The organism is Leeuwenhoekiella sp. ZYFB001 (assembly GCF_011784865.1).
GTDB classification, from domain to species: domain Bacteria; phylum Bacteroidota; class Bacteroidia; order Flavobacteriales; family Flavobacteriaceae; genus Leeuwenhoekiella; species Leeuwenhoekiella palythoae.
On sequence record NZ_CP050460.1, the window covers coordinates 115,344 to 165,000 of the forward strand.

Annotated in this window: 38 protein-coding genes and 1 rRNA gene (2 of these 39 only partly in view); 23 read left to right on the plus strand and 16 right to left on the minus strand. The window is 39.3% G+C overall.

The window, feature by feature from the left end:
* Both HCN54_RS00410 and HCN54_RS00415 read right to left on the minus strand, forming a co-directional pair.
* Positions 1-180 carry the 5' end (the start) of a TIGR04283 family arsenosugar biosynthesis glycosyltransferase gene (locus tag HCN54_RS00410; RefSeq protein ID WP_167596132.1) on the minus strand. Its footprint begins 534 nt before the window's first position, so the window shows 180 of its 714 coding nt (coding positions 1-180); it begins with the start codon at positions 178-180; its stop codon lies off the left edge, out of view.
* Positions 181-261: 81 nt separating this feature from the next.
* On the minus strand, positions 262-1,065 hold the full coding sequence (locus HCN54_RS00415) for a DUF547 domain-containing protein (RefSeq protein ID WP_240924917.1): 804 nt from the start codon (positions 1,063-1,065) through the stop codon (positions 262-264).
* Positions 1,066-1,363: 298 nt separating this feature from the next.
* Here HCN54_RS00415 and der point away from each other — a divergent pair, with 298 nt between their 5' ends.
* The 3 genes from der (at position 1,364) to HCN54_RS00430 (ending at position 8,440) form a co-directional block, all read left to right on the plus strand.
* Positions 1,364-2,665 (plus strand): ribosome biogenesis GTPase Der, encoded by a 1,302-nt coding sequence (der, locus tag HCN54_RS00420; protein ID WP_167596133.1) that lies wholly within the window; start codon positions 1,364-1,366, stop codon positions 2,663-2,665.
* 121 nt (positions 2,666-2,786) lie between these two features.
* Positions 2,787-5,522, plus strand: a complete 2,736-nt coding sequence (locus HCN54_RS00425) for an outer membrane beta-barrel protein (RefSeq protein ID WP_167596134.1) — start codon at positions 2,787-2,789, stop codon at positions 5,520-5,522.
* 116 nt (positions 5,523-5,638) lie between these two features.
* Positions 5,639-8,440 carry an outer membrane beta-barrel protein gene (locus HCN54_RS00430; RefSeq protein ID WP_167596135.1) on the plus strand — a complete coding sequence of 934 codons (2,802 nt, stop codon included), beginning with the start codon at positions 5,639-5,641 and terminating at the stop codon, positions 8,438-8,440.
* Positions 8,441-8,521: 81 nt separating this feature from the next.
* Here HCN54_RS00430 and HCN54_RS00435 read toward each other — a convergent pair whose 3' ends face one another.
* Genes HCN54_RS00435 through HCN54_RS00455 form a run of 5 tightly spaced genes read right to left on the minus strand, consistent with a single transcriptional unit; the run spans position 8,522 to position 11,717 of the window.
* Positions 8,522-9,340, minus strand: coding sequence for a TPM domain-containing protein (locus HCN54_RS00435; protein WP_410503576.1), 819 nt, complete (start codon positions 9,338-9,340; stop codon positions 8,522-8,524).
* A complete protein-coding gene (locus HCN54_RS00440; protein WP_167596136.1) occupies positions 9,337-9,777 on the minus strand; it encodes a TPM domain-containing protein in 441 nt (146 codons plus the stop codon). Before HCN54_RS00440 ends, HCN54_RS00435 begins: the two co-directional genes overlap by 4 nt.
* The gene (locus HCN54_RS00445; protein ID WP_167596137.1) at positions 9,777-10,391 is read right to left on the minus strand and encodes a LemA family protein; all 615 of its coding nucleotides are present in this window, start codon (positions 10,389-10,391) and stop codon (positions 9,777-9,779) included. Before HCN54_RS00445 ends, HCN54_RS00440 begins: the two co-directional genes overlap by 1 nt.
* Positions 10,392-10,410: 19 nt before the next feature.
* Positions 10,411-10,740: a MerR family transcriptional regulator gene (locus HCN54_RS00450; protein ID WP_072984971.1), complete on the minus strand. Its 330-nt coding sequence runs from the start codon at positions 10,738-10,740 to the stop codon at positions 10,411-10,413.
* Positions 10,740-11,717: a M23 family metallopeptidase gene (locus tag HCN54_RS00455; protein WP_072984969.1), complete on the minus strand. Its 978-nt coding sequence runs from the start codon at positions 11,715-11,717 to the stop codon at positions 10,740-10,742. Before HCN54_RS00455 ends, HCN54_RS00450 begins: the two co-directional genes overlap by 1 nt.
* A 131-nt stretch (positions 11,718-11,848) precedes the next feature.
* On the opposite strand from HCN54_RS00455, the gene alaS reads away from it, so the two are divergent.
* From alaS to HCN54_RS00500, 9 genes are all read left to right on the plus strand, one after another.
* The gene (alaS, locus tag HCN54_RS00460; protein WP_167596138.1) at positions 11,849-14,461 is read left to right on the plus strand and encodes an alanine--tRNA ligase; all 2,613 of its coding nucleotides are present in this window, start codon (positions 11,849-11,851) and stop codon (positions 14,459-14,461) included.
* Between the two features lie 6 nt (positions 14,462-14,467).
* Positions 14,468-15,415, plus strand: coding sequence for a GSCFA domain-containing protein (locus tag HCN54_RS00465; RefSeq protein ID WP_167596139.1), 948 nt, complete (start codon positions 14,468-14,470; stop codon positions 15,413-15,415).
* 71 nt (positions 15,416-15,486) lie between these two features.
* On the plus strand, positions 15,487-15,996 hold the full coding sequence (locus HCN54_RS00470) for a DUF6252 family protein (RefSeq protein WP_167596140.1): 510 nt from the start codon (positions 15,487-15,489) through the stop codon (positions 15,994-15,996).
* Positions 15,997-16,179: 183 nt separating this feature from the next.
* Entirely contained in the window at positions 16,180-18,090 is a 1,911-nt protein-coding gene (locus tag HCN54_RS00475) for a PQQ-binding-like beta-propeller repeat protein (protein ID WP_167596141.1), read from the plus strand.
* Between the two features lie 393 nt (positions 18,091-18,483).
* Positions 18,484-19,227: a DUF6498-containing protein gene (locus HCN54_RS00480; protein ID WP_167596142.1), complete on the plus strand. Its 744-nt coding sequence runs from the start codon at positions 18,484-18,486 to the stop codon at positions 19,225-19,227.
* Positions 19,228-19,561: 334 nt separating this feature from the next.
* Entirely contained in the window at positions 19,562-21,652 is a 2,091-nt protein-coding gene (locus tag HCN54_RS00485) for a tetratricopeptide repeat protein (RefSeq protein WP_167596143.1), read from the plus strand.
* Positions 21,653-21,726: 74 nt separating this feature from the next.
* The gene (locus HCN54_RS00490; RefSeq protein ID WP_072984953.1) at positions 21,727-22,452 is read left to right on the plus strand and encodes an NUDIX hydrolase; all 726 of its coding nucleotides are present in this window, start codon (positions 21,727-21,729) and stop codon (positions 22,450-22,452) included.
* A gap of 212 nt (positions 22,453-22,664) precedes the next feature.
* A complete protein-coding gene (locus HCN54_RS00495; RefSeq protein ID WP_167596144.1) occupies positions 22,665-23,315 on the plus strand; it encodes a response regulator in 651 nt (216 codons plus the stop codon).
* Positions 23,316-23,394: 79 nt separating this feature from the next.
* Complete coding sequence (locus HCN54_RS00500; RefSeq protein ID WP_167596145.1) at positions 23,395-24,006, plus strand: DUF4230 domain-containing protein; 612 nt, start codon at positions 23,395-23,397, stop codon at positions 24,004-24,006.
* Here the strand turns inward: HCN54_RS00500 and HCN54_RS00505 are convergent.
* Positions 23,998-25,749 carry an aromatic amino acid hydroxylase gene (locus tag HCN54_RS00505; protein WP_167596146.1) on the minus strand — a complete coding sequence of 584 codons (1,752 nt, stop codon included), beginning with the start codon at positions 25,747-25,749 and terminating at the stop codon, positions 23,998-24,000. The genes HCN54_RS00500 and HCN54_RS00505 overlap by 9 nt on opposite strands.
* A 200-nt stretch (positions 25,750-25,949) precedes the next feature.
* Here HCN54_RS00505 and HCN54_RS00510 point away from each other — a divergent pair, with 200 nt between their 5' ends.
* Positions 25,950-26,702 (plus strand): enoyl-CoA hydratase/isomerase family protein, encoded by a 753-nt coding sequence (locus tag HCN54_RS00510; protein ID WP_167596147.1) that lies wholly within the window; start codon positions 25,950-25,952, stop codon positions 26,700-26,702.
* A gap of 139 nt (positions 26,703-26,841) precedes the next feature.
* Here the strand turns inward: HCN54_RS00510 and HCN54_RS00515 are convergent, their stop codons facing one another.
* Both HCN54_RS00515 and HCN54_RS00520 read right to left on the minus strand, forming a co-directional pair.
* Positions 26,842-27,384 carry a DUF4136 domain-containing protein gene (locus HCN54_RS00515; protein ID WP_072984941.1) on the minus strand — a complete coding sequence of 181 codons (543 nt, stop codon included), beginning with the start codon at positions 27,382-27,384 and terminating at the stop codon, positions 26,842-26,844.
* A gap of 89 nt (positions 27,385-27,473) precedes the next feature.
* Positions 27,474-27,635 carry a DUF5522 domain-containing protein gene (locus HCN54_RS00520; protein ID WP_167596148.1) on the minus strand — a complete coding sequence of 54 codons (162 nt, stop codon included), beginning with the start codon at positions 27,633-27,635 and terminating at the stop codon, positions 27,474-27,476.
* Between the two features lie 93 nt (positions 27,636-27,728).
* Here HCN54_RS00520 and HCN54_RS00525 point away from each other — a divergent pair, with 93 nt between their 5' ends.
* On the plus strand, positions 27,729-28,055 hold the full coding sequence (locus HCN54_RS00525) for a hypothetical protein (protein WP_167596149.1): 327 nt from the start codon (positions 27,729-27,731) through the stop codon (positions 28,053-28,055).
* Between the two features lies 1 nt (position 28,056).
* On the opposite strand, the gene HCN54_RS00530 is transcribed toward HCN54_RS00525, so the two are convergent.
* Positions 28,057-29,526, minus strand: a complete 1,470-nt coding sequence (locus HCN54_RS00530) for a hypothetical protein (RefSeq protein WP_167596150.1) — start codon at positions 29,524-29,526, stop codon at positions 28,057-28,059.
* Between the two features lie 259 nt (positions 29,527-29,785).
* Between HCN54_RS00530 and HCN54_RS00535 the strand changes: the two genes are divergently transcribed.
* From HCN54_RS00535 to hemL, 3 genes are read left to right on the plus strand one after another with little or no spacing between them, the layout of a single operon-like run.
* Positions 29,786-30,736: a 1-aminocyclopropane-1-carboxylate deaminase/D-cysteine desulfhydrase gene (locus HCN54_RS00535; protein WP_167596151.1), complete on the plus strand. Its 951-nt coding sequence runs from the start codon at positions 29,786-29,788 to the stop codon at positions 30,734-30,736.
* Between the two features lies 1 nt (position 30,737).
* Positions 30,738-31,574, plus strand: a complete 837-nt coding sequence (locus HCN54_RS00540) for a glucosaminidase domain-containing protein (protein WP_167596152.1) — start codon at positions 30,738-30,740, stop codon at positions 31,572-31,574.
* A gap of 2 nt (positions 31,575-31,576) precedes the next feature.
* Complete coding sequence (gene hemL, locus HCN54_RS00545) at positions 31,577-32,863, plus strand: glutamate-1-semialdehyde 2,1-aminomutase (RefSeq protein WP_167598804.1); 1,287 nt, start codon at positions 31,577-31,579, stop codon at positions 32,861-32,863.
* Positions 32,864-32,985: 122 nt separating this feature from the next.
* Here the strand turns inward: hemL and HCN54_RS00550 are convergent, their stop codons facing one another.
* Complete coding sequence (locus tag HCN54_RS00550) at positions 32,986-33,486, minus strand: DUF4890 domain-containing protein (protein ID WP_167596153.1); 501 nt, start codon at positions 33,484-33,486, stop codon at positions 32,986-32,988.
* Between the two features lie 144 nt (positions 33,487-33,630).
* Positions 33,631-35,325, minus strand: coding sequence for a lysine--tRNA ligase (gene lysS / locus HCN54_RS00555; RefSeq protein ID WP_167596154.1), 1,695 nt, complete (start codon positions 35,323-35,325; stop codon positions 33,631-33,633).
* Between the two features lie 119 nt (positions 35,326-35,444).
* Here lysS and HCN54_RS00560 point away from each other — a divergent pair, with 119 nt between their 5' ends.
* Both HCN54_RS00560 and lipB read left to right on the plus strand, forming a co-directional pair.
* A complete protein-coding gene (locus HCN54_RS00560) occupies positions 35,445-35,597 on the plus strand; it encodes a YqaE/Pmp3 family membrane protein (protein WP_072984927.1) in 153 nt (50 codons plus the stop codon).
* A 64-nt stretch (positions 35,598-35,661) separates the two neighbouring features.
* Entirely contained in the window at positions 35,662-36,375 is a 714-nt protein-coding gene (lipB, locus tag HCN54_RS00565) for a lipoyl(octanoyl) transferase LipB (RefSeq protein ID WP_167596155.1), read from the plus strand.
* Here the strand turns inward: lipB and HCN54_RS00570 are convergent, their stop codons facing one another.
* From HCN54_RS00570 to HCN54_RS00580, 3 genes are all read right to left on the minus strand, one after another.
* Positions 36,376-37,059 (minus strand): hypothetical protein, encoded by a 684-nt coding sequence (locus HCN54_RS00570; protein WP_167596156.1) that lies wholly within the window; start codon positions 37,057-37,059, stop codon positions 36,376-36,378.
* Positions 37,060-37,226: 167 nt separating this feature from the next.
* Complete coding sequence (locus tag HCN54_RS00575; RefSeq protein ID WP_167596157.1) at positions 37,227-39,710, minus strand: hypothetical protein; 2,484 nt, start codon at positions 39,708-39,710, stop codon at positions 37,227-37,229.
* Positions 39,711-39,774: 64 nt separating this feature from the next.
* Entirely contained in the window at positions 39,775-40,377 is a 603-nt protein-coding gene (locus HCN54_RS00580) for a ribonuclease HII (protein ID WP_167596158.1), read from the minus strand.
* A gap of 255 nt (positions 40,378-40,632) precedes the next feature.
* Here HCN54_RS00580 and HCN54_RS00585 point away from each other — a divergent pair, with 255 nt between their 5' ends.
* From HCN54_RS00585 to HCN54_RS00600, 4 genes are all read left to right on the plus strand, one after another.
* Positions 40,633-43,878 (plus strand): SusC/RagA family TonB-linked outer membrane protein, encoded by a 3,246-nt coding sequence (locus HCN54_RS00585; protein ID WP_167596159.1) that lies wholly within the window; start codon positions 40,633-40,635, stop codon positions 43,876-43,878.
* Positions 43,879-43,883: 5 nt separating this feature from the next.
* On the plus strand, positions 43,884-45,398 hold the full coding sequence (locus tag HCN54_RS00590) for a RagB/SusD family nutrient uptake outer membrane protein (RefSeq protein ID WP_167596160.1): 1,515 nt from the start codon (positions 43,884-43,886) through the stop codon (positions 45,396-45,398).
* Positions 45,399-45,578: 180 nt separating this feature from the next.
* A complete protein-coding gene (locus tag HCN54_RS00595; protein ID WP_240924918.1) occupies positions 45,579-47,543 on the plus strand; it encodes a putative porin in 1,965 nt (654 codons plus the stop codon).
* Positions 47,544-48,446: 903 nt separating this feature from the next.
* Positions 48,447-49,657, plus strand: a 16S ribosomal RNA gene (locus tag HCN54_RS00600) (it continues 317 nt past the right edge of the window).

Consider the following 49,657-nt stretch of genomic DNA (forward strand, 5'->3'; position numbering starts at 1 on the left):
AACCGCTAACCGGTTTGTGTCTTTAAACTGTTGAGCCAGCGCAAGCGTATCATCGCTACTTCCGCCATCTACGATAATGAGCTCAACCGCGAGCACGCGGCCAATCTGATCTTTAAGATGGTCTAAGAGGCAGGGTAAGTTTTCAGATTCATTAAGAACCGGGATAACGATACTTATCATTAAGAAGTTTTCTGGTGCGCTTTAGATGCTAGGGGATTTTCAAATCTAAAGGAATTCAGCGAATTACAGTAAAAATTAAAATTATTGTTCGTTTAAACTCCAATCGTAATCTTTATAAGAAACGCTTGCTCCTGCATTGATTTTTGTATTGCTGAACTGATTCACATAATCAATGATCGTGGGTGTTTCAGCAGTGATAAAATCCTTTTTATACCAATCAAAAATAGAGGAAAGCTTTACGCTATTCGTTCCAATTTCATTTTTGTCAGAGTTGATAAACTCTTTAGTCGCACGATCTAGTTGCTCGTTGATCTTACCGGCGGTATAGGCTTCATCCAGTAATTTAGGGCACGACATCGACGCACAATTGATCGCAAAATGAATACGAGGTTCGTTCATTTTACGCAGAACACCATTTTCGATCCCACCAAGCGCTAGCTTTTTATTTCCTACAGGAACAATACTTCGAGTCCAGGCACCGTCAATATCCTTAATACTCTCTACCGGGTAGTTATTTAAGATTAGATCTACGGTATATGCGTTGTAGAGGTTGATGTAATACGCAAGCAATTCTTGTACAGACCAATCGCTATTAGGTGAATACGAAGAAAGTTGAGTTAAATACTTATTTAGCGCACCACGATCTTTGTTAAAGCCTTTGTAGTCTACCATACCGTCTGCATTCACATGCTTTTTCAGCAAAGCATCCCAAGCACTGTGATCAACATTTTCTGCTGAATTAGCAGTGGTTGAGGTGAGTTTGTCCGGCGCTTCTTTAGTAGGCTGACCGCCGCTGGTGATTCCGGCAGCAGAAAGCAAGTTGCAGCTGTGAAGGCTAAGCGCAATTATAAGAAGCAGGCAAATACGTTTCATAAGTAAATACATAAACTGGGTTGTTTTGATATACATACGCAAGATAACGGCAAGTAGATTTGAGCAACCTAATATTAACAAGAACCTTAACAGATTTTAGGTAGAATTTGAGGTTTAAAGCGTTGAGGTTGAAGTATTGGTCTGATTTATTGCGAATTACCTAAAATACGGTGAATTAAAATATGTGCCGTTTATTATCGTAATTTTGCACCGCAAAAACTACCTTACGGAAAAGCCGCACAGGTGGTTAAATAGAAAGCCTAGCGTTTTCTAAATCTCGATGTTCGAGTAAAAGCATAAAGTAAGTTTTATGAGTATTGTAGCTATTGTAGGGAGACCTAACGTGGGTAAATCCACTTTTTTTAACCGTTTGATTCAACGTAGAGAAGCTATTGTTGATTCTGTGAGCGGTGTTACTCGTGACCGTCACTATGGGAAGACTGACTGGAATGGGAAGGAATTTTCGGTAATTGATACCGGAGGTTATGTACGAGGAAGTGATGACATTTTTGAAGAACAAATAGATAGGCAAGTAGAGCTTGCGATCGACGAGGCAGATGCCATTATTTTTATGGTTGATGTAGAAGCGGGTGTTACCGGGATGGATGAAGATGTAGCCACTTTGTTACGTCGCCAATCTAAGCCGGTGTTTCTTGCTGTGAATAAAGTAGATAACGCGATGCGTGCAGACGATGCTGTAGAGTTTTACAGTTTAGGTCTTGGTGAGTATTATACCATTGCGAGTATAAGTGGTAGCGGTACCGGAGAATTATTAGACGCTTTGGTTGAAGTGCTTCCGGAGAAAGTAGAGGAAGAAGAATCTATCTTACCGCGATTTGCTGTGGTGGGAAGACCTAATGCCGGGAAATCTTCATTCATTAATGCTTTGATTGGGGAAGATCGATATATCGTTACCGACATTGCCGGAACCACGCGTGATGCGATCGATACCAAATACAACCGTTTTGGGTTTGAATTTAATCTTGTAGATACGGCAGGAATTCGCCGTAAATCTAAAGTTAAAGAAGATCTTGAGTTTTATTCTGTAATGCGATCTGTGCGCGCGATTGAGCATTGCGATGTGTGCTTGCTTGTGGTAGATGCTACACGTGGTTTTGACGGCCAGGTTCAAAATATTTTTTGGTTAGCAGAACGCAACAGGAAAGGGATTGTGATTCTTATCAACAAATGGGATTTGGTTGAAAAGGAAAACAAAACCATGCGAGAGTTTGAGAAATACATTCGCACACAGATAGAACCTTTTACAGATGTGCCAATTGTGTTTATTTCGGCACTTACGAAACAACGTGTTTACAAGGCTATTGAGACCGCTGTAAAAGTATATGAGAGTAGAAGCAAGCGTATTAAAACCAGCGAACTTAACGATTATATGTTGCCGCTTATTGAAGCGACTCCGCCACCTGCGACTAAAGGGAAATACATCAAGATCAAATACTGTATGCAGTTGCCTACGCCGCACCCGCAGTTTGCGTTTTTCTGTAATCTTCCGCAGTATGTGAAAGATCCTTATAAGCGTTTTATAGAAAATAAGTTGCGCGAGGCCTTTGATTTTGAAGGAGTGCCGATCGCAGTATATTTTAGAAAGAAGTAATACGTTTTTTCAGAATTGATTATAAAAACCCACATTTTTTAAAAAATGTGGGTTTTTCTTTTAAACCTTTTGCATTTTCTGCAGTCATACAATAAACGTACAAAGTACATATATTTATTTTATGAAGCAGATTTTACTCGTAGTCCTTGCACTGATCGCCCTTCAGCAAAGTAACGCACAAGATTTTCAACTTAACGGAACTATTAAAGATAATACCGGTGTGCCACTGGAATCTGCTACGGTTTATGTTGAAAAAATAAGCGACAGTACTTTAGTAACTTATGGCATTTCTGATCGGGAAGGCTTTTTTGAGATGGAAGGAAGAACCGATCAAGAAAAACTAAATCTGTTTGTTTCTTACGCAGGATTCAAACCGCTACGCAAAGTGATCACGATTACTCCAACTGTCGAGTTAGGAGATTTAAAACTCGAAGTTCAAGATAATCTACTTGACGAGGTGATTGTGGTGGCAGATCGCGCACCGGTGACGTTAAAAAAAGATACGCTAGAATTTAATGCGAATTCGTTTGAAACCCGTCCCGATGCCAACTTAGAAGAGTTGTTGAAAAAGCTTCCGGGAGCTGAAGTAGATTCAGACGGAGCAATAACCATTAATGGAAAACCGGTATCTAGAATTTTGGTCAATGGGAAAGAGTTTTTTGGCGATGATCCTAAGATCGCGACTAAAAACCTTCCGAAAGAAATCATTGAAAAACTTCAAGTGGTCGATACCAAAACCAAAGCCCAGGAGTTTACCGGAGAAGCAGGAGATTCTGAAAATAAAACCATCAATATCACGATAAAAAAGGATAAGAATAAAGGTTATTTTGCTCGGGGAACCATTGGCGGAGGAACAGATGAACGTTACGAAATGAGTGCGATAGGTAATATTTTTAAAGACAATATGCGTACTACGGTTCTGGCAGGATCTAATAACATCAACAGTTCAGGATTTGATTTTGATGATGTTTATGGGATGATGGGTCGTAGTGGTGCTCGTGCCGTTGCCGCCGGAAATAACAGTAACGGCATCACAAAGTCTGAGACTGCTGGCGCAAATTACAGCAATGAATGGTCTGATAAATACGAATTGAACGGGGATTATTTCTTTGACCGTTCGAACACCGACACACGCTCCAGAACCGAGCGAGAGAATATTTTACCGGATACTACTTATTATTCAAGCTCTGAAAATACCAGCAATGCTATAAATGACAGGCATCGCGCTAATGCGCGTTTTGAGGTCGAGTTTGATACGCTCACACGCTTGTCATATTCACCACGCTTTACTACTAGCAAAACAAAATCTGTGCGCAACACTATGGCGAGTTCGTCAGACGGAAATCGTGATTTGGTGAACAACACAGAAACTTCAAGTCAAGATGATGTATATAATGTTGATTTTAGAAACGAAGTAGACTTTATTAAACGTTTTGGGAGTCGCGGGGCCTTTCTAAGAATGGAAGTTTCGCAGAGTTATAACAATCAAGAGAACGACAATTTTTACTTTTCAGAAAGTGAGTTCTTTGGCGATGATGCGCGCACTGAAGTTCAGGATCAGTTTATTGATGAAGATGAAAAGGAATATCAATATGGCCTTGAGGTAGAGCAGCGCCTGGTATTAGCAACCGATTTTTTTATGGATGTGGCTTATGATTTTTCGTCTTCAAAATCTACCAATTCACGCTATGTATATGATGCTGATTCCGGTGGCGCTTATACCGCATTAAATGATACTTTGAGTAGTAATTTTGAAGTAAACACGTACCGCAATACTCCGAATATTGGATTTAATTATGATCACGAAGCTTGGCGCATCAATACCAATGTAGGGCTATTAAACACCATACTTCAGAATGAAAATTTACTCAACCCTGCTAGTTTTGATAATACCTATAACAATTTGTATTTAAGCGCTCGCGTGCGGTACGAGTTAGAGCGCAGTAAGAGTATATCTATAGATTATCGAACCAATGCCAACACGCCTTCTATACGACAATTACAGCCGGTTGCAGACAGAACTAATCCGTTGAATATTGTCGTGGGTAACCCGGCATTACGCCCTGCTTACAGTCATAATATAGGAGGTGGTTTTAGAAGTTTCAATTTCGGCGCTGGTGGCGGAAGCGGTATTTTTAGTTCGTTTGATCTAAGTTTTACCGAAAACCAAGTGGTTTCTGTAAGTACAATTGGTGATGATTTACGCCGGACTACTACCTATGCGAATGTTGACGGCGCAATGTCTGCCGGGGCACGTGTTTTTTATACAAAAAGTACGAGAAAGGAAGAGCACGAGTTTAGATACCGAATGAGTCTAACCGGAAACTATAATAAAAATGTAGGATTTACCAACGGTACCTTATTCAATTCAAAGCGTATAAGCGTGTCTCCGGGAATTAGATTAACCTATGCAATACAGGAGGTTTTTGAGGTGAATCCTAGTTATAGTCTTACATACAATGACACAAAATACTCAATAAATGAAGACCGGAACGAGGATTTTATCAATCATCGTGTAGGTTTTGAAGCGACTACTTTTTGGCCTAAAAATGTCATTTTTGGTAATGATATTAGCTACAATTATAATGGAAATGTCTCTCCGGGATTTCAGAACTCTTCCATCTTATGGAACACGAGTTTAGGCTATCAGTTTTTAGACGAGAAAGCCACTTTGAAGGTTAAAGTTTATGATGTGTTAGATCAAGTTGTTGATACGCGCAGGATCATTGGTGATGACTACATTCAAGACACTAATAGTTTGATCCTTACGCAATACGCCATGTTGAGTTTCACGTACAAACTCAGCAATTTTGGTGGACAGTCAGGAAGACCGGGCGGGCCTCCGAGAAGAAGATAATCGGGTTTAAATAATTGTTAGTAATACGTTTTACGTTAAAGTTATCTTAAACAACCTAACTAATTTTTTAGTTATTTAAGAATTCTATTTATTCGTGTATCAATCAAAAAACAATCATGATCAATCGCTATTTAGTTGCCCTTGTGCTGGGTATGTTTTCGTTATGCACATTCTCTCAAGATTTTAAAATAACCGGAAAACTCATTGATAAGGAACAACAGTTTCCTTTAGAGGCAGCGACTGTAGTTTTAGAAACGCTTCAGGACAGTACTGTAATCAGTTATACCATTTCAGATCGCAATGGTGATTTTGAACTTAGCGGTAAGTCTAATTTGCAAAAGGCAAATTTATTTGTGACGTTTGTGGGCTATCAATCGTATGAGCAACAAATAGATTTTTCTAAAACGCGTGAAATAAATTTAGAAGACATTCCGCTAGAGTTTCAGGTAGAATCATTAGGGGATGTTGTGGTTAAGGGTAGAGCGGCGCCGGTAGTAATCAAACAGGATACACTTGAATTTAATGCAGCGTCCTTTAAAACCAAACCAGATGCAACTCTCGAAGATCTATTAAAAGAACTACCCGGAGCTGAGGTTGACGAAGACGGTCAAATACGCATAAATGGAAAACCGGTAAGTAATATTCTGGTAAACGGAAAGCCATTCTTTAGCGATGATCCTACGATCGCGACGCGTAATCTTACCAAAGAATTAATCAATAAAATTCAAGTAGTAGACACCAAGACCGAGTCTGAAGAATTCGCAGGAGAGGAAGGCGATAGTGAAAATAAGACCATAAATATCACTATAGACGAAGATAAGAATAAAGGTCTTTTTGGTCGTGTAGCAGCAGGTGGCGGTACAGATGACCGTTTTGAGTTTGCCGGTATAGGTAATTATTTTGATAATGATTTGCGTTTAAGTGTGCTGGGAAGTGGTAACAACATCAATTCGCCTGGCTTTAGTTTTGGAGAGATTGAAAAAATGTTTGGTAATGCGAGCTACATCTCTGTAAGTAGTAACGGTGGTTTTAACGTAGGCGGTAGAAGCTTCGGAATGGGAGAAGGTATTGTCAATTCGCGTAACGCCGGGATGAATTTTGCAAATGATTTTGGCGAAGCAATAGAAACCTCTGCAGATTACTTTTACTCGGGAGCCAATACCTTTAATGAGACTGATAGGGTGCGTGAAAACATTTTGCCTGATAACCGTTTTACTTCAGTAAGCAACTCGCGTACTGATTCAAATACCGATAATCATACTGCTAATCTCAGGTTTCAAGCCGAGATTGATTCGACCTTTATGGTAGAATATCGGCCTTCACTTAATTATACCGTAGGAACCAATAGCAGTTCGGGAAGTTCAGTAACCACAAATGAGGCCGGAGACTTGGTGAACGACAGCGACTACGACAACTTTAATGACCGTACCACGCGTAATTTTTCTAACAGTCTTACCGCTACTAAACGTTATGGAGACAAGGGAGGATTTATAAGAATCAATGGCGATCTACAGTTAGACGAGACAGAAAGTACTGATTTTACCAATTCAGAAACCAATGTTTACGGTACTGACGCCAGTCAGATTCTACGTAATCAGCGCACCAATGGGGATAATAATACAGATGGAATCACTACAAATGTAAAGTGGCGCATTCCGCTTATTTCGAAAAAACTCTTTTTAGAGACTGAGTATGAGTTCAAGAATGAAAACCGAACGAACACCCAGCTCGTTTATGATTTTGACGCGACTACCCAGACTTACAATCAGCTTATCACACCACAGAGTACAGATTTTGAAAGTACAAACCGAAGCCATAAACCGCAATTAGGAGTGACCTATAACTCTAAAAAATTACGTGCAAGCGTTAATGCCGCTTACGTTGCACGTAAATTAACGGGTGAGGATCTACTGACTGATGACACCGGTAACCGCGTGCGCGATATTGATTTTGAGAATAATTTTGATGCGCTGGAAGCCATGGCACGTTTGAATTATAATTTTACTCAAAAATTGAGTTTATGGTCTGCCTATAGATTAAGCAATAATGCACCTGATATTAGGCAGCTTTCTCCGTATTTAGATGTTTCAGACCCTATCAATACTATTCAGGGTAATCCTAACTTAAGCCCGACGAATAGCCATAGCTTAAATATGGGCATCAATAATTATGATTGGGAAACCAGAAGCGGATTGTATTCTTATTTTGGTTTTACATTTACTAACGATCAAGTTGTAAACCTTACTACGGTAGATGATAACTTTGTAAGAGCAACAACATTTACAAATGTTGACGGCGTGTATAATGGTTACGGAAATCTGGGCTATAACAAGGATTTTAAGCTAGATAGTTTAAGAACTTTGAAAGTTGAAGTAGGTATGAGTGGTAGTATCAACCGCTTTGTAAACTTCTTTAATGCAGATCAATATGCTAGTATTACAAAATCTCTTGGCCCTAGTTTAGGGTTACGCTTCACTTGGACCGATTGGTTCGAAATACGCCCGGAATATAGAATAAGCTTTAATGAAACCACGTTTAATCGTGATTTCTTTGATGGGCAAGATTTTACACAGCACAATGCCCGCCTGCGGACCACAACATATTTTCCAAAATGGTTAACCTGGGAAAATGATATAAGATATACTTACAATCCAAACGTGGGAACAGGCTTTCAACGGGATGCGGTGTTCTGGAATACTTCTTTGGCGTATTCATTCTTAAATGACAAAGCTCTGGCAACTTTTAAAGTTTACGATTTACTTAATCAAAATACCAACTCAAGACGTACAGCCACACAATCGTATATAGAAGATGTGCAGAGTACCGTACTGCAACAATACTTTATGTTGAGTTTCAGCTATAAATTCAATACGCTGGGTAAAAAGGGAGAAGTTAGAGAGAATGGATGGTGGGATTAAGAATTAGGTAAGTTGAAAAATAAAAAACGCTTTAATTGAGATTTTCAATTAAAGCGTTTTTTATTTTGTTTAATGTTTCAACTACCATCCTCCCGAAGCACCACCGCCACCAAAGCCACCGCCTCCGAAGCCACCTCCAAAGCCGCCGCCACCAAAGCCACCACCTGAAGATCCACCTCCAAAGCCGCCACCGCCCATACCGCCGCGACCTAAACTGCTTAAAATGATCACATCGAGTAAGCTTCCTGCTCCGCTACGCCTACCGCCATTTCTGCCGTTTCCGCCACCGCGAGAACGACTTAGGATAAAAATGATGACGAAAAAGATGATGATAATGGGTAGAAAATTACGAATGCCCGGTCCCTCGTTGCGTTGTCTGGATCCTTGGTATTCTCCCTGAAGCATTTGAAAAAGTGCATCAGCACCTTGATCAAGACCTGCATAATAATCACCTCTTTTAAACTGCGGAATCATCACCCGATTGATGACTTGTTCTGCCATACGGTCTGTGATGATCGTCTCGATCCCGTAACCGGTGTTGATGTCCACTTTACGATCTTCGGTGGCCAGCGTGATCAGGATTCCGTTGTCTTTATCTTTTTGACCAATGCCCCATTTTTGACCCCATTTGGCTCCCAAAAAACTGATGTCTTCCCCTTTAGTACTAGGGATGATCACTACCACAATTTGCGTTGAGGTAGTGTCGCTGTAGCGTACAAGCTTGTTTTCAAGGGTCGCTTTTTGACCGGAATTTAAAAGGCCGGCATAATCGTAAACACTGGTTTGCTGACTAGGAACATCAGGAATATCAAACTGCGCTAATCCTTTCGCCGAAAGGCAGAATAGAAAAGCCAGCAAGAGCGTAGTTCTAATAGTACGTATTTGTGTTAAATAGATCAAGAGGTCGATATTTCATCTGAAAGTTCATTGACGTCATCATCATTCCAAGGGAAGAAATGCGCCAATTGTTCACCGGCAGAGGTGATGCCTTTTACTAATCCGGCTTTGAACTTTAGGTTTTTAAATTCGGTTTGCATAAGGTCTTTGGTGCTTTGCCAGAAATCATCAGGAACAACTTTATTGATACCGCGATCACCACAAATGGCAAACTTTTTAGCATCAACCGCCACATAAATAAGGACACCGTTTTCTTCTTTGGTATTGTCCATTTTAAGTTGATGAAACAACACCTTTGCGCGCTCTAGTGCTTCTTCATCACAAGTGCGTTCTAAATGCACGCGGATCTCTCCAGAAGTTTTGAGCTCGGCCTGGCGAATGGCTTCAACAACTTCTTGTTCTTCTCCTGCCGTTAAAAAGTCTTCAACTACAGATGCCATTATGCTGCGTCGTTATTGAAATCAAAATTGACTTCAGGAGCGGTCTCGGCACCTTCTTCCGCCTCAAAATAATCCATCTCTTCAAAGTTGCCAATGAAGCTATTCACGATATTATTAGGAAAGGTTTTAATGTGCTTGTTGTATGGTTTGATTGCCTCGTTGTAGCGGTTACGCTCTACATTGATACGATTTTCGGTACGCTCAAGTTCGTTGATCAGTTCCTTAAAATTCTCATTAGCCTTAAGGTCAGGATAACGCTCTACGGTTACAAGCAATCTGCTCAAGGCAGAACTCAAACCGCTTTGTGCTTGCTGAAATTGCTCTAGCTGATCTGGTGTAATATTCGTTGGATCTATATTTACTGAAGTCGCTTTGGAGCGCGCCTCGATCACATCGGTAAGGGTTTTTTGTTCAAATTCTGCGTAGCCTTTAGCTGTATTTACAATGTTGGGGATAAGGTCTGAACGGCGCTGGTAAGCACTTTCTACATTACCCCATTGTGCGGTAGCGTCTTCTTGCAATTCTATCCCGGTGTTGTAAAACCCTTTAAAGAATGAATAGCCAATGATTAGAAGTATAACGACTACAATAAGTGCGATAATTCCTTTTTTCATGATGATTGATGTTTTTAGGTTAGAGTTGATCTTTTAATTGCTGAAGCTGGGCTTTTATGTTTTCCAGCTTTCTAATCAGATCAAATTTGTTGAGTGTTTCTTGTTTGTTTTCTTTTAAATGCGTTTTTGCACCCTCTAGCGTAAAACCACGCTCTTTAACGAGGTGGTAAATAAGCTCAAGATTCTTGATGTCTTCTGGAGTGAATTTACGATTGCCCTTAGCATTTTTTTTAGGTTGAATCACATCAAATTCTTTCTCCCAAAATCTGATGAGCGATGAGTTTACGCCAAACGCATCGGCGACTTCGCCAATGCTGTAATATAATTTTTCGGGTAAATCAACGTGCATTAATCCAGAGATTGGTTTTCGAGTTGTGCTTTCTGTAAAATTACATCAAACTCTTCAGGCGAAAGGTTTCCGTAGTAAAAATTAATAGGGTTAATGCGTTGCCCGTCTTTAAAAATCTCATAGTGCAAATGCGGCGCTTCAGAACGGCCGGTACTTCCCACAAAACCTATTAAATCCCCGCGCTGTACTTTTTGACCGCGGCGCACATTGTATTTGTATAAATGCGCATAGAGACTTACATAACCGTAACCGTGATCTATGCGTATGTGATTTCCGTAACCGGTTGCATTATTGTCTGCACGTTCTACGGTGCCGTTTCCGGTAGCATAAACCGGTGTGCCTCGCGGAGAGGTAAAGTCCATCCCCCAGTGCATTTTACGCTCTTTAGTAAACGGGTCTGAGCGCATCCCATAACCCGAAGCAATACGAGTTAGATCTTTATTAGCCACGGGCTGGATGGCCGGAATCGCGTTTAAGAATTTTTCTTTTTCTTCAGCTAAAACAGCGATCTCATCAAGCGATTTGCTTTGTACGACCAATTGTTTAGTAAGCACATCAAGGCGCTTGTTTGATTCAATTATAAGTTTTGAGTTGTCATATCCCTCTAGATCTTTGTAACGGTTAACCCCACCAAAACCGGCTTTGCGCTGCTCATCAGGAATAGGGTTTGCTTCAAAATACAGTCTGTAAATAGTATTGTCGCGCTCTTCTACTTCGTTTAAAACCGTCTGAACCTGATCTAGTTTTTTATTGAGTACGCCGTATTGCATTTTCATATTTTGCAACTCACGCTGCAAAGCTTTTTCTCTAGGTGTTTCAAGGTCTGGAATGTTGAGATAAATAACGAGTAAAATAAACCCCGCAAGAAAAGAAGCGCCTATAGATAACAGGGCATAACCTAATTTACGACCCTTGCGCTTTTCTATTTTTTTATAAGAAAGCGTCTCTTTGTCGTAATAATATTTAACCTTAGACATTAGTTAATTTATTCTATTTTTGCGTTAAAATATATGCTTGTATCCCGCATTTAATTAAGGGGTAACGAACAAATATAAAAAATAGTTTGCCGGTAATCATATTTTGGCAAGATCTACTCTAAAATTCACTCATGAAATCCCAAGAAATACGCGATCAATTTCTATCTTTTTTTAAGTCCAAAAACCATTCCATCGTCGCCTCTGCGCCCATGGTGATCAAAAACGATCCTACGTTGATGTTCACCAATGCCGGAATGAACCAATTTAAGGAATTTTTTCTGGGTAACGGAACTCCAAAAGATACACGCGTCACTGACACTCAAAAATGTTTACGCGTAAGCGGAAAGCACAATGACCTGGAAGAAGTGGGGAAAGACACCTACCACCACACGATGTTTGAGATGCTGGGGAACTGGAGTTTTGGAGATTATTTTAAACAAGACGCGATCGATTGGGCTTGGGAATTACTAACCGAAGTTTATAAGATCGATAAGAGTAAACTCTATGTGACCATCTTTGAAGGCGACAGCAGTGAGGACCTGGAACGCGATCAAGAGGCTTACACGATGTGGAGTAAACACGTTGCTGAAGACCGTATCTTAAACGGAAATAAAATGGACAATTTCTGGGAAATGGGCGATCAAGGTCCTTGCGGACCCTGCTCTGAAATTCACGTGGATTTACGTTCTGAAGAAGAAAAAGCAAAAATTCTCGGAGCAGAATTGGTCAATGCAGATCACCCGCAAGTGGTAGAGATCTGGAATCTCGTTTTTATACAATTCAATAGAAAAGCAGATGGTTCGCTCGAAAATCTTCCGGCGCGACATATTGACACCGGGATGGGCTTTGAGCGTCTGTGCATGGTGCTTCAGGATAAAACATCAAACTACGATACCGATGTGTTCACACCGCTCATCCGTGAGATCGAGACCATCACACATTCAAAATACGGTCAAAGCGAACAAACAGATATCGCCATTCGTGTGATCGCAGATCACGTGCGTGCGGTAGCATTCTCAATTGCAGACGGCCAGTTGCCAAGCAACACGGGAGCAGGTTATGTGATTCGACGTATTCTGCGTCGTGCCGTGCGTTATGGGTTTACCTTTTTAAATACCAAAGAACCGTTTATTTATAAACTGGTTAGCGTTTTGGTAGATGAGATGGGTAAAGCTTTCCCTGAATTAAAAAAACAACAGAACCTTATTTTCAATGTAATTAAAGAAGAAGAGCAGAGCTTTTTGCGTACGCTAGATCAAGGTTTGGTGTTGCTTGATTCTATTATTGCAGAAACCAAGGGAAAAGAAGTTTCAGGAGCAAAGGCCTTTGAATTGTACGACACTTACGGTTTCCCGATAGATCTTACCGCATTGATCCTTTCAGAAAAAGGATACACGCTTGATGAAAAAGCATTTCAAACCGAATTACAAAAGCAAAAAGACCGTTCTCGTGCTGCCGGTAAAATTGAAGCAGGAGACTGGACGGTAGTCGAAGACGACAGCGAGGAAGAATTTGTAGGATATGACACCTTGCAAACTCCGGTGCGCATTACCCGTTACCGAAAAATAAACACGAAGAAAGAAGGAGACCAATATCAATTGGTTTTTAATCTTACTCCGTTTTATGCTGAAGGCGGTGGTCAGGTTGGCGATAAAGGATATCTGGAAGCAGCCAACGGCGATGTGGTTTACATCACTGACACAAAGAAAGAAAACAATTTAATTATTCACCTTTCTAAAAACCTTCCAAAGAATTTAAACGAGACCTTTACCGCGGTTGTTGATGTAAAACAGCGTCACAGAACTCAGGCAAATCACTCGGCGACACACTTGTTGCATCAGGCATTGCGTGCCGTTTTAGGAACACACGTAGAGCAAAAAGGCTCAATGGTGCATAGCGGTTATTTACGTTTTGACTTCTCGCACTTTTCAAAAGTGACAGCCGAAGAACTTAAGGATATTGAGCAGTTTGTAAATGCGCGTATTCAAGAGCAATTGCCGCTTGAAGAGCAGCGCGCAATCCCATACGATCAGGCGATCGCTGAAGGTGCTATTGCGCTTTTTGGAGAGAAATATGGGGATGCCGTGCGTACCATTCGTTTTGGAAAATCTATGGAATTGTGCGGAGGAACCCACGCTGAAAATACTGCCGACATTTGGTATTTCAAGATCAAATCAGAAAGTGCTGTAGCTTCGGGAATTCGTCGTATTGAGGCGATTACCGGTGATGCGGTGATGCAGTATTTTGAAGAGCAGGATGAGCAGTTAGAAGCGGTGCGCAGTTTATTGAATAACGCCAAAGAGCCTGCAAAATCTATTGAAAGTCTTCAGTCTGAAAATAGCGAGCTTAAAAAGCAATTAGAAGTGCTTCTTGCTGAAAAAGCAAAGAACGTAAAAGGCGAATTGAAGAATGGAATTGAGGAAGTTAACGGCGTACAATTCTTGGCTAAAGAAGTTGACCTCGATGCAAACGGGATCAAAGATTTGGCCTTTCAGTTGGGTGGCGAAGTAGATAATCTCTTTCTTCTTTTGGCGTCACGTCAAGGCGGAAAAGCTTTGCTAAGCTGTTATATTGATAAGGAATTAGCTAAAGCGAAAGACTTAAACGCAGGAACCATTGTACGCGAATTAGGTAAATTCATCCAAGGTGGCGGTGGCGGTCAGCCGTTTTTCGCAACCGCAGGAGGTAAAAATCCTGACGGCATTGCTCAAGCGCTTAACGAAGTAAAAACGTATTTGGGTTAATAGCAATTGAAATTACAAACAACCATACCTTTAAAACCGAGTGGTAATCCTATAGATTATCACTCGCGTTTGTTTTTGGTAGGAAGTTGTTTTGTAGAAAATATTGGAGCCAAGCTGGAGTACTATAAATTCCGAACTGCGATAAATCCATTTGGGATCTTATTTCATCCAGAGGCGATCGCGCGTTTTTTAGAATATGCGGTTTCTGGTAAGCAGCTTTCTGAAGCTGATCTTGAAGAACTACAAGGCAGGTTTGTAAGCTTTGATGCACATTCCGCATTAAGCGCTTCATCAGCTTCAGAAACTACCCAATTATTAAATGAGGCACTTTTCGAGAGCAAATGTCAGCTAACGCAAGCTTCTCATATTGTGATCACTTTGGGTACGGCTTGGGGGTATCGGCATGTGGAACAAGATAAAATTGTCGCCAATTGTCATAAGATTCCGCAGAAGGCTTTTCAGAAAGAATTAGCTTCTGTTGAGGAGATCGCAGCAATTACAAGACGTATGCTTTCGGCAATAGCTAAAGTGAATTCGCAAGCGGAAGTGATTTTTACCGTTTCGCCTGTGCGACACACTAAAGATGGTTTTGTAGAAAATCAGCGGAGTAAAGCTCATTTGCTAGCGGGAATGCATCAGGTTTTAGATGAGTCGCAGCATACGGCGTATTTTCCGTCGTACGAACTTATGATGGATGAGTTGCGTGATTATCGTTTTTATGACAGAGATTTAATCCATCCTAATGCTTTGGCGGTAGATTATATCTGGGAGCGTTTTTCTTCGGTTTACTTTTCTGAAGCAACACAAAAAATAATGAAAAAGGTTCAAGAAATTCAGCAGGGTTTAGCGCACAAACCCTTCAATCCAGATTCTGAAGCTCATCAGAAATTCCTCAACAACTTAGAGGCTAAAAAACGCGCCTTACAAGTTGATTTTCCGCATATTCAGTTTTAAATACGGCAAATGCCTTATGGTTTAGCGCTTTGATTTACAGGAGTTTTGTTCTGTACTTTAAACCTAAAACCATGAAAACAATTACAAGAATTACTTCAGTATTACTTTTTAGCCTACTCGTCTTAACAGCGTGTTCAAAAGACGATGATGGCGGCACAAGCGCAGCCGGCGATGGCGAATTGACCGCTACCGTTGACGGCGACTCTTTTGAATCCTTTCCCGAAGCGACCACTGCCGTGGAGAGCAATTCCGGCGGAATACAAATCCTTACCATTTCCGGAGGAACGATGGATTCTGAAAATATTCAGATCTCAATTATTGGTTTTGAAGGCGTGGGCACGTATGACCTTAACAGCATTAGTCTAGGCAGTTATACGTATCTCGAAGACACTTCAAACTTTAATAGTGCGATGGTGTTTACCACATCAACAGGAGCGGCATCCAATGGCGAAATCAAGATCGCCGAATATACCGCTGGTGGCACCGTAACAGGAACCTTCAATTTTACAGGGTATCTAACCAGCGATACCAGCAAAACCGTTGCCGTAACCAATGGCCAATTTAATGTGTCGATTCAATAATATATAAAATCTCAAGTGTTGAGGTTTTTACGTGAAGCCAAGAGTTGGTACAAACCTTCTTTTGGCTTCTTTTTTAACCCTGATACACAGATGGTTTTAGAATAAATAGGGCAATTGCCGTATTGATTGTCGCTTGATAATCAGGCAATTTTGAGACTGTAAAAACTTTTAACCTGTACAATTATGAAACTTAAATTACACCATTTAAAAAATGCAATACTGTTGTTTTTTGTTACAGCAGTAACATGGGCTCAAAAAGCAGAAACACCTGATTACACCTATGACGTGGGCGCCGGGATCAACGATATGACGCTCACTTTAGGCGGAACGCTCGTTGTTTGTACTAACGACGGTCTGGTTGGGATCAAACCCGGATCAAACGAACTCGTATTCAATTTTACCGATTACGGAAGCGTTAAGCCTGAAGAGGTGCAATACATTCCTAATTCGCCTTACTTGATGGTAGATCAGAATGGGGTAGGTGGCATCAAAGCCTTGTCTGGATTTTCAAGCAAGAAAGCAGTAATCGATTATATCTCTGGCGAAGTGATCTTCAGTACTGAAAAGAATGATTGGAAAACCATTCAAACGGCAGATGTGATTATGCCGGAAAGTAAATTGGTGATCAGCGGTTTTCAAAAAGGCGGCGGACAAGCTGAATCGGTTACACCAAAAATCGCGGTTTATGATTTAGTTACGGGCGAACTCGACTACTCTTTCTTTCTTGTGAAACCGGGTAAAACTACAATGAAGTTTTTTGCGGTAAGCGGAACTCCGCTTCTGTTGAAAGACAAGCTACTTGTGCCTACCACGCAAGGAATTTATGCTAAGAACAAAACCGGAGAAACACTTTGGGAAAATAAAGTAAAAGGCGTGGATTGGATGGTTACTAACGAGGATGAAAGCGACATCTATGCCATCGAAATGAACGATGCTAAGACTAACACGCAAGTATGTAAAATAGGAACGAACGGTGCGGAAATCTGGAAAGACGCTCCCAAGGTGCAAGGCGTGGTGAGTAATTTTCAAATCTTACCTCAAGGGCTCATTGTGGTGAGTGATAAAGACACTTCAGGAAAAAGTATTCTAGCAGGCCGTTCAGAATCTAAGATTAACTTTTTAAGTGCTTCTACCGGCGAAGACTTGTGGGATAAAGCACCAAAGACTAAAGGTTTTGTACAGCATTTCTACGTGATGGATGACGGCGTGTTATTCGGTATTCATGAAGGTGGAATAAATAAAGTTTCTTTTGATGGTACTCCGTTATTTAAGAAACCGCTGAAAACAGGAGAAGATATCAAGTTGATGGCAGAAACACCTAACGGACTCATCTATATCACTTCAGAAGATGCCAATATAGTTGATTTAAAAACCGGAGATCAGGTTTGGAAAAAACCGTTGAAATACAAGAGCGCAAATAGTGTAACTTCAGCATTTGATGCCAAAAATAACCGCTACTTGATCAATGCAGATGATGAGCTATTTGCGATTGATGCAGAAAGCAGTGAGATTTCAACCTTAGCAAAAGTGAAATTTGAGGAGAAAGAAAACCCGAATACACTTACGGTTCGTGAAGATGGAATTTACTTAGGCAGTGATCAAAATATGGCTTTGCTTGATTTTGGTGGCGACACCCAATACCATACCTATCTAAAATCTCCGGGTCGCAGCACGTTTGGTAAAATCGTTGGCGGTGTAACCGCGGTAGCAACTACAGCATTAACAATGACTTCAGCAATGACAGCAGGTGCTAATATGCGCAGCCACGCGGTAAATACCAATAATCTCAGAAATTATAATGAATACGGAAGAGAAGCCAAACGCGCGCAAGATATGTTCGCAGGGATGGCGGATGCTTCTTTTGAATATTTAAGTACGCGTTTTAAAGCTACGGCAGCAACCGAAAATGCACAATTTATCTTAACTAAACTTGATGATGGAACCGGTCTGGCAAAAGTAAGTAAAGCCAACGGCGAGATTGAAAAAGAGATCGTCTTAAAAGATAAAAAGCCGGAATATAAAGTAGATGATTATGGTGGGGTGCTGTATTACAAAGCAGACAATAAAACCATTTACGCATATAATTTAAACTAAAAAGAAATTCCCGAAGTATCCTTCTTGTGCTTCGGGAGTTTTAATTCTTAAAGGATGCATCTCATTTTTATCATAGTAGGTCTCAGTATTCCGTTAGGGTATTTGATTTTTAGAGTGGTAGAACGGCAGTTTGGGTATCGTTTTTCTAAAATCAAAATTGCGTTTTTTTACAGCTTTGCTGCGATGGTATATGCGCTCGTTGCATTGCTTGCAAGCTTTTTGCACCTCTATTTTTTACAGTTTTATATCGCAATTCCTGCTTTAGTTACAGGGTTTTTGTGTTTTTATAGAGCGAAGCAATTAAGATCAAAATCAAATTTTAAACGCTTTGTTTTAATCCTGCTGGCATTGGTGACAATTTGGTGTTGCATTCAACTCATAACTATATTTTAGATGGAAAAGTTCAATTCAGCTGTTTTTTTAAAAGTCGCAACTCCAGACAAATCAAATGCTGCGTTGTATGCAAACGCATTGTTTTTATTGGTGCTGTTGGCGGTAGGATTTGTAACACCGTGGAGTATCGTGATGGCTTACTTTCTTGAGACCATTGTCATCGGGTTATTAAATGCTCTAAAAATGGCATTTTGTGTAGGATTTAAAAGACACAACGGAGGCACACAAGGATTTGGGATCATTCTCTTTTTTCTAGTGCATTACGGGTTTTTTGTAGCAATACAGAGCATTTTTGCCTTTACCTTTTTTGAGTTAGGTGGAAGCACTTTTTTCACAGACGGAATCGCAGTTTTAAAGAATTACTGGACATTGCTTCAGTTAGACGGAATGTGGCTTTTACTTGCAAGTATTATTCTCAATAACTGCTTTTCTTTTGCAACTGACTTTCTAGGCGAAAAGCGCTATTTGAAATTTACCGCAAGTGAGTTGATGATCAAACCCTATTTGCGCATATTTATTCAGCAGTTTGTTGTGGTGCTTTCCGGGTTTTTCTTGGTGTATCTCGATGCCGGTTTTATTGCAGCGGTTTTGCTTATTATTTTGAGACTGGGTATAGATTTGTTTCTGGTGAGTTTACGGGATAATTCGGCTTCCATAGATAAAGTGGCAGATTGGTATGCTTCAAAAAACGCTGAAGTTTCCGCCGAGGAAGTTAAAAAGCAACTCAAAATTTTTACAGAGTAAGTAATGCATTAAACCTATGACTTTAGAAAGTACATACGTGTTGGGGTTTTTACTGGCGGTCTTTCCTCTAGTTTGCGGTATGATTATGATTCATCTAGGTTTGTGTAAATACGATAGTGTTACATCTGCATTGCGATGTCATAAACTCAGATCTAAACTTGAATTGCACCAAAATCAGATAAAAACAAGGCAACACCATTTGATAAGGTATGACTTTCAAAAGTTCAATCTTAGCGAATCACTTGTTTGGCAAATGGAACCAAAACACTAGACAAACAGTTGATAATTAAAAAAATAAAGTTATTTTAACGTTTTTTTTAGAACGTTCAAGAATATGATGTTTAGGATTCTTATTGCCGCTCTATGCCTGTTTAGCATTCATGTAAAGGCACAAGTCAATCAAAAAAAAGCCGATAGTCTTAAAGCCGTAATTGCACTTGCAAATGCTGAAGATAAAACCGAAGCATACGTGAAACTAATTGAAGTCTTCGAGTATAAGGAAAATGATTCCGCAGATTTCTATACACGTAAACTTATTCAATATGGTAAAACCACCAAACAACTAAAGCCTGAAATTAGAGGTTTGCTAATCAAAGCCAAGTTTTTCATTCAGACTTCAAATTACGACTCTGCGCATATTTATTATGACAAGGCCTGGACCCAGTTAGAGAATTTTGAAGATTATCAACTGAAGTCAATTTATTATGGAGATCAAGGAGTTTTAAACTTTTATCAAGGAGACTTTAAACTAGCCTTAGAGAATTTTAGTAATGCGCTAGAACTTGCTAAATCAAATAAAAAGAAGGACGATGTGCTTACCTTTTTGAATAATAAAGCTTTGGCAATGTCATATCTAGGGCAAGCTGAAGCTTCAATTGATGTTCACGAAGAAGCAATAGATCTGGCTAAAGAGCTTAGGGATTCTACAGCATTAGGTCGGTCTTTAAATAATCTGGGTCTTATTTATGAAGATATGGATGCGCTTGAAAAGGCTTTGGAGTTCTATGAAAAAGCGCTGGTTATAAAAGAGAAACACGGTACGCCACAAGATATTTTAAATGGAAAGTATAATGTGGCCAATATGCATAGGGAGTTGGCTGAAGATATTCAAGATACTGTAATGCTGAATAAGTCTGAAGGCGAATTTGAAAACTTGATCCTTGAGGCTGAAGAAGAAAATTATGGTAAACTTGTCTTGTTTGCAAAAACTGCTCTAGCTCAAGTCGCTACTTCAAAAGGTCAATTTGAGCGAGCAATCGAATTGTATAAGCCCGTAATCGCTGGTGCTATTACTCAAAAAGATAACCAAACCTTGCGCGTGGTTTATCTCAATGTAGGTTCTAACTATTTTGAGTTGGAGAATTACCAGCAGGCAAAATACTATCTGGAGCTAGCGGAACCCTTTATCGTACAAGCCGAAAATCCAAGCGACAGCGCTAAGTTGTTTAAAAATCTAGCCAAAACTTATTATGAATTGGGAGAGTTCAAGAAAGCCTATGAGTATGCAAATAAATATCAAGAAATCTCAAAAACCTTGATTGATGAAGATTTACAAGAAAAAATAACAGGTTTTGAGGTTAAATATGAAACCGAGAAAAAAGAAAACCAAATTCTAGAGCAGCGTGCACAACTCGCTGAAAAAGATCTCGAAGTACGTCGCAAAAATGCATTTATTTATGGCAGTCTGGCTTTAGCCTTTATACTGGGGCTTTTAGGATATTTGATCTACAGCAGGCAGAAATTAAAAAACAGTCAGTTGCAAAAAGAGCACGAACTTCAAGTCGCTTTAGCAAAGATCGAGACCCAAAATCGGCTTCAAGAACAGCGTTTACGCATCTCAAGAGATCTACACGATAATATAGGGTCGCAGCTTACATTTATCATCTCGAGTATTGATAATCTCAAATATCAACTTAAAGATGCAGATAGCGGTATTCTCCAGAAAATGAGTATGATAAGCGCTTTTACCTCAACAACGATTAACGAGTTAAGAGATACGATATGGGCGATGAATAAGGAGAAAATTTCGGTTGAAGATCTGCAAACGCGTATTTCAAATTTTATTGAGCGTGCGCAGAGCAGTAAAGATTCGGTGCAGTTTAGCTTTGACTTTAATACGAAACAAGCTCCTGATTTTATATTTACTTCAATTGAAGGAGTCAATATTTATCGTGTGATACAAGAAGCGGTCAATAATGCTTTAAAATATGCCGAGGCTCAAAACATTCAAGTAACTATGCAGGTCTGGGATGCTGATCAATTTAAAGTCGCTGTTGTTGACGATGGCAATGGTTTTGATCTTAAAAATCATCAGCAGGGCAATGGCTTAGGTAATATGAAAAAGCGCGCTCAAGACATAGGCGCAACCCTTCAAATTGAAACGCAACTTACTCAAGGCACTCGAGTGATCCTTCAGTCAAAATAAGCGAAGGCGTAGTTTTTATAGGTAGTACCAGTTTTCGTTAAAAAAACGTATTTTGTACGCTTAAAACACGTTTTATGACACCAAGCTCAGCCAGTATTGCGCACGCTTCAAATAATGACTTTTACGCTGATAATGAAAAATTATACGTCGCGACAGATTGCATTGTCTTTGGTTTTGACGGTGAAGATCTCAAGCTTTTAATTTTTAAAAGACGTGTAGAACCAGACTCTGGGATTTGGTCGTTGATTGGAAGTTTTGTGCAGCTTGATGAAAATGTAGATGATGCGGCACGACGCGTTTTAAAAGAGATCACGGGGCTTGAGCAAATATTCTTAGAGCAGTCTAAAACCTATGGTAAAGCAGATCGAGATCCCGGATACCGCTGTCTTTCTGTGGCGCATTATGCGCTGATACGTCTTGAAGATTATGACCGCGAACTTGTAGAAAGTCACGGGGCTTTCTGGTACACCTTAAAAGAATTGCCTACGCTTGCACTTGATCACGATCAGATGGTTGCAGATGCACTTGATAAACTGCGCAGAAAGGCGAGACAACAACCCATTGGGTTTGAGCTTTTGCCTGAAAAATTTACCATTCCGCAGTTGCAAAAACTTTATGAAGCGATTTATCAACGCGATCTGGATCCTCGCAATTTTAGAAAAAAAGTGCTTTCGCTTAAAGTCCTGGTAAAGCTTGACGAGAAAGATAAAAGTGGCTCTAAACGCGGGGCCTTCCTCTATCGTTTTGATGCCGACAAATATGAAGAGCTTCTAGAGAGCGGTTATAATTTTGAGATTTAAAACGAAATAACTTAAAAATGGGGCAAATGCCCTATTGCGACCCTATAGTCTTCTTCTTAGTTTAGTGATCTCAATTTCAGTACTGTATTGAATGTTAGATCCGGAGAAGGGCTAGGGGACTTTTCCGGATTTTTTTACCAAATGACTGGCACTCATATTTTTTGATCTGAAACACCAGTTATTCGATTAAAATTTAAAGCTCTCAACTTCAAATGCCGGTAAAAATAGCCATAGTAGATGATAAATTTTTTCTTGCCAAAGCCGTAGCAGAAAAGCTTTCCTTTTTTAAAGAATTCCATTTAAAATTTACTGCGGAACACGGCGCAGATCTTTTGACCAAATTAGATGATAATCCGCATATTGATTTGATCTTAATGGATATTGAAATGCCGGTGCTCAATGGTATCGAAGCCACAGCCTTAGTTAAACAGAAATATCCGCAGATTAAAATAATTATGCTTACGGTTTTTGATAATGACGAGCATATTTTTAATGCGATCAAAGCCGGGGCAGATGGGTATTTACTTAAAGACACCACGCCTGACGAACTCCAAAAAGGAATAACAGAAACACTTTCCGGCGGAGCCGCAATGAATGCGTCTATTGCTATGCGCACACTTAAACTGTTGCGCAATCCAGAAGCTATAAGCAATTTGCAAGAGCGCGAAGAAATCTCGTTATCTTCTCGGGAAATTGATGTTTTGGAGCAGTTGGGCAAAGGATTAAGCTATACTAAAATTGCAGAAAATCTATTCTTGTCGCCCAGTACGGTGCGTAAACACATAGAAAATATCTACAAAAAGCTACAAGTACATAGCAAAATCGAAGCGGTTGCCAAAGCTAGGCAAAACAATATTATATAATATGCTGTTAAGATTAGCAGCTTCCTTTTTTCTTTCCGCAATTAATAGATAAATTGACTTGATTCTATAATCAGGCCTTATGCGGAAAGTCTTAATCGTAATTCTTATACTCCTTTTAGGATACTTTACCTATCAATATTTTGATGCTCAGCAAGAGAAGCGAGAACAATTAGTTGAAGCGACAAATCTCATTGAGAAAGAAATTAAAAGCGTGGGGAAGCTGGTTGTGACCGAAGGCTCATTTGCACAGGTTTTTACCTATAAAAATTCTAAGCAGATTTTCAATTTGGTGGAAGCGAATAAAAAAGCTTTGGTGGTGATTAATGCTAAAGTGACCATTGCTTATGATCTACGCGCTTTAGAAACCGAAGTCGATCCCGAGAACAAAACCATCACGATTAATAAGATCCCCGCTCCAGAGATTAATATTAATCCGGATATTGAGTATTACGATGTATCTCAAGATTATTTAAACCAGTTTGAAGCGTCAGATTATAACAAAATCAAACAACGGGTGATGACTACGGTAAGGCAAAAGGTTGAGTCTTCAGAGTTACCTCAAAATGCTGAAAACCGACTTCTAGCAGAACTTGCCAATATTTATGTGGTGACCAATACGTTGGGTTGGACCTTGCAGTATAACACGACTCCTATCAATTCATCACAAGAACTAAAAACGCTTTTAGACTAGTTCGAGACCATCTTCAATAAGGTGTTTTACCTTAGGATGCTGCGCTTTAACTTGCTCTAAATGCTGAAGAATTTCAGTTTTGAAGGTTGTGTTGTTTTCATCTTTAGCGAGTTCATACAATTCCACCGAAAGTAGCCAGTCTTTTTGATGGCTTTTTTTCAAAATATCAAAAACGGCCTGTGGAGAAAACTTAGTGTTTTTTCCTTCTCTATAATTGCGAACGGCGAGATAGAGGTCTTCTAACTCTTGACGTTGTGCGCTCATTTTTGGTTTTGCAGTAGTAGAAGAAATTTTATGCTGAATTAAATCAAACGAATTAAAATCTGCCGGTCCAGCAAAAGCCGAAGTGATTTTCTTACCTACCGCGAGATGATAAATTCCCCATTCTGGCTTGAATAAAATGCGTTCTTCGTAGCTAACAGTACACTCTTTAAAACTGATAAGAATGATTTTTCCCTTAAGGTTCCGCGTTCCGGTAATGATCTCGCCGCTTACTTTGATGCCACCTTCAAATTCAAGCGTTACAAGGCTTCCCTCAGAAATTTTATAAGCGAGTAAATCTTTAGGGCTCATGTCTTCAATAGCGAGATTGATTCCTTTAAGTTTGCCTATTGCACTTCCGTAGCCGTCAGGATGGTTAATTGTGCCGTGACCTACCAATTCTTTTTCGTGGTAACTCAGTGCGCTTTTTCCCTTGGTTTGCAAGTAAGCAACCTTGTCTTTATAAAGAATCATTTCAGTAAACACTCCCGAAATTTGCAAACCGGTACTGAGTTCTATCGTTCCCAGATTTTTGCTGTCAATCAGTTTTTGTAAACCTTCAGGACCGCCGGTGCGCAACGCCATGGTGTTGGCAAATTCCTCAAGAACTTCACTTAGATAGGCGAAATTAGGCGTTACATAAAGTTGAGGTTGCGGTTTTGTGATGTCAAATTCCTGTTGCGCGGCATTGATAGCATATGGGAGTTTTTTTACTTTATCGGTCATACACCAAGCGCTTTCACCTATAGAAGAAAGCAAACCGGCTCCATAAATTTTAGGCTGTTCCGTTGTTCCTATAAGTCCGTATTCTACCGTCCACCAGTGCAGGTTTCTTATTAGCGCCATTTCACTAGGCGTTCCCATATTGTTTTGCAGAAAATCTACGCGTTGCTCTACCTTTTCAATTTCGCTTTGCGGCGTATCTTCTGCTTCTTTTAAGATGGAAAGTTCGCGCACCGCTTCATACAACTCATAATCTTTAGCTGAAGAAATCGCTTTACACCCAATTTCACCAAAGCGTCTTAGATATTCTGCATACTCAGGATTGGCAATAATTGGCGCGTGGCCGGCGCCCTCGTGAATGATATCTGGCGCTGGCGTATACTCAAGATGCTCTAGTTGTCTGATGTCTGAAGCTATGACCAAAACATTGTATGCCTGAAATTCCATAAACGCCGCAGGCGGAATAAAGCCATCAACAGCGACTGCCGCCCAGCCAATTTCTTTGAGAATGCGATTCATTCCATACATATTAGGAATATGATCGATAGAAATCCCGGTTTGTTTGAGTCCGTCTAAATAGGATTTATGCGCAACAGTGCTGAGGTATGCGACGTTTTTACGCATCACATAGCGCCATACTGCTTGATTGATCGCGGTATAATTGTCGTAATTCTGCGGTTTAATGTATTGCTTTAAATGCGCAGGAAGACGCTCAATAAGTGGATTAGTTTCTATATTTTTATCTAAAACCTGACTCATAACTAAAATGCTTCTGTACCCGAAAATTGGGATTATATGCGGTAAATTTCGATTTAGGTTCTGCGTTGAAATCTTCAAAATAGAACAAGATTACCTCAGCGTAATTTACTAATGAAAAATAAGAATATGTTTATAAATATTGTTCTTATATCTATAAATTTGATAAATATTTAATAGAAACTACTTTTTACTGAAAATTTATGTCAGAATCCTATGTAACGCTTGATGTTAAAAATGCGGTGGGAACCATCACATTCTACACGCCTAATCATAATGCTTTACCGACTGAAATTCTAAAGAAATTAGAACGTACTATAATCGAAGCTGGATCTCGTAGTGATTTGCGTGTACTGGTTATTCAAAGTGGGGGAGACCGTACCTTTTGTGCGGGGGCAAGCTTTAACGAACTAATCGCAATTAAAGATGAAAAGCAGGGTAAAGACTTTTTTATGGGGTTTGCACGAGTGATCTTAGCAATGCGTAAATGCCCATTGCTTACTATTGTACGGGTGCAAGGCAAGGCGGTAGGCGGTGGAGTTGGTCTGGCTGCTGCTGCTGATTATTGCATGGCGACCAAATATGCTTCGATAAAATTGAGTGAGATCAGCATAGGAATTGGTCCATTTGTGATAGGACCTGCTGTGGAACGTAAAATTGGAGTTTCTGCATTTTCCCAAGTGACCATCAATGCGCAAGAATTTTATTCCGCAGCATGGGCTCAAGAGCGCGGACTGTATGCTTCGGTTTTTGAAACTGTCGAAGCATTAGATCAAGCTATTGAAAAATTAGCTGGAGATTTAGCAACCTACAATCCGGAAGCTTTAACCGAAAGTAAAAAGATGTTTTGGTCTAGTACTGAATCTTGGGACACCCTCTTAAAAACGCGAGCAGCAACAAGTGGTAAGTTGGTTTTATCAGACTTTACACGCAAAAAGCTTCAATCGTATGCATAAAAAAAGCCCTCAATAGAGGGCTTTTTTTATTGGCGGCGCCAAAGAGTTTAATGCTCCGAGGCTTGCCTCAAAATTGAAAATTTGTTTTCAACCAATGTCTTAAGGCGTGCCCTGTGGTAGTTTACTGCTTTAGCTCTTCTTAATTAGAAGCCATTTGTTTCGGTGGATATTCTTGCATAATCTCACCAACAATTTCGTTAATGCGCTCTTGCTTGCGCTCAACATTTCGCGCTAGATATCCGGTACCTTGTCCTTGCCAAACCAGTTCTTTTTTAGTCGCATCGATTAGGTCAATGTATAGTGTGCCTTCAGTAGTTCTGGAAACAGTGTTACCAAAACCGCCGCCCCATGGTCCCCAAGGACCCCAGGCGCCCCAACCCCAACCGAAGTTGTTATACACATCTACACGTTCTTCTGCTGTAGTAAAAATACTTACTAACATAGATGGATTGTCAGATTTTACGAAGCCTTTAGCCATCATTTCGGTTTCGATCGCACGTAAAATTCTTTTTTTATCTAAATCAGAAATTTCGGCTTTATCAATACCCGGTTTAAAAAATGCAAAGGTTTTGTAATTAGTAAAGTCAGCACTCTGATCATAATCAGAAGCCACTCGAACGGAACTACATGCCGATAGTACTGCGACAACAGCAAGTAGTAAAAAGGGTTTTAATTTTTTCATAATGACATATTTAAAGTTTGAATCAGCCGAAATAGAATAGGTTCTATTTTAACTTATTAGCATCAACTATTATACCAAGAGTTCATCGATCACTCTCGATTTTTATCAAAACCATAAGGACAATGGCGGCACCCGCTTTTACAACAGTAGCCCCGTTTTAAATGGTATTGCTCGGTAAAGCACTTATATCCTTCGGGTGTCAAATAATAATCTCCTTCTTCTAAAGGAACGCGTTGTTTAAAAGAACTCACGGTATTAAAGTTATGAAAAGAAACAGTAGCCTTACGTGAAAAAACGCTTAAAACTACGCCTAGATTGTATATTAGTGCAATTATAAGTTACCTATGCCAATTTATATTACAATCCCTAAAATCTTTAAGCATTTTGCCGGCTGCGCACTCTGGCCCTTTGTGCTATTAAAAGATCCCAAATTAAAGCAAGATCCGGTTTTTATAAATCACGAGCGTATTCATTTACGGCAACAGCAAGAACTTTTACTGGTTTTCTTTTATGTCTGGTATAGCATTGAGTTTGTAATACACTTGATTCGTCTACAATCTCAATACGCAGCTTATCGCGCGATAAGTTTTGAGAAAGAGGCCTACGCAAAAGAAAACGACCTTAGCTATTTAAAGCAAAGGCCGTTTTGGAGTTTTTTAAGTTATTTGTGAGTTAGCGATGAACGATGATTTGAAATCTATCATAATTAGAAGCACCAAAAATCATTTGAAAATCAAATTGAGAGCCAAACCCTCTTCCGTAAAGTCTAAAAGTATGAGTACCTGCAGGTAATTCTACATAAGACGTTCCGTTTAAATAATAATAACCCGCAGCATAATTACTTTGACTATTAGGATCAGGGTCGTGACCATTGGTATATGTACCTGTGTCATATGCTAAATGTTCTGCAGTATTGTTGATGGTAACCCAACCTCTAAAAAGTCTCGGGGCACCATCTGTAATAGCATCCCCATTGCGCCTTGTTATAGAGACGCTATAAAAATAAATTACTTGAACCAGTGATGTTTGAGTTAGTGTAATTGTTTCTGTAAGTAATAACCGATCAACTGATGCACCAGTATTAAAACCTGAAGTGACAGTATTATTATTGCCAGTTAAAAAATCAACTCTATTCACAGGCATATAGGTTTGAACTAACGAAGGTCGTAAAATCATTGTACCATTATCATCAACATATACTGGCATAGGGTCATTTTGGACATTAGAAGCGTTGTTAGCTCTATTCAAACCATCTACGCGTATTGTTGAGGTGTTTCCTGATATATGTAACTTTTCTTGAGGAGCTGTATTGCTAATACCAACATTACCTGTAGAAGCAATATTAATGTCATCTTGATATTGATTTACGCCGTCATTTTGAATACCGATTTCTAATAATGCATTTTCATTTGTTGAACCATTTCCACTTCCATTATCAGAAAAGTTTAAATACCCGTAATCACTATTATTGTTAGATCGACTTTTAAAAACTATTGATGAGGATCCGCCGGCATCTCCGTGTTCTAAAACTATTGTTCCATCACTAGGTGAAGCAGGAGTTCCTGAATTTTCAAAAATATGGAGTTTGGCTTGGGGATCGGCTAAGCCAATACCTACATCCTGATTGTTATCTAGAGTTAAAACAGGATCATTATCAATGTCAAAACGTAGTGCATTGAATGTCGTGAAGAGAAACGGGTCGTTATTATCAGAAACTGAAGCTCCTTCTAAGTTTAGGTAACGACCAACACCATTGTCAAATCGTAGAATATTTTCATCAAGATTGACCGTTCTCGTTTCTGGAAGACTTCCATCAGTAGTATAAATATTTTCTCCGGTGCCGCCTACAGCAACCCATTGCGTACCGTCCCAGTAATAGAAGCCTTTGCCGGTCGTAGTATTGGTATTATACACCAGCAAACTTTCGCTGCTTGTAAGATCACCGGTAACAGGAGCTTGAGTGCTCAGGTCTGCAATATCGACTCGCGGAATTAAAATACCTTTCTCTGCGCTCTCTATATCAAGTAGAGAGCCTCCGGCAGGATTGGTGGTGCCAATACCCACTTGAGCATTGGATATTAGCGGAATTAAGAATAAACTCAGTAAGAAACTGAGCTTGAGCATAGGGGTAAATGTTTTCATAACTTGGTCAATCTTAAGATTCGGGGGTAACCACAGTATTAAAAAGCTATATGACCGATAAACAAGTCATTAGACTGCAAAATTAAGTATTTTATCGAATTGCTGTCAAGTTTTTAACCTGTATAATCATTCTATATTAGCGATTTTCTAGTTGAATATCAATAAATAAAGTCAAAAAAATGAATCGTATACTTGTATAAAACCTTTATTCTTAAATTTGCTTTTAAAACTGCGGTATGCTACTGAATACATACGAAAAATGAACGATTTAGGTTTTTTTACTTCTTTAGAAGATGAACCTCAGATTCAATATTTAAGGGATTCTTTGTATGAAGAATTTCAAGTCGAGGTAGCTATTAAAAGGGAAGATCAGATCGATACCTATGTTTCCGGTAATAAATTCAGGAAATTAAAATACAATGTGCTAGAAGCCGCAAAACAACAGCACGATACTTTGCTCACTTTTGGCGGAGCGTATTCTAATCATATTGCAGCAGTAGCCAAAGCCGGATCGCTCTCAGGTTTCAAAACTATCGGATTGATTCGTGGAAAGGAGCTTGCTCAAAACTTTCGGCAGACGCTTCAGCATAATCCTACCTTGAGATTTGCCAAAGATTACGGAATGCAATTCAAGTTTGTTTCACGCGAAGCGTATCGAGAAAAGCTTCAACCCAAATTTTTACAGCAATTAAAAGATGAGTTTGGCACTTGTTATTTAATTCCGGAAGGCGGAACCAATACTCTGGCCGTACAGGGTTGTACTGAAATCCTTTCAGAAGCGACTCAAGACTTTGATTATATCCTTTGCCCAGTTGGTACCGGAGGCACCATTGCCGGAATTATAGAAGGCAGTTTTCCGCATCAAAAAATTTTAGGATTTCCGGCGTTGAAAGGTGATTTTTTAAATGCTGAAATTAAAAAATATACTGCTAAAACCAATTGGGAACTTGTTAACGCATATCATTTTGGCGGTTATGCTAAAGTAAATCAAGAGCTTGTAACCTTTATCAATGACTTTAAAAAGAAGCACGATATCTTGCTAGATCCGGTTTATACGGGTAAAATGATGTTCGGTCTCAGAGATCTTATTCGCAATGAGTTTTTCTCTAAAAATACCCGTATTTTAGCCGTTCATACAGGAGGCCTGCAAGGTATTGCTGGGATGAACCAAAAACTCTTGAAAAAAGGATTTCCACTGATTAGAATGTAATATGATTGAAAAAGTTCTTACTCTTTTTATTCTAAGTCTTTTGCTGATAGGTTGTGGCGGAAGCAAGCGTGCTGCTAAGCGTAAAGTAAGTGTTCGCCCCTCTCGTAATACTGAGACACGTACCGCAGCGCGTAATAATACACCACCTGCCGAAACTACTAAGGAAACCGAAAGGGCGTATGTGTACGCTCCGTTTGACAAAGTAGAAGATTATATTGAGCATTTTGCCCCTATTGCAAAAGAAGAAATGCGACTTTATAAAATACCGGCGAGCATCACAATGGCTCAGGCTGTCTTAGAATCGGGCGCCGGAAATGGCAATTTGACTAAAAAAGCTAATAATCACTTCGGAATAAAATGTCATAACTGGACGGGCGATGTGGTGTATCATGATGATGACGAGAAGGGCGAATGCTTCAGAAAATATAGAGATCCTAAATATTCTTTTAGAGATCATTCCTTATTTCTAACAGGTAGAAGTAGGTATGCAGATTTGTTTGATCTGGAACCTGACGACTATAAAGGTTGGGCCCGCGGTCTGCGCAAAGCAGGTTATGCAACAGATAGAAAATATCCTGAAAAACTCATTGCGATCATTGAACGTTATGCGATGTACAACTATGATGCTGAGGTTTTAGGCACAAAAATTAAAGAATATAAACCCGAACCTTCAAATGCCGTGAGTATTCATACGGTAAAAAAAGGAGAAACACTTTATAGTATTTCACGTATGTATAACCTTACGGTAGATGAACTAAAAAAGAACAACGGGTTAAATAATAACACGATAAGTATTGGGCAGCAGTTAAATGTTACCCCACAGTATAACGGATTTTAATGATGATTTATAAAAGAAGTAGCGCATTATTTACAGAAGCGCAAGAGGTAATCCCCGGCGGAGTAAACTCACCGGTAAGAGCTTTTAAAGCTGTTGGCGGGGATCCTATTTTTGTAAAAGAAGCAAAAGGTGCATATCTATTTGATGAAGACGGAAATAAATTAATTGACTACATCAACTCTTGGGGGCCTATGATTTTAGGTCATGCCTACCAGCCAGTGGTTGATGCGGTTATCGAAAGAACCAAGAAAGGAACTTCTTTTGGAACACCCACAGAATTGGAAACTGAGATTGCTAAGCTAGCAGTCAAAATGGTACCCGGTATTGATAAAATACGCTTTGTAAATAGCGGTACCGAAGCTTGTATGAGTGCGGTGCGTCTGGCACGTGGCTTTACTGGCAGAGATAAAATCATAAAGTTTGCCGGTTGCTACCACGGGCATTCTGATTCGTTTTTGATTCAAGCGGGGAGTGGTGCGGTGACTTTTGGTTCTCCTAATAGCCCCGGTGTAACTCAAGGTACTGCTAAAGATACCTTGCTTGCGGAATACAATAATCTAGATCAAGTGCGAGAGATCTTTGAAGCCAATAAAGATGAAATAGCTACGATTATTTTAGAGCCGGTTGCCGGAAACATGGGATGTATTCCTCCGGCTGAAGGTTTTCTTGAAGGATTGAAGGATTTGTGTAAAGCTCACGGAGCGCTACTTATTTTTGATGAGGTGATGACCGGTTTTAGGCTAGCTGCAGGTGGCGCACAGGAATTAACAGGCGTTCAGGCTGATATTGTAACCTTCGGAAAAGTAATAGGTGGTGGTTTGCCTGTAGGAGCTTTTGCCGCACGAAATGAAATTATGAATCACTTGGCTCCTTTAGGTCCGGTGTATCAGGCAGGTACTTTAAGTGGAAACCCTTTGGCAATGGCTGCCGGTTTAGCGATGCTTCAAGCTTTAGATCAGGATCGTGAAATCTTCAAACGACTAGAACAAAAAACCGAATACCTACATAAAGGAATTGCTCAAGCATTAACCGAAAACAAAATCACGCATACGATTAATAGAGTGGGGTCGATGATTTCAGTACATTTTGCTGAGGAGGCAGTAACCGACTTTGCTTCGGCATCTGCGGGTGCTAACGAAACGTTTAAAAAGTTTTTCCACGGGTTATTAGCAGAAGGGGGTTACATTGCTCCAAGTGCTTACGAGACGTGGTTTATAACTGACGCGTTGACATATGAAGATCTTGATGCGACTATTGCGGCGGTAGCTAAAATTGCACCAACGCTTTAGGAGTAAAAATGAAATAAAATAAAAATCCCCGCAATTCGCGGGGATTTTTTGTTGGTACTGCCCAAGGCTAACATCCTTTTTGGTTTTTACCTTAAGATAGAAAACCTGTTTTTGGGATAAACCTATCTACGCCATTTAGCTTTCTGGTTGCGGTCGTGAGAACGTTCTCCACGTTTGCCATCGCGCATCGCCATACGGTCGTGACGCTTCATTTTAAGTTTACGCCATTCGTCAAATTGCTCTTCATTTAAAATATTTTGCATTTTTTCTTGATGTGCAATTTGCTTATCTAACATTTCAGAATGTCTTTCTTTGATAGATTCGCGCATTGCTGCAATTTCTTCTTCTGTAGGTTTTACACCTTTTTCACGAGTACTTTTCTTAGCGGCACGTTCTTCCCACTGGGCTTTACGTTCTTTAGCTTCCGCAAGCTGAAGATCATAAACTTGCTTTTGTTGTTTATCATCAAGTACAAGAGCTAGAGTCAAACGTTTAGTTTGTAATTCAGCCATTTCTTCAGGTGTAGCATCCATCATTTTTTTGAAACGCTCCCCACGCGGCTGTTCCTGTGCAAAAGTTGTTGTAGCAACAAATAATGCGGCAATTGCCATCAATTTTTTCATATCCATTAATTTTTATGTTATATCTCTATGACTTTGATAATTTCAAAAGGTTTATTTGAATAGGGAATTTTTAACATTCTTCAAAAATTAAAAGCCCGACTCAAAACTGAATCGGGCTTTTAAATTATTTAGAAAATTCTGTGATTAATCTATTAGAGTAACCGTAAGGTTTTCACCTTCTTTCTCAACTTTAGCTAGCTTTTGTTTGGTAAGGCCTTTAATGCCTTTATCCCATTTTTTATTGCTTAACCCGGAAACTTCTTTTAAAGTGTCTAGTGAAAGATTTTTTTCCTTCTTGAGAATATTAAAAATGGTTTTTTCTTCTTCAGTCAATTCTACCTTCTTACGTTCGGGTTTCATTTGTGGGAAGAATAATACCTCTTGAATAGATTGATTATTAGTCAAGAACATAATCAAGCGATCCATCCCAATTCCTAAACCAGATGTTGGGGGCATTCCGTATTCAAGAGCTCTTAAGAAATCCTGATCAATAAACTCTGTCGCTTCATCATCTCCTTTTTCAGCAAGTTTAAGTTGCTCTTCAAAACGCTCGCGTTGATCAATAGGATCGTTCAATTCTGAATACGCATTGGCAATCTCCTTACCGCAAACCATAAGTTCAAAACGCTCAGTAAGCTCAGGGTTTTCACGATGTTCTTTACACAACGGACTCATTTCTTTAGGGTAGTCTGTGATAAATGTAGGCTGTATAAAGTTGCCTTCACATTTCTCACCAAAGATCTCATCAATGAGTTTCCCTTTACCCATAGTTTCATCAACTTCAAGACCCATTCCTAGAGCAGCCTCACGAAGTTCAGATTCAGACTTGCCAGTGATATCATAACCGGTAAATTGTTTGATCGCATCGGTCATAGTTACACGCGCGTAGGGCGCTTTGAAGTCTACTTTATGTTGACCAAAAGTAGCTTCGGTAGTACCATTTACAGCAGTAGCACAATGCTCAAGTAGTTTTTCAGTAAAGGCCATCATCCAGTTGTAGTCTTTATAGGCTACATAAATTTCCATTGCCGTAAATTCTGGATTATGCGTACGGTCCATTCCCTCATTTCTGAAGTTTTTAGAGAACTCATAAACTCCATCAAAACCACCAACGATCAATCTTTTTAGATACAATTCATTGGCAATTCTCAAATACAAGGGAATGTCTAAAGCATTGTGGTGCGTAATAAAAGGTCGTGCTGCAGCACCTCCCGGAATAGATTGCAGGATAGGTGTTTCTACCTCAAAATATCCCTTGTCGTTGAAGAAATTACGCATTGCAGCAAAAAGCTTGGTGCGTTTAACAAATACGTCTTTAACTTTTGGATTGACTACAAGATCTGCATAGCGCTGGCGATAGCGCATTTCAGGATCGTTAAATTTGTCAAATTCGTTTCCATCTTTATCCACTTTAGGCAAAGGAAGCGGTTTAAGCGCTTTACTAAGCAGCGTGAATTTTTTAACCATCACGGTTTTCTCACCTACTTGAGTGGTAAAAAGTTCGCCTTCAATACCTATAAAATCACCAATATCGAGTAACTTTTTGTAGACGTCATTGTACTGTGTCTTATCTTCTCCCGGGCAGATTTCATCACGATTAAAATACACTTGAATACGACCGGTTGAATCTTGCAACTCTGCAAAAGAGGCTTTACCTTGAATTCTACGAGACATCAATCTGCCGGCGATAACCACCTTTTTACCGTCTTCAAAATCCTGTTTTATCTTCGCTGAAGTATGATCTACCGGATACAAATCTGCCGGATATGGGTTTATGTTTAATTTGCGTAAACCTGCCAGTTTCTCGCGTCTGATAATTTCCTGTTCTGAAAGTTGCATAATGCTGTCTGTATTTAAGCCCGCAAATATAGCAACTCGCAGCCGAGAAATCAATAACTGTAACGAAAGCTTAGTAATTGTGTCTTATAGACCATCAATCATCATAAATCAAATCAAAAATGAGTTTTTTTAGGGCGTTAATCGCCATCTTTTTGCCGCCTTTATCGGTTCTTGATAAAGGGTGCGGCTCTGTATTATTAGTAACCCTGCTATGGTTTTGTGGCTGGATTCCCGGTGTTATTGCAGCATTAATAATCGTAAACCGGCGCTAATCATCTTAGTTACTGATCTTCTTAGAGGTTATGCGCAGGCTAAAATGTATTGTATCTTTGCAGTATGAATAAGCAAGTAGAAGTACAGGATTTAGGAAATCGCGACTACAAGGAAGTCTGGGATTATCAAGAGCAACTGTTTAAAAATATTTTAGATCTAAAAATTAAGAACAGGCGCGAAGAAACTGATTTTGCCACCCCTAATCACTTTTTATTTGTAGAACATCCGCACGTGTATACCTTAGGGAAGAGCGGTGATATAAGTAATTTGTTGGTTTCTGAAGAGCAACTCAAAGCCAAAAATGCTACCTTTTATAAGATCAATAGAGGAGGAGATATCACGTATCACGGTCCTGGTCAAATTGTGGGATATCCCATTTTAGATCTTGAAAATTTCTTTACTGATATTCATAAATACTTAAGGCTTCTGGAGGAAACCATCATCTTAACTTTAGCAGAATACGGTTTGAAAGCCCAACGTTCTGATGGGGAAACCGGTGTGTGGCTTGATGTAGGCACTCCGTTTGCGAGAAAGATCTGTGCTATGGGCGTACGTGCCAGTAGGTGGGTTACTATGCACGGTTTTGCATTTAATGTTAATGCTAATCTTGGCTATTTTGATAATATAATCCCTTGCGGAATTAAAGAAAAAGCTGTGACCTCGCTTAACGTAGAACTCGGGCGTAGTGAAGTGCCTTTAGAAGAAGTCAAGCCAAAATTACTTAAACATTTTGCCGATTTATTTGAAGCAGAGTTGGTGGAAAAGGCCTCTGTGTAATCAGAATTTTAGATCAGTAAGGAGATTGATTCCGGTTATCGCACCCTCTACATTATAATCTACTTGCTTTACAAGTCCAATATCTTCTGCAAACCATTGTTTAACGCTTCCAGTGTTATTGTTGCGTGGTTTCATATGTGTTTTTGCTTCTATCAAGTAACATTCAAAAGTGCCTGCAGGTGTGTTAATGGTTTCTTTTGCAGTCACTATTCTATCGGTTAAATAATAATGTAGTCTATGGGTGATGGGTGCTACTTCGACTTCAATTTCATAAGCCGCATTGCTCAATTTTTGACCTACATCAAGTTTTTTAGGAATGGCTATGCTGCTTGCTGAAGCATCAAAATTCATATTGCTATATTCTTCAAAAACATAGGCAGGAATGATGTTCCGGTTGTTGATCAATAAGGTCGAATCAGCGCATTCTAACGAATAATAATTTTGAGGTTCTTGGGTTGGTGCATCTTTGTCAATTTGTGCAATGATCGCTTTTCGACCTGAAAGCGTATTGAACGTTGAAGAAACATTAAAATTTGTAACCGCAACTAAAGTGTTAGAAGTTCCGTAAGCGGTGATTTCAAAAGATGTTTTTTCAGTTAATTTTTGATTGTCAGCGCATAGGTTTTGAGCACTGGCAAAAATGCTGTAAAGCAAACTCACAATAAAAAAGGCTGAATTTTTCATAGGCTGTTATTTGAGTCCATAATTTTGAATGGAAACAGCATTACAGAAACATCTAGGAGGCGGCTCTGTATTCAGGGAAGCTATTTAGCTATAAAGGTACTAAGATAAAAGCTCAGATTTAGGGGTGAAAATCCCTTTTAACACTTTGAAAAACAGTTTATTTAGGTTTAGTTGATCTGATAGATCAACACACTGTCTGACTCTCCTTTAAGCGTTAAACCTAAGTCTTTAGAATTGTGCAACGTGCCAAAATCTAACTCCGAAGCTCCATAAACAGGGAAATTGGAAAGCAAGGTTCCTTTGCTGGTGTAGAGAAAAGATTTATTATTCTGTAAGTCAGTCATAGCAACGTAATAAGAATTTTTAGCCTTAATAACCTTAAGACCGGTGTAAAGTCCTAAGTCTATTGGAATTGCTTTTTGGTTAATACTAAGTTGCTCGGGGAGCAGGAGTGCTTCGGTTGAGTTAAGACGATCGTACTGAATTTCAGAACCGCTACCTAGCGCTTTTCGGCTTGTTTTTCCGCTTTGCGAAATAGTTATTAAGGAGCCATTCTTCTCACGGACTAAAAATGCCGAACCGTTTTCAAAAATCGGACTTTCAGCAAAGTCAAATGTTTCCTTAAGTGGAATTCTCGTCTCGCCGCGACGGTTTAAAATCTCCAGTTTCCCGGAAGTCAATTGGACCAAAATATAATCTTTAGACCCTAAGCGGATGTGTTGAGGCGCTTTAAAAAGGCTGGTGGGTGCTTCGGTATAGTCAAAACCTTTAACCTTATTGCCTTCCCGATCAAGCATCGTCAAAGTGTTTCCTTGTGTGATTACAAAACGATAGTCTCTACTGCCACTATAATCAAATACGGCAAGAGGCTGAGTTATATTGCTGTAGTTGAGATCGAAAGGTTTAACGACAGTACCGTCACTGGCAATAATGTAGAAGTGAGAAGGTGTTGTAAAGGCATATTGCAACCTGCCATTTTTATAAAGATCCACTTGCTGAATTTTGCCTAAAATGGGTCCGTCTAACTCCTTTTTCCATTCAATTTTACCATTTGCATCTATATGATAAAGCGTATTGCCAATATCTTGAACAAGAATATTCTGACCTTTAGTACGATAGTTTCTAAGCATTTGCGGAGCATTCAAAAGATCCTGATCAAGCTGAACGCTCGCAGTCTGAACCACTTGAGCTGCAGTATTAGCTGCTGAAATTTTATCTACACGCGCATTTACGTAAGTAAAATCATCAGCTTGAACCAATTGCACCATTGCAGCCGGGAATTGTTCAAAATCAATTGCTTTCAGTTTTTTTGCTTCGGTTTTTGAGACTTTACCAGAGAGGTAAGTGGCTAATAAATTGGTGTTGCCATAATAAGTAAGTGTTGAAGCATCACTCATTTTTTTAGCAAGCGTGTTGTAGGCTGGCGTTTTCTTTAAAAGCGCTTCGTTTTGATAATTAGCGATATAATCTTTGAGAAGGTCTTGCGATTTAGCAAAAGCTATAAGATTACCTAGCGTACAATAATAGTTTACGGTGGGAGGGTTCAAAAGCTCTTTAAAAGTACTTTTAATAAAAGTAGAATCAGATATTTTATAAATATCTAATGCTCTAAATGTTTCAGATTTGGTCGAAATGGGAGCAAGCGCCTTTTCAGAAATTGTAATATCATTACTGTAATTGAGTAGTAGATTTTGTTCATTGGTGTAAACCACTGCGAGCTCATTGATCGAAGCAAAGTAGTCTTCCAAAGGCACAGAAAAATCCTTGACTGAAGCATTTCGTTTTTTAGCAAGATTGTTTTTATAGGTTTCCCATTCCTCATACTGAAAACTAATTACACCGCGGCATTGCGCCGTGGCATTAAGAATAAGTTTAGAGGGTGCCGGGTTCAAGTCTTGTAAAAGATCAAAAGTTTGTTTGCCATTTTGTTCAGAAGTCAAGACTCCACTAAGGTTTAAAGATGTCTTGGAGTCTAGATCAATATCAAGCGCCAACCATTGAAAAGGAATTTCCGAATCTAAAAATTTGAAATCAGGAATTATGGTTTTGAATAACCTTTTAAAATAAGAACCACGCACATATATATTAGGACTGCCATTATCACTGGTCTTGATCATCTGTTCCAGTGAGAGATCAATAGGATCCCGTCCTGTATTGTTTTGAAGGATTGTGTTTTCGAGGATCAGTTTTGAAGTACTTGCAATAAAAATATCCTCATTGTTCAAAAAGTAAACCGGAGATTTTGTTGAAGTGATGGTATTTACGGTGGTTTCCTCGTACTCATACGAAGTGATATTTTTGGTGAAAACAGAATCTGTTTGTAGGAGCTTCGGGTGATTTTTAGTGATGAGCGCTAGATCAAAATCATTATCTCCAAGAGCAACAAAAGCAAGATATGCATCGTCCTTTGGCGCGAATTTTTTGAGCAGGTCTGCATACTCTAGAAGTGTATTGTAGAAACCGGTTTCATTTAAAACAGCCGAGGGTTCATTGATTTTAAGCGTTTCATTGAAAGTATCCCAATCAGGTATTCTAAGAATAGCTGCAGATTTTTGAGGGATGAGATGCAGTAAATTGGTATTAGTAGTTGGTGTTTGTTTGCAGTTAGTGATTAAGAACAAAAGTGCGAACGCTAAAGCAAGTCTCCTCATTAGAATACATTTTAAACACAGCAAAGGTAAGTACTCTTAAGTCAGAATATATGTTTACACAACCTTAAATGTCAAGCCGAAGCTGCTCAGGCAATTGTTTGAAACTTTTACGATGATGAGGGGTAAGTCCGTATGCTTTGATAGCTTCTCGATGCTCTTTAGTGGGGTATCCCTTATTTTTCTTCCAGTTGTATTGCGGAAATTGCATATGCAAGTCCGTCATATATCGATCCCGTTCCGTTTTAGCTAAAACCGATGCAGCAGCGATAGATAAAAATTTGCTGTCGCCTTTTATGATGCATTCGTGTGAGCAATCTTTATAAGGCTTAAAGCGATTACCATCAACTAAAATATGTTTAGGCTCTTGTTGCAACTGTTCTATAGCCAGGTGCATCGCCTTTATTGATGCATTAAGGATATTAATAGTGTCAATCTCATCCGGAAAAACGTGAGCAATGCTATAGGCAAGAGCTTCTTTTTCAATTATAGGCCGCAATAATTCACGAGACTTATGATTAAGTAATTTTGAATCTGTTAAGGTTTCATTAACAAAAGAGTCGGGTAAAATAACGGCCGCAGCAGTGACGGGACCTGATAAACAGCCTCTTCCGGCTTCATCGGTACCGCATTCTATTAATTTATTTTGTGAACGTAATTTCAAAATCATAGAGGTGCAAAATAGAACTATTTTCAAAATTGCTCAGCGGAGAAGCTCTTAAAGAGTTGAATTTTAAAAAATTATGTACTTATTAAAATATTTTTTGAAAATACTTTGATTAGCTGAGTATCTGTTAAATAAAAGCTAATTAAAACGTTTATTTTAATTATTTACTATGTTAAATCTTAAATGTATCTAAAAATTCGTTGTAATTCTAAGAAACTTTTAAGATGTTTGCGATGGCTAATTCAAATAAATAAATTTATGAAATCAAAAATTACGTGGTGCTTTGCGCTAGGTTTACTGTTTTTAACACAGTTGACATTCGCTCAGCAAAAAACTGTTACTGGTACAGTAACTGACGGCAATAGTATGCCGCTACCAGGGGTAAACATTGTGGTTCAAGGAACCAGTGTTGGTACTCAAACTGACTTTGATGGGAATTATTCTATCAGCGCAGAGCAAGGGCAGAACCTTGTTTTTTCTTACATTGGTTTTCAAGATCAAGTAGTGGCCGTAGGAGCTTCTTCAACTATCAGTGTTTCTATGCAAGCAGGTGAGGAGTTAGATGAGGTGGTGGTTACTGGTTTTGGTAATGTTTCTAAAACATCATTTGCAGGTTCAGCAAAAGTTGTAGGAGGTGAACAAATCTCAAAGAAATCTTTTTCAAACGTTTCTCAGGCACTAGCGGGAGAGGCAGCTGGAGTTGCAGTATTTAACACAACTGGTCAGCCTGGTAGTACTTCGCAAATTAGAATCCGCGGTTTTGGATCTATCAATGGTAGTAATGATCCTCTTTATGTAGTTGATGACGCTCCATTTGGAGGAAGTCTTAATGATATCAATCCTAATGATATCAAATCGGTTACTATTCTTAAGGATGCATCTGCAACATCACTGTATGGTGCGCGAGGTGCAAATGGGGTAATTGTAATTACAACTAAGAAAGGTAAGGGTGAAGCAAGTCGTTTAAATGTGTCAATCAAAACCGGTACAAACTATCAAGGTATTGACAGATATGAAACAATTAGTTCTCCTGAAGAGTATATTGGAATTTCTTGGGAAGGAATCTATCAAAGAGGTTTGTTAGAAAACGACGGTGATCAAGCTGCCGCAATCGACTATGCAAATGCCAACTTATTCGAAGGGGCTAATGCAGATGTTTCTGATATTTCGCCTGTATATAATATGTGGAATATTGGAGGTAGTGATGCAGCGGCTGTTGCCCAATTGATTGATCCGGCAACCGGTATGGTACGTCCGGGTGTGACTAGAAGATATACTCCAGAGAGTTGGGAGGATTTTGCTTTTCAAAGCTCTAACAGAACAGAGGCTAATGTTTCTGTTTCAAATAGCGGAGAAAAGTCTTCAGTATACGCTTCATTCGGTTTTATCGATGATATAGGGTATGCAAGTAATACAGATTACCAGAGATTGAATGGTCGTGTGACTGCTACAAATAATATCTTAGATATTATCGATTTAACTACTACTATTAACTATGCTCAGAGTGAGCAAAATAATAATGGTACCGGTTCTTCTTCATCTTCTCAGTTCTGGTGGATTGATAATATACCACCTATCTACCCATTATTCCGTAGAGATGCGGATGGTAACAGAATTCCTGATCCTATTTACGGTGGTTTCTTATATGATTATGGTTTAGAAGATGGTCGTGGTTTTGGTTTTGCTACCAATGGTGTGGCTGATTCTCAAATTAACATCAGCAACAATAAAGGTAATGCGGTTAACTTTAATAATGACTTCAAGTTGACATTATTAGATGGTCTGACATTAGAGAATAACTTTGCGTTTCAGTATTACATGAATGATAATACCACGCTAAACGAACCGTTCTATAGCCCTTCACAAGGAGACGGTGGTAGAATTGATAGATCAAGATCTGAAACACAAAACTATACCCTTAGAACTGGATTGCGTTATAACAAGCGTTTTGGCGAATTTAATGTTTCTGCATTCCTATCTCACGTTGCGACTGCTTATGAGTTTAACTATTTGCTAGCGAGCCGTTCTAATTTGGTAACTCCTTTTGGGCCAAATATTTCAAATGGTGTTGTTAATAATCCAAGTGACGGGTTTACAAGAGATGAGAGAACTGAGAGTTATATAGCAAACGCAACTGTGGATTTTGCTAATAAGTATTTCTTAAATGCTACATTTAACAGAGATGCGTCTTCACGTTTTGTAAATGAAAAATGGGGTAATTTTTACTCTGTAGGTGCTGCTTGGGTATTAACTCAAGAACAGTTTTTAAATAGCTCTAACTTTGTGGATTTCTTGAAATTAAAAGCGAGTTATGGTGTTCTTGGTAACTCTGCAGGTATAGGTCTATATCCTGGTTATAACTTATACTCTATCAACAATCTTAATGATAATATCTCATTAGCATTTACTACAAGAGGTAACCCAGATCTTACTTGGGAGAGCTCAAACCAGTTTAACGTAGGTGCTGAGTTTGAATTAGGAAACTTTGTTGATGGTTCGTTAGAATACTACAGAAAGACCACAACAGATATGTTCTTTACAAGAAACGTAGGGCCTTCAAATGGTTTTGCTAACATTCGTGTAAATGACGGTGAAATGTTGAACACTGGGGTTGAATTTGATCTTGACTTTAAAGTTGTTAACAATGGTAAATTCCGCTTGAATGTCGGGGTGAATGGAGCCTTGTTGTCAAACGAACTTGTGGCGCTTCCTATTGATCCAACTACCGGAGAGGAGCAGCGATTTGATCAAGATGGAAGTTACGGTCGTACGGCTGGTAGATCATTATATGATTGGTATATGCCTGTTTACGCCGGTGTTAATAGTGAGAATGGTGCTGCGCAATGGGAGCGTTATTTTGACGATGTTGACAACAATGGTACGTTCGGAGGAGATGATGTGATCATTACTTCTTTGACAGGTTATATGAATGATAACCCAGAAGCAAATATTGTTCAAGATATTACAGAAGTGTATGCTGAAGCAGCAGATAAGTTCATAGATAAAACTGCAATTCCTGATATTACCGGTTCTTTCCGTTTAAATGCTGAGTATGGTGCTTTCTCTCTAAGTGCTTTATTTGCTTATTCTTTAGGAGGGTGGTCTTATGATGGAGCTTATGCTTCTTTAATGGACAATGATTATGCAGGTACTAATAACTTTCACGTAGACATCAGAGATCGTTGGATGTCGCCTGGAGATGTTACTGATATTCCACGTCAAGATGCTAGATTTCAAATTCAGCAAAATGCTACTTCAACGAGATTTTTGACTAAAGCTGATTTCTTGGCTTTAAATAATATTCGTTTGGGGTATACAATGCCTGCTAACTTTGTGGAAAAAATGGGCCTTTCTAACCTTGATTTCTTTGTGACTGGTGATAACCTTGCTTTCTGGTCTGCCAGAAAAGGTTTCAATCCTTCTACGTCTGCTACAGGTAACTCTGACTTTTATAGCTATGCACCATTATCTACTGTTGTATTTGGTGTTAATTTAACTTTATAAAAAATATGAAAATGTTAAGAAAAATTATTTATTTCGGTGGGGCTCTTCTCTTGCTGGCGTCTTGTAGTGAAGACTATCTAGAAGTTTACCCAACAGAGACTTTATCTGCAGAGCAGGTTTCTGAAGCTGCGGAAATTAACCCTGATGTATCAGCTGGTACATTATTGGGTATTTATGAGAACTTATATCGTCGAGGTAGTGGTGGTACTGATAGTCAAGAAGATTTCGGAATCACAACGCAGTATATTCAATTAGACATGATGTCGGCGGATATGGCTCATTTAGGAAAGAGTTATAACAGACAAACTCAAATCTCAGAATTAACTGCAACTCTAGATCCTGATAATGCTTACAATTACAGAGGATGGAGGTTCTTATATCGAATCATTAACTTGTCAAACTTGGTTATTGATGGAGCTGGTGGTAATGATGTAGTGCCTGAAACTGAAACAGGAAGATTCACTATCGGTCAGGCTAAAGCTTTAAGAGGATATGCATACTATTTCCTTGCTCACATTTATGTGAATGATATTTCAGATTTATCTAAAGAAGTTTTGCCTATTTATACAAGTGCAAACGATCTTGATATGCCCAAAAGTACACTTCAAGAAGTATTTGATGTTGCTTTAAATGATTTATTAGAAGCGGAGACTTTACTTGAAGGTTTTAATAGAGATGCTAAGATTGAAATTAATCAGGATGTTGTAAGGGGGTTATTAGCTCGACTTTATGGAGCTATGAATAACTGGCCTAAAACTGAAGAGTACGCTAAAAAGGTTATAGATGCTGGATATCCAATTATGACGGCTGATGAAGTGGCATTACTACCGGGTGAAGATGGTAGTGTTGGTGGATTCAACGATATCAATAGCATTCCAGGAGTTCTATGGGGAATTGATATTACCCCTCAAGGGCAAGGTCTTGCTTCATTATTTTCTTGGTGGGGCTTTATGGATGCTTATAGTTATAGCTATGCTGCTGTAGGTAATCCAAAAGGAATGGATGCTGGCTTATATAGTAACTTTAGAGAAGATGATATTAGATTGTATCAGTTTAATTCTGATCTGCGACCATTAGGTAAGTTTTATTATAAAGGAGCCGAACTAAACGGTTTTGGATTATTTTCAGGTCCTCAGGTGAATATCGATTCGGATTCTCACTATATGCGAATTGCAGAAATGTATTTATTGCATGCCGAAGCTGCTGCTGAAAACGGAAATTTTGCTGCGGCTAGAACTAGCTTAAAAGCAGTCCTAGACTTAAGGTTGGATGATTCATCTTATATTGATGCAATGGCAACTACTGATTTAGCCGAAGAAGCTGCTTTGCAAGCGAGATTAGAGCTTTGGGGAGAAGGTCAATCTTATTTCATTATGAAGAGAAGACGTGAAACTCGTACTAGAGGCTCTAACTGGTTAGATTTTGCTGGTCAATCATTCTCACATGATGACGAGAAGTTAACTTATGAGATTCCTCAAAACGAGATTTTATTTAATACAAATCTTGGAGGTCAGAATTAATCGACATTCTGGATAAATATTAGAACCGGATAGTAATTCAATTGCTATCCGGTTTTTATTTGCAAGATATCTAGGTCTAGATAAATTGATGTATAATTGCGCGAGATAGAAGTATTAAATATTTTTTGATGATATTCTTCGTTATATATTTAGTTTCGCATATTTAAATAAGAGAGAAGTATGGGTTTTAGGATTAAACTTACTTGCATCATTGTATTAATGTTTGGTTTTAAGATGTTTTCTCAAGATAATTCTACAATTAGACGTGAAGGAGGAGGGAGAAACAGTTATGAAGACAGTTTAACTAATAGAGGTCTTAAAAATAGAGCAGCACGCCAACGCCCACCCTTAGATCTATACAAAATCATTTCAGTAGAAAATGATACCATAATCGTAGATACATCACTTACGATAGAAAAACTCTACAAGTATAATTACCTCAGGAAAGACAATTTTGAGTTGTTGCCATTTGCTAATGAAGGGCAAACCTATAATACGCTGGCCTATACTTTTGATAGTGAAAAAGTAATGCCTGAATTTGGAGCCCGTGCGCGGCATTTCAATTATATGGAGGTTGATGATATTTTTTATTATCAAGTTCCCACGCCGTTAACCGAGCTGTATTATAAAAGTGTATTCTCTCAAGGCCAAAACCTTGATGCGTTTTTTACGATGAATAAATCTAAACGCTTCAATTTTTCTATTGCTTATAAGGGGTTGCGTAGTTTGGGTAAATATCAAAACGCGCTTACCAGTACAGGGAATTTCAGATTCACGACCAATTATCAATCAAAAAATAACCGTTACAACGTTAAGGCGCATTATGTGGCTCAGGATTTATTAAACGAAGAAAACGGTGGCCTTACAGATCAAGCCTTGGTTAATTTCGGAGGAGGCGATTCTCAGTTCAATGATCGCGCTAGGCTGTCAGTTAACTTTGAAGATGCCGAAAGTATTCTCGATGGAGCTCGATTTTACATTAATCAGCGCTACGACTTAATTAAGCAGAATGACAGCGTCAATAAGAATAGGATTCAAATAGGGCATATCCTCAATTATGAAGACAAGTTCTTTGAATATAGGCAAACCACTCCCGCTACTGATCTTTTCGGCGAATCTTTTGTGACTTCTAATTTGGTAGATCGTACAGATTATGAAGAATTGAACAATAGAGTCTTTGTAGAGTATTCAAACAATATATTAGGAACGCTAAACTTTCAGGCTAATCATACCTATTACAATTATGGCTATAACTCGGTGCTCGTTCGAGAAGATGAGACGATTCCCAATGCACTTCAGGGGAATATTATTGCAGTCGGAGCTTCTTATAGAAAAGCGTACAAAGGATTTCAATTAAAAGGCGAAGCACAGACCAATGTGGTAGGTGACTTTTCGGGCTTAGATTTTAATGCAGAGGCCAGTTTTAAGCTAAAAGATAAAGCAGCATTTTCTGGCGGAATTCATATCAATTCTTCTCCTGCAAATTATAATCACTTGCTGTATCAAAGCAGTTACCAGAATTACAACTGGTACAATGCTGAAAATTATGAGAACGTAAAGACCAGTTCTCTCGATTTTAAGATGGAATCAAAAAAATGGTTCAATGCTTCTGCTAGTTTAGTGAGTATCGCAGATTATGCTTATTTCGGTAGAAATAACGCCGGCTTGGTGCAATCTTTTCAGGCAGATGCCAATGTCACCTATTTAAAAGTTAAGCTCAACAAGGAATTTAGATTGGGCAAATTCGGTTTAGATAATACGGTAGCTTATCAAAATGTTAGTTCAGGGATGAGTTATTTTAATGTTCCTGAAATCATCACGCGAAACACCTTGTATTATACAGATGAATGGTTTCAAAAGGCGCTTTTCGTTCAAACAGGTTTCAGATTCAATTATTTTACTGAATATAATATGAACGCGTATGATCCTGTACTTGCCGAATTTTACGTTCAGAACGATCTGGAGCTGGGTGGTTTTCCGTTGTTAGATTTGTTTTTCAATATGAAGGTTCGCCAGACGCGCATCTTTTTCATCGCCGAGCATATCAATTCCTTGGTGAGTCCTTCAGATTATTATTCAGCTCCGGGTTATCCGTACCGTGATTTTACGTTTCGTTTTGGCCTGGTATGGAATTTCTTTTTATAGGGTTTTGCTGTTTTTGACAACAACCTGGCTTTCGCTACTCGCTTAATTGCGCTTTAAGGGGCGCAACAAGAGCTCAAACAGGTCGCTCAATCCCTAACCCGGGTATTTTTGATGAAAAGCAATCAGAGTTTTTTTGTGTAGTTCATCGAGTAAATCAACTAAAATCTAGGTTTTGGCTTTTTTGGAGGTTCTTTGAATCCTTTAATATTTTAGCCTCATCAGCATATGCGTAACTTTTTTAAAAAACATTAAGAATGTAATCAGCTGTAAACAAGGTGTTAGAAGATTATTTTAAAAATACTTTCAAAAAGTGCTTGTGGGGTGAGATAATCGTTCTATATTTGCGCCTCCAAAATCGGATATAAAAAACGGTTTTACGTTCATAGAAATATAGATCAAGTAAACAATCTTAAGGTAAGCTTATAGGTTGTTTATGGGAAACAAATTTTCGCTTAGAGGTTATTAATACCTTTTGGCGGTGGCAAAAAATAAAGTTTAAAAAAAAGCTTGTTTTGTAAAGGAAAAGGGTGGTATCTTTGCCTCCCGATTTTCGGCAAAAAGTCGGAATAAGTTCTTTGTAAGGTTTTATAAAAACGGCTTAAAAAAAACTTTAATTTTTATTTGTTTGGTAAGAAAAAAGGTTTGTATATTTGCAGCCGCTTTCAGGGAGAGCAACGCACATTGAAAACGAGATGATTTGGTAATAAAAAGAGAGGTTCGATTCCTTACATCTAACGATAAATGATCTTCTTTAATTAGGGGAGAAGTTAATTGACATATTGAATTGACAACGCGTTCCGATATTATATCGGAATTGAATTAAAACTAGAACGACCATTTTGAGCGCTTCTTTATGAAGTGTGATTAAATTTCCTTATATCGTGGAATATTATTTAAGATACTACGATGAAGAGTTTGATCCTGGCTCAGGATGAACGCTAGCGGCAGGCCTAACACATGCAAGTCGAACGGTAACAGGAATTAGCTTGCTAATTTGCTGACGAGTGGCGCACGGGTGCGTAACGCGTATGCAATCTGCCTTGTACTGGAGTATAGCCCAGGGAAACTTGGATTAATCCTCCATAGTCTATTGATATGGCATCGTATTAATAGTAAAGGTTACGGTACAAGATGAGCATGCGTCCTATTAGCTAGTAGGTGTGGTAACGGCACACCTAGGCAACGATAGGTAGGGGTCCTGAGAGGGAGATCCCCCACACTGGTACTGAGACACGGACCAGACTCCTACGGGAGGCAGCAGTGAGGAATATTGGACAATGGGCGGGAGCCTGATCCAGCCATGCCGCGTGCAGGAAGACTGCCCTATGGGTTGTAAACTGCTTTTATACGGGAAGAATAAGTGTTACGTGTGGCACGATGACGGTACCGTAAGAATAAGCACCGGCTAACTCCGTGCCAGCAGCCGCGGTAATACGGAGGGTGCAAGCGTTATCCGGAATCATTGGGTTTAAAGGGTCCGTAGGTGGACTAATAAGTCAGTGGTGAAAGTCTGCAGCTTAACTGTAGAATTGCCATTGATACTGTTAGTCTTGAATTGTTGTGAAGTAACTAGAATATGTAGTGTAGCGGTGAAATGCATAGATATTACATAGAATACCGATTGCGAAGGCAGGTTACTAACAATATATTGACACTGATGGACGAAAGCGTGGGGAGCGAACAGGATTAGATACCCTGGTAGTCCACGCCGTAAACGATGGTTACTAGCTGTCCGGTCTAATTGAGGGCTGGGTGGCCAAGCGAAAGTGATAAGTAACCCACCTGGGGAGTACGTTCGCAAGAATGAAACTCAAAGGAATTGACGGGGGCCCGCACAAGCGGTGGAGCATGTGGTTTAATTCGATGATACGCGAGGAACCTTACCAGGGCTTAAATGTAGTCTGACAGATTTGGAAACAGATTTTTCTTCGGACAGATTACAAGGTGCTGCATGGTTGTCGTCAGCTCGTGCCGTGAGGTGTCAGGTTAAGTCCTATAACGAGCGCAACCCCTGTTGTTAGTTGCCAGCGAGTAATGTCGGGAACTCTAGCAAGACTGCCGGTGCAAACCGTGAGGAAGGTGGGGATGACGTCAAATCATCACGGCCCTTACGT

What these genes read in the sequence shown, in the direction of transcription:
- HCN54_RS00415 (WP_240924917.1), bottom strand. Translation starts at nt 1,065, where the DNA reads ATGTATTTACTTATGAAACGTATTTGCCTGCTTCTTATAATTGCGCTT.
- der (WP_167596133.1), top strand. Translation starts at nt 1,364, where the DNA reads ATGAGTATTGTAGCTATTGTAGGGAGACCTAACGTGGGTAAATCCACT.
- HCN54_RS00425 (WP_167596134.1), top strand. Translation starts at nt 2,787, where the DNA reads ATGAAGCAGATTTTACTCGTAGTCCTTGCACTGATCGCCCTTCAGCAA.
- HCN54_RS00430 (WP_167596135.1), top strand. Translation starts at nt 5,639, where the DNA reads ATGATCAATCGCTATTTAGTTGCCCTTGTGCTGGGTATGTTTTCGTTA.
- HCN54_RS00440 (WP_167596136.1), bottom strand. Translation starts at nt 9,777, where the DNA reads ATGGCATCTGTAGTTGAAGACTTTTTAACGGCAGGAGAAGAACAAGAA.
- HCN54_RS00445 (WP_167596137.1), bottom strand. Translation starts at nt 10,391, where the DNA reads ATGAAAAAAGGAATTATCGCACTTATTGTAGTCGTTATACTTCTAATC.
- HCN54_RS00450 (WP_072984971.1), bottom strand. Translation starts at nt 10,740, where the DNA reads ATGCACGTTGATTTACCCGAAAAATTATATTACAGCATTGGCGAAGTC.
- HCN54_RS00455 (WP_072984969.1), bottom strand. Translation starts at nt 11,717, where the DNA reads ATGTCTAAGGTTAAATATTATTACGACAAAGAGACGCTTTCTTATAAA.
- alaS (WP_167596138.1), top strand. Translation starts at nt 11,849, where the DNA reads ATGAAATCCCAAGAAATACGCGATCAATTTCTATCTTTTTTTAAGTCC.
- HCN54_RS00470 (WP_167596140.1), top strand. Translation starts at nt 15,487, where the DNA reads ATGAAAACAATTACAAGAATTACTTCAGTATTACTTTTTAGCCTACTC.
- HCN54_RS00475 (WP_167596141.1), top strand. Translation starts at nt 16,180, where the DNA reads ATGAAACTTAAATTACACCATTTAAAAAATGCAATACTGTTGTTTTTT.
- HCN54_RS00480 (WP_167596142.1), top strand. Translation starts at nt 18,484, where the DNA reads ATGGAAAAGTTCAATTCAGCTGTTTTTTTAAAAGTCGCAACTCCAGAC.
- HCN54_RS00485 (WP_167596143.1), top strand. Translation starts at nt 19,562, where the DNA reads ATGATGTTTAGGATTCTTATTGCCGCTCTATGCCTGTTTAGCATTCAT.
- HCN54_RS00490 (WP_072984953.1), top strand. Translation starts at nt 21,727, where the DNA reads ATGACACCAAGCTCAGCCAGTATTGCGCACGCTTCAAATAATGACTTT.
- HCN54_RS00495 (WP_167596144.1), top strand. Translation starts at nt 22,665, where the DNA reads ATGCCGGTAAAAATAGCCATAGTAGATGATAAATTTTTTCTTGCCAAA.
- HCN54_RS00500 (WP_167596145.1), top strand. Translation starts at nt 23,395, where the DNA reads ATGCGGAAAGTCTTAATCGTAATTCTTATACTCCTTTTAGGATACTTT.
- HCN54_RS00505 (WP_167596146.1), bottom strand. Translation starts at nt 25,749, where the DNA reads ATGAGTCAGGTTTTAGATAAAAATATAGAAACTAATCCACTTATTGAG.
- HCN54_RS00510 (WP_167596147.1), top strand. Translation starts at nt 25,950, where the DNA reads ATGTCAGAATCCTATGTAACGCTTGATGTTAAAAATGCGGTGGGAACC.
- HCN54_RS00515 (WP_072984941.1), bottom strand. Translation starts at nt 27,384, where the DNA reads ATGAAAAAATTAAAACCCTTTTTACTACTTGCTGTTGTCGCAGTACTA.
- HCN54_RS00525 (WP_167596149.1), top strand. Translation starts at nt 27,729, where the DNA reads ATGCCAATTTATATTACAATCCCTAAAATCTTTAAGCATTTTGCCGGC.
- HCN54_RS00530 (WP_167596150.1), bottom strand. Translation starts at nt 29,526, where the DNA reads ATGAAAACATTTACCCCTATGCTCAAGCTCAGTTTCTTACTGAGTTTA.
- HCN54_RS00535 (WP_167596151.1), top strand. Translation starts at nt 29,786, where the DNA reads ATGAACGATTTAGGTTTTTTTACTTCTTTAGAAGATGAACCTCAGATT.
- HCN54_RS00540 (WP_167596152.1), top strand. Translation starts at nt 30,738, where the DNA reads ATGATTGAAAAAGTTCTTACTCTTTTTATTCTAAGTCTTTTGCTGATA.
- hemL (WP_167598804.1), top strand. Translation starts at nt 31,577, where the DNA reads ATGATTTATAAAAGAAGTAGCGCATTATTTACAGAAGCGCAAGAGGTA.
- HCN54_RS00550 (WP_167596153.1), bottom strand. Translation starts at nt 33,486, where the DNA reads ATGAAAAAATTGATGGCAATTGCCGCATTATTTGTTGCTACAACAACT.
- lysS (WP_167596154.1), bottom strand. Translation starts at nt 35,325, where the DNA reads ATGCAACTTTCAGAACAGGAAATTATCAGACGCGAGAAACTGGCAGGT.
- HCN54_RS00560 (WP_072984927.1), top strand. Translation starts at nt 35,445, where the DNA reads ATGAGTTTTTTTAGGGCGTTAATCGCCATCTTTTTGCCGCCTTTATCG.
- lipB (WP_167596155.1), top strand. Translation starts at nt 35,662, where the DNA reads ATGAATAAGCAAGTAGAAGTACAGGATTTAGGAAATCGCGACTACAAG.
- HCN54_RS00570 (WP_167596156.1), bottom strand. Translation starts at nt 37,059, where the DNA reads ATGAAAAATTCAGCCTTTTTTATTGTGAGTTTGCTTTACAGCATTTTT.
- HCN54_RS00575 (WP_167596157.1), bottom strand. Translation starts at nt 39,710, where the DNA reads ATGAGGAGACTTGCTTTAGCGTTCGCACTTTTGTTCTTAATCACTAAC.
- HCN54_RS00580 (WP_167596158.1), bottom strand. Translation starts at nt 40,377, where the DNA reads ATGATTTTGAAATTACGTTCACAAAATAAATTAATAGAATGCGGTACC.
- HCN54_RS00585 (WP_167596159.1), top strand. Translation starts at nt 40,633, where the DNA reads ATGAAATCAAAAATTACGTGGTGCTTTGCGCTAGGTTTACTGTTTTTA.
- HCN54_RS00590 (WP_167596160.1), top strand. Translation starts at nt 43,884, where the DNA reads ATGAAAATGTTAAGAAAAATTATTTATTTCGGTGGGGCTCTTCTCTTG.
- HCN54_RS00595 (WP_240924918.1), top strand. Translation starts at nt 45,579, where the DNA reads ATGGGTTTTAGGATTAAACTTACTTGCATCATTGTATTAATGTTTGGT.